The sequence below is a fragment of the Pseudonocardia halophobica genome, assembly GCF_027922425.1.
Lineage (GTDB): Bacteria > Actinomycetota > Actinomycetes > Mycobacteriales > Pseudonocardiaceae > Pseudonocardia > Pseudonocardia halophobica.
On the sequence record NZ_BSFQ01000019.1, the window covers coordinates 1 to 57,671 of the forward strand.

A 57,671-nucleotide genomic window follows, 5' to 3' on the forward strand; every position below is an offset into this window, starting at 1 on the left:
CCGCGCCGACGGGAGCGGGACCGACGCGGGCGGGACCGGGGGGAACCGGTCCGGCGGGCGCGCCCGCCGGGCGGACCGCCCAGGCGGGCACCGGTGGCACCGTGGCCCGGCCCGCGGCCGGGCTCACCGTGGTGCCGACGAGGGCCGGGCCCGCGACGGGCCGTGCGGGAGCACCGCCGGGTGCCCCGACGCCCACCGCAGCGGCGCCCGGGTGCGCGGGAGCACCCGGGGCGGCGGACGCAGGGGCCGGTGGGCCGGCGGGAGCCGGTGCGGGAGCGGCCTGCACGGGGGCGACCTCGGGAGACCACGACGCGGCGTCGGGCGCGGCGGTGACCTCGGGCGCCGCCACGGACGAGGTCGCCCGCGGGCGGCGCGGCACGAAGGTCGCGGGATCGACCCGGTCCAGCACGCGCCGGACCTTGCGCAGGTTGCGCTCGGGGGTGAGGACCAGCACCGAGAGCACGAGGCCGGGGCCCGCCGGGTCCGGCAGCAGCCGGATCAGGTGCAGGACCGCCGATCCCTGCCGCACGACGACCTCGGCCGGGGCGCCGCGCACGACCTGGGCGAGCGCCTGCGCGGCGCGGATCACCTCGGCCTGCGCGGCGGCCACGGCCTCGGTGTCGAGCCGCGCGCGGTCGGCCGTCTCGGCGTCGAGCGTCAGACCGCTCTCGACGTCGACGAGGGCGCACGCCAGCACGGACGGCTGGCGCAGCACCTCCTTCGCCGCGACGCGCAGGACTCCGGGACTGCCGGGGATGCTCAGCACGCCTGAATTTGTATCGGGACGGTCGCGGACCGCGATCAGCGGTGGGCGTTCGCCTGGAAGTACTGGCTGTCGCCGCCCTGCGGGGAGCGGGCGCCGGCGTTGGGGTGGGACATGTAGAACTCCTGCTCGATGACGCGCAGGTCGCGGCGCGCCATGGCGAGGTTCGCCTGCGCACGGTTGAGCACCAGGTAGAGGAACAGCTTCTCGTCCGGCAGGCCCCGGATCAGCCGGATCAGGTGGTACTGGTTGTCCAGCGTGATCAGGATGTCCTCGATCTGCTCGCGCAGGCCGAGCTTCTGGGTCACCTCGATCTTGCTCTTGACCACGTCGCTGTTGCCGGGCGCGGCGACCTCGAGGTCGAACTCGGCGCTGCCGCCGCGCGAGCCGAGCATCATGCCGCTGTCGTAGTCGACCAGCGCGACGGCGAACGCGCCCTTGATGTTGGCGGCCATGTCCAGGGAATGCTCGATGGAGCTCATTGTGTGCCTCCGACCGCCGGGTCGGGGGGACGATTCTCCGGCGGCCTGCAAAAGGTGGGACGGGGGAACCTCTAGGGTATCGCAGAATCGTTGCGCGGGGCACCGGGGGTCCATTTCCCCGGAGGACCGCGGAACGGTGGCGCGGGTGGCCCGCGGGAAGCGGGCACCCGGCGGCCGCGAATCACCGCAATCGCCTCCGCAGGCCGTCGGCCAGCCGGCGCAACGTGTGCAGGTCGGTGGCCCAGCGGCGCTCCTGGTCGGCGTCCTCGGGCTCGCGCGGGGGCGGGATCACGGTGTCGCCGCGGCGGCGGGGCAGCGCGTCGGGAGGGGCCGTCGCGGTGTCGTCGGACGGATCGGACCGAGTGCCGTCCGCCGCGTGCTCGTGGGGGTCGACGGGCCGGTCCGCGACCGTGGCGTCGGGGCCGGCCGGCGATCGCTCGTCGTCCGCGGGCCCGGCCGTCCGCTCGTCCGCGGAGGACGGGTGCGACGGTGCCGAACTCGCCCGGGCCGCGCGTTGCGGCGCCGCCCCGGGGACGGTGGCACCGGCGGGGTCGTCGGGCGCGGGGCGCGGGCCCGGGACCCGATGGCGGGGTCCGGCGGTCCCCGGTGCCGCCGACAGCCGTTCGGTCGGAGGTCCCGGCCGCGGGTCGCGTTCGCCCCGTCGTTGTGCTGCCCCGGCGTCGGCACCCCTCGACTGCCGGGGCTGCCCGGCTCGTGGCGCGGGCCGAGGCGCCGGATCGGGTGGCAGCGGCGGGCGTGCCCGGTGCGCCGCCGCGAAGAACTCGGCCGCGAGGTACGAAGACCGGCTCCTGGCCTGCGGTTCTTCCGGCTCGTGTGCAGGCGCGCGGGGCTCGGGGGCGAACGCGGTCGGCGTGCTGCTGACCGCCGCGGGGGACGGATCGGTCGCCACCGCGCCTTCGGCGCGGCGCTCCAGCTGCGCGCTCGCCGGGCCTGGTGTCGGCGCCGCCGGCCGCGGGGCCGGGAGGAGGGCGGCCGACGGGAGCGCGGCGGGTGTCGAGGGCGGCGGTGCCGGCGGGGCGCTCGGCGTGGTCGGCAGCGGTGTGGTCGGCAGCGGTGTGGCCAGTGGCGGGGCGAGCGGCGACGGAGTGGCCGCGCCGGGTCGCGTTGCGGACGGACTCGCGGAGGACCCGCCGGTCCGGGCCGCGGCCGGCACTCCGCGCGGCGGCGTCGAGGTACCCGACGCCGGACCGGGTAGCGCCGACGGCACCGCGGTGCGGCGTGCGGAGGTCCCGGCCGCGGAGGGCAGAGCGCCGACGCCCGGCTGTCCGGTCGACCGCCGCGCCCGGCCGCCGGTGACGCTCTCCACCTCACGGAGCGCGGAGGCGAGGTTGGCCCGGGCCCGGACGAGGCGGAGGTAGAGCACCCCGGCCGAGTCGTCCGCGAGCGGGACCGGGGCGAGCACCTGCACGACCCGGCTGCCGGTCACGACGACGGTCTGCACCGTGCCGCCCCGCGTTCCGCCGACGGCCGCCGCACTGTCGAAAGCGTCGACGATCTCCGCGGCGGGCAGGCCGGAATCAATGTTCCCGGAAGCGCCAAGAATCGTGCAGGAATCGCGTTCCAGAACGCACGCGTACGACACTCCTGGCAGTTTCCCCAGGGTGTCGATCACGATGTCCGGAACGGGCACGAGAAAGTGTCTCACACGCTAAGAGAACCATTGCTCTCCCACCTTTCCGGCGCATTCCTGCGGAGCCGGAGGAACGCTCCTCCTAGGCCTTTCGGCGCAGCAGCGCCAGGGCCGTCCGCGCGCCTGCGGACGTCCGGGCGGCAGGGGTGCCGCCGGACGGGGGTCAGCGACCTGGGGATCACCGCGGACAGTCCTGTGTCTCGGCGCATCCGGCCCTGCACGGAGCGGCCACTCGATGGCGCGGGCGTCGGCGGCGGGCCTCTCGTCGGCAGGACCCGCTGCGGCAGGTGTACGGCACTGCCTTACCGGATGTGCCGAGCCCGAGCCGATGTGCGACGACGACTGGGCGGGTGCCGCGCACAGGTGCCGACGTCCGGCCCGCAGAGGTGAGCGACACCGGTGGCGGCCGCCGGCGATCACCGCCTGGCGTCCGACCGTCCGGAGTGGTCGGATGGGGTCGTGAGCGCAGCAGCCTTCCGAGCAGCCGTCGAGCGCGGCGACGCCGACGCCGCCACCGATCTCTTCACCGCCGACGCGGTGTTCCACTCCCCGATCGTCCACCGGCCGTACGAGGGACGGGAGGCGCTGCGAGCGATCCTCCGGGCGGTCGTGCAGGTGTTCGAGGACTTCCGCTACACCGACGAGTTCGCCGGCGAGGGCGGGCACGTGCTGGTCTTCCGCGCCCGGGTGGGCGACCGGGAGCTGGAGGGCGTCGACATCCTGCGCGAGGGGCCGGACGGCCTCGCCGAGCTGACCGTGATGGTGCGGCCCTACTCCGCCGCCACCCTGCTGCGCGAGCGGATGGCGGCACTCCTCACCCCCTGAGCCCATCCCCGAGCCAGCATCACGTCCGAGCCGACCACGACGCAGCCGGACCAAGCCTGACCAGCACCTACCCCGTCGGCGCCGTCGTCCTCGTGTGGACGGCGGTGAGGAAGCGGTGGACCGCCCGCACCGTGTAGGCGGTGCGGGCGGTGGGCAGCCCGTCGAACCCGTGCTGGGCGTGCGGCAGCTCCGCGTAGCAGACGGGCTCCCGCGACACCGCCCGCAGCCGCGCCACCAGCCGCCGCGACTGCCCGACCCCGGCCACGGTGTCCGTGTCGCCGTGCACGACGAGGAAGGGCGGCGCGTCGGGGCCGGCCCGGTGCACCGGCGACGCCGCGCGGTAGGTCGCCTCGTCGGCGGCGTAGCTGGTCCCGATGACCTTGCCCTCGAGCAGGTTCCACAGGCCCTGGTCGTCGGCGGTGAAGTCGTGCACCCCGTAGAACGGCACGGCGGCCTGCACGGAGGTGTCCACCTCCTCGAACCCGGGCTGGTACGCCGGGTCGTTCGGGGTCAGCGCGGTGAGCGCGGCCAGGTGCCCGCCCGCGGACCCGCCCGTCACGGCGACGAACCCGGGATCGCCACCGAAGTCGGCGACGTGCTCGCGGATCCAGCCCAGCGCCCGCTTGACGTCGACGATCATCGCCGGCCAGCGGGCGGCGGGCGCGAGCCGGTAGTCGACCGTCACGCACACCCACCCGCGCGCCGCGAGGTACGCCATCAGCGGCTGCGCCTCCTGGGTGCGCGAGCCGAGCGTCCAGGCCCCGCCGTGGACCTGCAGCAGGACCGGGGCGGGGCCGCCGTCGCGGAGCAGGTGCAGGTCGCGCCGGGCCCAGACGTCGAGCCGGTGCTCCGGCTCCGGGCCGTAGGCGACGTCCTGCGCCACGACGTACCGGCCCGCACCCCGCGCCCGGTCGCGCACCCGCCGGGCCGCACCGGGGATCGGCCGGTCCAGGCCGGTGACCCCGAGCGGCGCCAGCGCCTCCTGCAGCACGACGGCCGAGCGGCGGGCGTCGGCACGCAGCCCGGCCAGGGCCGCCGCGGCGGCGGCGTTGGTGCCGATCGTCGCCAGCGCGGCGACGCGGCCCGAACGCGGACCCCGCACCAGCTCCGCCACCCCGCCCGCCGCCAGTGCGGCGTGCGCCAGTGCGTCCGCGACCGGCATCTCCGACGCCGGCGTGCAGGCCGCCATCTGGGCCACCGACGTCGGCCAGCGCCGCAGCACCGGCCGGCGCGCACCCACCGCCGCCAGAACGCCCAGGATCCCCGCCACCGTGCCGGTACGCCCCATCCGAGCTCCCTCGCTCCCGTGATCGCCGTCGATCCTCCCGATCCTCGCGCGCGGCGGCCCGCGGATCTCCCCCGCCTCCTCGCTCACATCCGTCCGGCCCAGTCCGCCCGCGACTTCGTCACGCAGTGTCGCCGTCAGGCCGCACGACACGCGCTCGTGATGCCGTCATTCGGGTGAGTTCGATCTCCGCCCGCACCGTGCCCGCGGGGTGCTCCGTTGACCTCCCAGACGGTCGCGCAGGCCCGAACGGTCTCCGGCGGGTGCTCCGCACGGCCGAGGCCTGCCCGGCCGCCCGTCCCGCACGGACACCGGGCCGGGAGGAACGGCGGACGACGGGGAGGACGAGCGACAGTGCCCGGAGGAGGTCACGGACCGGCGCCGCGCGCGAGCCGACAGGGCCCGCCGTCGCAGCAGCCGCGCCCCCGCACCGCCCCACCGGGCCGTCCCGTGCCGCCGGTTCCGCCGCCCGCCCGTCCGGACGTGCCGGGTCGTCCCGGCCCGCTCGCCGGCCCTCCCGGGTGCGGGCGTCCGCTGCCGCCCCCGCCGCGGCGCGCGCCCGAGAACCCGTCGTCGCGCTCGACCCCCTCCCGCGGGGACGTGCGGCCCGACCGCTCCACCCCACCGCGCACCGGCTCGACCGCCGACAGCGGCGACGCGGCGCGCAGCTCGCGACACAGCACCGCGTCCCGCCCGTCCGACCGCTCCCGCAGCACGGGCACCACCGCGCGCCGCGGGGCCGGCACGACCGGGACCACCGGGACCACGGGAGCGACCCGCACCGGCGACCCCACCCGTCGTCCGGCCGTTCCCCGCGCCCGCAGCCGCCGCTCCCGCACGCGCACCGGCGTCGGCTGGTGGCAGACCCCGGACCCGAAGCGGGCGACCTCGACCGCCACCGGTCTGACCCCCGCGACCGAGCCGCCCGCCCCGCAGGGCCCGCTCGAGCTGCTGCGCCGGCGCCTCGGCGGATCGGCGCACCGCCGCCCGCTCACCCCGGCGCAGCGCACCGCGCGCCGACGGTGGCGCGTCAAGTGGGGTGTCCTCGGCGGGCTGGCCGCACTCGTCGTGCTGCCCCTGCTCGCCCTCGGGATCGGCTGGCTCGCCTTCTCCGTGCCGACCGCGGACGACGCCGTCAACAACCAGGTCGCGACGATCTCCTTCGCCGACGGCACCGACCTGACCCGGCTCGTCCCCGAGCAGGGCAACCGGACCAAGGTGACGGTCGACCAGATCCCGGTGCACGTCCGCGAGGCCGTGCTGTCGGCCGAGGACCGCAGCTTCTACTCCAACCCGGGCTTCGACTTCACCGGCATCCTGCGCGCGGTGTGGAACCAGCTGCAGGGCGGTGTCGGCGGCGGCTCGACGATCACCCAGCAGTACGTCAAGAACGCCCTGGTCGGCGACCAGGTCTCCTTGTGGCGCAAGTACAAGGAGCTGATCGTGTCGCTGAAGGTCAACCAGGAGAAGTCGAAGGACGAGATCCTCACCGACTACCTGAACACGATCTACTTCGGCCGCGGCGCCTACGGCATCCAGTCGGCGAGCCAGGCGTACTTCGGCAAGGACGTCGGCCAGCTGACCGTGGCCGAGGGCGCGCTGCTGGCCGGGGTGATCCAGTCGCCGTCGCGCTGGGACCCGGCGATCGACCCGAACAAGGCCGTGCAGCGCTGGGACTTCGTGATGGACGGCATGGTCGGCCAGGGCTGGCTCGCCCCCGGCGACCGCGCCGCCGCCACCTTCCCCGCCACGCAGCAGCGCAAGGCCGCGCCCGGCAGCGGCTCCTTCTCCGACAGCCGCGGGCACGTCGTCAACGCGGTGAAGGCGGAGCTGGACTCGCTGGGCATCACCGACCAGGAGATGGCGCAGGACGGCCTGCGGATCACCACCACGATCGACCCGGAGCAGCAGCGGCGGGCGGTCGAGGCCGCGCAGGAGACGCTCGACGGGCAGCCGGACAACCTGCGCTCGGCCGTCGTTGCGATCGACCCAAGGACCGGCGGGGTCAGCGCCTACTACGGGGGCGAGAACGGCGTGGGGCTCGACTACGCCCGGGTGAGCAAGCAGCCCGGCTCGACGTTCAAGCCCTTCGTGGTGCTCGCCGCGCTGAGCCACGACCCGCCGATCGGCCTCGGCACGGTGTTCGACGGCAGCGAGGAGTCCGGCCTGCGCAACGCCGACGGCGCGGACTGCCCGCGCTGCGACATCAAGCAGGCCATGACGATCTCCAACAACGTCATCTTCACCAAGCTGGCGGCCAAGGTCGGGCCGGCGAACGTCGCCGCGGCCGCGCGCGCCGCCGGCATCACCTCGCCGCTGGACAACCCCGACGCCCGGCTCGCGCTCGGGAACAAGGAGGTCACGCCGCTGGAGCTGGCGTCGGCCTACGCCACGATCGCCGACGGCGGCGTCTGGCACGCCCCGCACTTCATCTCGAAGGTGGTGACCGCGGACGACCGGGTGCTCTACGAGGCACCGGAGTCACAGGGCGAGCGGCGGTTCAGCGAGCAGGTGGCGCGCAACACCGTCGAGGCCATGCTCGGCGTGGTCCCGAACGACGGGCTCGGCATCGGCCGCCCCGTCGCGGGCAAGACGGGCACGGTGCAGTCCCGGTTCGAGGGCGAGAACAACGACGCCTGGTTCTCCGGCTTCACCCCGGACCTGGCCACCGCGGTGTGGATCGGCACGGACATGAACTCGCCGATCCGCACGGCGTCCGGCACCCCGGTCGAGGGCAAGACCCTGCCCGGCGAGATGTGGCAGACGTTCATGAAGCAGGCGATCGAGGAGGAGCCGCAGCAGGACGGCTTCGGCAGCTATCGCCCGATCGGCGAGCCCGCGTCGGACCTCCCGCCCAACGAGACGCCCAGCGCCACGCCGACGCCCAGCGCGCCCCCGAGCGCGTCGTCCGAGGTCCCGCCGCCCCCGCCGACGCCGGTCACCCCGACCACGGAGCCGCCGCCCGGCAGCGGCGCGCTGCCCGACCGGGACGACACGCTGTTCCCGGGTGAGGAGGGCCCCGCCACCACCGCCCCCGGCTCCCCGCCCACGGCCCAGCGCCAGGACTGCTCGATCACGCCCTGCGGCTGAGTGCCCCGGGCCCGGCGCGGGTCTACCGTGGATCGGGTGAGCACCCCACGACGGTTCGCGGTCGACGCCTGGCCGTCGGACCGCAGCCTGGTGCTCTACGTCCCGGAGATCGAGGCCGCCACCGCGGTCCGGGACATGCGCGACGCCGAGGCGGCAGCCCGCGACCTGATCGCCGTGCTGACCGGCCTGGACCCGGACGGGATCGAGTGCGACGTCCGGCTGTCGCGCCGCGCCCGCGTCGCCCCCTGGCGCTGAATCACGGCCGTCAGGGGCGCGGGATTCCTCAGGGGCGCAGAGTTTCTCAGGGGCGCAGGGTCTCCAGCACCGCGCTCGGCACCACGAGGTCCGCCCGGTCCCGGGTCGCGGCGACCCGCTCGGCGTTGGGCCCGTCGACCCGCCGCACCCACTCCTCCGCCGCACCGGGCGCCTTGCCGAACCGCACGTGCCGGTCCACGAGCCGGCGGAGCCGCAGCTCCTCGCGCAGGTCGCAGAACCAGACCTCGGTGAGCTCGGCCGCCACCGCAGGCCAGGGCTCGTCCGGCAGCAGCAGGTAGTTGCCCTCGGTCACGACCAGCCGGGCGTCCGGTGGCACCGCGATCGCCCCGGCCAGCGGCTGTTCCAGGTCCCGCTCGAACATCGGCGCGTACACAGGGCCGGACTCGCCCGTGCGGAGCCGGCGCAGCAGCGCGAGGTAGCCGGCCGCGTCGAACGTGTCCGGGGCGCCCTTGCGGTCCCGCCGGCCCAGCCGGTCGAGCGCGACGTCGGCCAGGTGGAAGCCGTCCATGGGCACGTGCACCGCGCCGGGGACCGCGGCGGCCACGTGCGCCGCGAGCGTGGTCTTGCCGGAGCCGGGCGCCCCGGCGATGCCGAGCAGGGCCCGCCCGCCCGCGGCGAGGGCCGTCGCGCGGGCGACCGGGTCGATCATGCCGGGAGCGTACGCGGCGGGCCCGTACCCGGCCCGGTCACGCCTGGTACCGCACCGCCAGCACGACGATGTCGTCGCCGGTGTCGGCGGGCGACCCGGCCACCAGGTGGTCGCAGAAGGCCTCCAGGTCCAGGTGCGCCCCGGCCTCCGCGAGGGCGAGCAGCTCGCGGGCGCCGCGGTCGTCGACGTCGTCGCGGCGCTCGGCGAGCCCGTCGGTGTAGAGCACGAGGGTGGCGCCGGGGACGAGCTCGATCTCCTGGTCGTGCCGCAGCCGGTCCGGGTCCACCCCGAGCACGACGTCGACGGCGCCGGTCGCGTACCGGGCGGTCCCGGCCGCCTCGACGACCAGCGGGGACGGGTGCCCGGCGTTGGACCAGCGGAAGAGCCGCTGGTCGCCGCGGAGCAGCACGCGCCCGTGCAGGAGCGTGGTGAAGCGGGTGACGTCGAGGCGCGAGGCGACCCGGTCGAGCCGGCGCAGCACGTCCGACGGCGCGCCGTCCGTGTCGAAGGCCAGCGCGCGCAACATGCTGCGGAGCTGCCCCATCGTGGCGGCGGCGGCCAGGTCGTGCCCGGCCACGTCGCCCACAGCGAGTGCGAGGTCCCCGAACGGCAGCCGGAACACGTCGTACCAGTCGCCGCCGACCTCCAGCTCCGCGGCGGCGGGGCGGTAGCGGGCGGCGACCTCGATCCCGCCCATGCCGACCTCGGCCATCGCGGGCGGCTCGGTGAGCATCGACTCCTGCAGCGCCAGCGACACCTGCCGGGTCTGCTGGAAGCGTCGCCCGTGCTCGACGGCGGCCGACGCCCGGGCGGCCAGCTCGGTGACCAGCGCGAGGTCGTCGGCGGTGTAGGGCAGCCGGTCGCCGCAGCTCGCGAACAGCAGGCCCGCGATCACCCGGCCCCCGGAGATGACCGGCGCGACCAGCCGGGAGTTCATCCGCACCTCGCGGGCCCACGAGTACATCTCGGGGGTGCCGGCCCAGTGCTCGACCTCGAGCGGGTCGAGCTCCAGCTCGGGCCGGCCGGTCCGCACGCTGCGCGCCAACGGGTGGTCCGACCCGAACACGAACCGTGCCGCGCCGTCCGCGCCGATGTCGCCGGGCACCGGCGGCAGGCCGGGCGCGGCCCGGGTGACCGAACGACGGCCGTGCACCGGGTGCCCCGGCTCGAGCGGACGGGCCTCGTCGACGAGGTAGACCCGGCAGAGGTCCGCGAACTCGGGCACGACGGCGTCGGCCAGGGCGAGCAGCTCGGTCTCCGGGTCGAGCGCCCGGTTGACGGCGAGGGTGGCCCCGGCCAGGACGTCGAGCCGGTGCCGGGACCGGAACTCGTCGTCGATGTCGGTCTCGGTGCCGACCCACTCGACGAGCCGCCCCTCCTCGCGGACCGGGACGGCCCGGGACCGGAACCACCGGTACCCGCCGGCGGCCGTGCGCAGCCGGTGGACGTGCTCGAACCCCGCGTCCTCGCCCGTCCGGGCCCGCGCGACGGCCGCCTCCCACGCCGCCCGCTTGCGCCGGCGGTCCTCGGGGTGGATGGCGTCGAGGAAGCCCCAGCCCGCGTACTCGTGCGGGGCCTGCCCGGCGACGGCCCGGTAGCTCGGCGAGTCCTCGCGCGCGCTGCCGTCGGGCTCGCGGATCCACACGGCGGCCGACGTGGCGTCGACGAGGCTGCGGTAGCGGCGCAGCAGCGACTCGCGGGCCGCGGCCAGCTCGGCGAGCTCGCGCCGGGTGTGCTCGGCCTCGGTGATGTCGACGACCACGAGGCCGGCGCCGAGGACGCTGCCGTCCCGGTCGTGGACGGGGTAGCAGTTGACCATCCAGGACTGCTCCGGGCCGCGGCCGTGCCACAGCCGCCCGGTGAAGGGGCTCTGGGTGATCGGCCGGTCCTCGTCGAGCACCCGGCGCAGCAGCCGGCCGATCCGGACGCCCGTCTCGCCGTGCACCTCCTCCAGGGAACGCCCGATCCGGTCGTCGGCCGAGCCGCCGTCGATCGTGGTCACGGCGGAGTTGACCCGCCGGAACCGCAGGTCGTGGTCGAAGTACGCCAACCCGACCGGGGCGTTCTGCCACAACGCGTCGAGCAGCGAGAACGCCTCGACGCCGACGCGCGCGTCCGTGGCGTCCTGCAGCACCCCGACCACGGCGACCTCCCCGGACCCGGGTGCGGCGTGCACGTAGAGGAGGCGCCCGGTGGGCACCACGGCCGGCAGCGGGTCGCTCACCCGCCCGGAACGGGCGCGGGCCAGCATGTCCCGGGCCGCGGCGAGGTCGACCGGCGGCCGGACCGGGTCGAGGCCGCTGCGGCCGACGACCGTGTCTGCCGACCAGCCCGTGAGCCGCGCGGCCTCGGCGCTCCACAGGAGCACGCCGCCCGTGGCGTCGAGCGCGAACAGGCCCACCGGCAGGTCGGCGACGACGTCCGCCGCGAGCTGTGCCTGCGGCCCGTGCATCCGCGCATTATGGGGGCTCGCGCCGATCGGGCGATACGGGCCACACTCGGGCGGTGGAGGCGGACGAGTACGTGACCGTGGCGCCGCATCCGGCGCTGCGCCGCTACGTCCGCCGCCTGCAGGGGTACCGGGAGTTCAGCGCCACGCCGCTGCGCCGGTTGCAGGCCCCCGTCGGGTCGTGCGCGTTGATCCTCGGCTTCGGCGGTCCGCTGCGGCTCCACGGGCCCGCCGGACCGGCCGTGCCGTCCTCGCCCCGCGCGTTCCTGGCCGGGATGCAGACCGCGGCGGTGCACACCGAGTTCCGCGGCCACCAGCACGGGGTGCAGGTGGATCTCACGCCGCTCGGGGTGTTCGTGCTGCTCGGGCGGCCGACGGCGGAGCTCACCGGCGCGGTCCCCGCCCTCGACGAGCTCGACGACCCCGGGCTGGCGGCCCTGCCCGACCGGCTCGCCGCGGAACCGGACTGGCCGGCGCGGTTCGCGCACGTCGAGGCGTTCCTGGCCGGACGGCTGCTCGCGGACACCGCCCGCACGCCCGATCCCGAGGTCGCCTGGGCCTGGCGGGCCCTGGTGCGCCGGGCCGGCCTGGTCGGGATCGCCGAGCTGGCCGCGGAGACGGGCTGGAGCCGCCGGCACCTGCTCGACCGGTTCCGGGCGCAGGTCGGGCTGGCCCCGAAGACCGCAGCCCGGGTGCTGCGCTTCGAGCGGGCGGCCGGGCTGGTCGTCGGCGGCGGGCCGTTCGGGGCGCCCGGCCCGCGGCACGACCTCGCCACCGTGGCCGCGGAGTGCGGGTACGCCGACCAGGCCCATCTGACGAGGGAGTTCCGCGCGCTGGCCGGGATCACGCCGTCGGCCTACCGGTGCGCATTCGTTCAAGCCACGCCGGTCGCGGGCTCCTAGGTTCTCCGGCATGGGCATCCACGTGACACTGCGCTACGACGACCCGCGCGCCGCGCTCGACTTCCTCACGGGCACCCTCGGGCTGACCCCCGGCCACGTCATGACGGCCGACGACGGGTCGATCGGGCACGCCGAGGCGTACTGGGAGGACACGGCGGTCATGATCGGCACCCGGTCGGGCGGGGACGACCGCTTCGACACCGGCCGCGCCGTCCTCTACCTCACCACCGACACCCCGGACGCCCTGCACGACAAGGCGATCGGTGCCGGGGCCGAGCTGGTGTACGGGCTGACGGACCAGCCCTACGGGTCCCGCGAGTTCGCCGTCGCCGACCCGGAGGGCAACGTCTGGTGCTTCGGGACCTACCGCCCGGCGGCCCCGTGAGCACGGTGGCCCCGCTCGAGCGGCTCCGGGCGCTCTGCCTCGCGCTGCCCGAGGTCACCGAGAAGATCAGCCACGGGGAACCGGCGTGGTTCGTGCGCAGGACCTTCGTGACCTACGCCGACCACCACCACGACGACCGGCTCGCCTTCTGGTGCGCCGCGCCGCCCGGGGTGCAGGAGGAGCTGGTCGCGACCGATCCGGGGCGGTTCTTCCGGCCGCCCTACGTCGGCACCCGCGGCTGGGTGGGCGTCCGGCTCGACGTCGAGGTCGACTGGGACGAGATCGCCGAGCTCGTCACGGACGCCTACCGCACCGTGGCCCCGCGGAAGCTGATCGAACGCCTGGCCTCCCTAGACTCGCGGCCGTGAACCGGGTCGAGATCGATGGCGCCGCCTACGAGTACGAGGACGTGCCCGGCACCGGTGCCCCGCTGCTGTTCCTGCACGAGGGGCTGGGGTCGGTGGGGCTGTGGCGCGGCTTCCACCGGCGCGTCGCCGAGGCCACCGGCCGCCGGGTGGTCGCCTACTCCCGGCTCGGCCACGGCTTCTCGGACCTCCCGCCCGCCAAGCGCACCGTCAGGTTCATGCACGAGGAGGCCGCGAGCGTCGTCCCCGCACTCGTCGAGGCGCTTGACCTCGGCGAGCCGGTCCTGGTGGGGCACAGCGACGGCGGCTCGATCGCGCTGCTGGCCGCCGCGGACCTGCCGGTGTCCGGGCTGGTCGTGCTGGCCCCGCACGTGCTGGTCGAGGAGATCGGGCTGCGGGCGATCGAGGAGGCCAAGCGCGCCTTCGAGTCCGGCGACCTGGCCCGGCGGATGGCCCGCCACCACAGCGACGCCGAGGTGTGCTTCCGGAACTGGAACGACGTCTGGCTCGACCCCGCGTTCCGGGAGTGGGACCTGCGCCCGGAGCTCGCCAGGATCACCTGCCCGGTGCTGGGCATCCAGGGCGACGCCGACCCGTACGGCACCGCCGTCCATGTCGAGGCGGTCCGCGACGCCGCCCGCGGCGACACCGACCTCCTGTTCCTCCACGGCGGCCACGCCCCGCACCTCGAGCGCCCCGCCCTCGTCGACGCCGCGGTCGCGGGCTGGCTCACCGACCTGTGAGTGGCGATAGTCGCTGGAGCGACTATCGCCACTCACGACGTGGAGCCGCCGGTCAGGAGCCCGGGGAGGCGAGGAGGAGCCCGACGAGCTCCCGCCGGCTCCGGACGCCCGTCTTGTCGAAGACCGACTTGAGGTGGTCCTGCACGGTGTGCGCCGAGATGAGCAGCGCAGCCGAGATCTCGCGGGTCGACCGTCCCCGCAGCACCAGCGTGGCGACCTCCGCCTCGCGCGGGGTGAGGGCGTGCGCCGCCAGCCGGGCCGCCGTCGTCGAGCCCGGCCCGGTCGAGTCGAGGACCACGGACACCAGGCCGGTGCCGCCGGCCGGTCCCGTCAGCCGCGACGCGCTCAGGCGCACCCAGCCGCCGGGCCTGGTGCGCACGGTGCAGCCCAGCGGTGTCGGTCCCCGATCCCGTTCCGCCGCCAGCAGTGCCGCCGCCACCGCCTGCACGGCGACGGGCAGCTCGCCCGGGCCGTCGTCGAGCAGCTCCGCCAGGGCCCGGGCCTCCGGCGTGCTCGCCACGAGGGCGAGATCGTCGGACACCAGCAGGACACCGGGCCGGTCCGGTCCGGCCGTGGCCGCCGCACGCACCGCCGCGTCCCGGATCCCCGCGGCCAGGTGCGGCCCGACCCGGGCGACCAGCTCCAGCTCCCGCCGGGTGAACCCGCGCTCGCCGTCCTCACGGTGCAGGCACAGGTAGCCCCAGCACTCGGAGCCCGCGACGAGGGCCGCCCGCAGCTCGTCGCCCAGCCCGAGGGGAAGCATGATCTCGCCGTAGCGCGGGCTCGCCGCGCGCTCGCCCCTCGTCGCGAGGTCGAGCGAGCTCACGTGCCGGGGCGCGGTCGCGAGCGCGGCGAACCGGTTGACGTCCGACCCGGAGAACTCGTTCTCCAGGAACCGCGCGGTCGAACCCGCCAGCGGCTCCTCCGCGTAGGCGCCGGTGAACAGGAGGGTCACCGGGTCCGCGGTGGCGACGAACGCCGCAGCGACCGGCACGATCCTGCGCAGCGACCGCAGGACCCGCTGCCGCAGGTCCGGCAGCGACAGGCCCGCGTGGCACTGCCGGACGAGCTCGCGCTCGACCCGCCCGCGGTCCACCCGCCCGGCCATCGGTGCAGTGTCGTCCTCCGCGCGACCGGGGGCCATCCCAGATCGGTGGGATGGCCGGCGGCCACGGGTGGGCGGACCCTCCCGCCATGAGCACCGACACCACCACCGATCGGCTCGCCGGCACGAAGCAGCTCGTGGACGAGTTCATCCAGGCCCTCTTCACGCGGGGCGAGCTCGACGCCGTGGACCGCTACCTCGCCCCTCACTTCGTCGACCACGACCCGCCGGTGCCGGACGTCCCGGCCGGTCGGGAGGCCCTGCGCCGCGCTGCGGCGATGTTCCGGGCGGCCTTCCCCGACTGGCACAGCGACCTCGAGCAGCTGGTGGCCGAGGGCGACGTCGTCGTCGAGCGGTTCACGGCCCGCGGCACGCACCGGGGCGAGATCATGGGCGTCCCGCCGACCGGTGCCACGGTGGTGCTGCGCGGGATCAACGTCTTCCGGGTCGAGGGTGACCGCATCGTCGAGCGCTGGGGCCAGCTGGACGAGCTGGGCCTGCTCCGTCAGCTGGGGCTGGTCCCCGCCGCGGTCAGCGCGCCGACCAGCCGGTGATCCTCTCCGGCGTCAGGACGAGCAGCGGGCCGCGCGGCCGCGCGTCGCGGTAGGGCGGGTACTTCGCCTGCAGGGCGTCGAGCGCCCGCTCCCGCAGCGCGCCGGCCTCGTGGACCGCCGCGCTGCCGTCCACCCGGACCCACCACAGCTGCGCCCAGTCGTCGGCGTACTCGTCGACGACGACGGCGGCCCGCGGATCCCGTGCGACGTCCGCGAGCCGGGCCAGCCTCGTGCTCCGCTTCGGCTTCACCTCGTCGACGGCCGAGCAGATCAGGCCGTCGACCAGCGCGAACGTGATCGGGACGAGCCGGGGCGTGCCGTCCGCACGCAGCGTGGCGAGCCGGGCGACGGGGTGCGCCGCGAGCCGCTCCCGGCACGCGCGCTCGTCGAGGGACGGCACCCGCCGAGCCTACGACGCCAGGGGCACCTCGACGCGGGTCGACAGCAGCACCGCGTCCCGGGTGTCCCGGCGCTCGTGCTCGAGGAAGCTGGGGGCGGCGGCCAGGAAGAGGGTGCGGCCGTCCTCGCCGCCCAGCGCCACGGCGTAGGTCTGCAGCTCGCCGAGCGTGATCTCGTCGAGGATCTCCCCGCCCTCGCGGACCCGGACGGCGCGGTGGTGGTCGGCGTCGGCCACCCAGATCGCGCCCTCGGCGTCGGGCTCGGCGATGCCGTCGGGCACCACGGACAGGCCGGGCAGCATCTCGCCGATGTTCCGCGAGGCGGGCAGGTCGCCGAACCGGGCCCAGTCCCGCCGGCCGCCGAGGGAGCCGTCCGGCCGGATGTCGAAGGCGGACATGCGGTTGCCGAAGCTCTCCGCGACGACGAGCGTGTCGTCCCGGACCACCGTGCCGTTCGGGAAGTAGACCTCCTCGGCCACGACCTCCGCCGCGCCGTCGGGGTCGACCCGCATGACCAGCCCGGGCTCCAGGTCGGCGCCCCCCATCAGGTCGAAGCCGAAGCACCCGACCCAGCAGCGGCCCTGCCGGTCGACCGCCATGTCGTTGAGCACCCCTCGGGCGAGGCCGCTCAGGTCGGCGTGCGTGACCAGCGTGCCGTCCTGCTCCCGGCGCAGGATCTTCTGGTCGCGCATCGACACGATCAGCACCCGGCCGTCGGGCAGCAGCCCGGTCCCCGAGGGCTGGGCGGGCACGGTCGCCTCGACCCGCAGGTCGCTCCCGTCGGCCTCGGCGCTGAGCACCCGGTGGGTGTAGAAGTCGCTCACCCAGACCCGGCCCCCGCGCCAGCGCGGGCCCTCCAGGAACGACAGCTTCTCCAGCACGACGGTCGGCTCGGCCACGCGGCCCCCTCCGGTCCGGCCCCCGCTCCGGTGCGGGGGCGACCGGGTCAGTCTGGTGCGGGGCGGGCAGCCGGTCGAGACCGTCCGACGATCACGGTGCCCGGTCGTCGTCAAGGGAGCGCTGGTAGAGCGCGGTGTCGAGGACCCGGCCGTGCTTGCGCCCGACCCCGCGCAGCACCCCGACCTCGCGGAACCCGGCCCGCAGGTGCAGCGCGACCGAGGCCGGGTTGCCCTCCGGGTCCGCGATCACGGCGACGACCTGCTCGAACCCGGCCGTGCGGCACTCGTCGAGCAGGCGAGTGAGCAGCGCCCCGCCCAGACCGCGCCCGGCCGCGTCCTCGGCGAGGTACACCGTGTTCTCGACGGTCCGCCGGTACGCGGCCTTGGCGCCCCGCCAGGGCGAGGCGTACGCGAACCCGGCGACCCGGCCGTCGAGCTCGGCGACGAGGAAGGGCAGGGCGCCCGCGGTGAGCGCGGCGAGCTTGGCCTGCCACGTGTCCAGGTCCGGAACCTCCTCGTCGAACGTCGTGACCGTTCGCTCGACGTACGGGGCGTAGACCGCCGCGACGGCCGGCAGGTCGTCGAGGGTCGCGGGCCGGACGGGTCGGTGCACGGGACCATGATGGAACACCACGGGGTGGGCTACGGTTGAGCCAGTTAGTTGCGAGCTCAAGCAGATGCCCGTCGACCCCGGAGGTCCCGATGCCCGCCGTCACCGTCGCCGACGTCACCGCGCTGCCGCGCGTCCCCGAACCCGGACCCACCGACCTCGACCGCGGGGTCCGCTCCGTCACGGCCGCGCCGCGCGGGTACGAGGGCGAGGGCTTCCCCGTGCGCCGCGCCTTCCAGGGGGTCGACCTGCGCGATCTCGACCCCTTCCTGCACATGGACCAGATGGGCGAGGTGGAGTACGCGCCCGGCGAGCCGAAGGGCACGTCGTGGCACCCGCACCGCGGCTTCGAGACCGTCACCTACATCATCGACGGCGAGTTCGAGCACCAGGACAGCCACGGCGGCGGCGGGAACATCACCAACGGCGACACGCAGTGGATGACGGCCGGGGGCGGGCTGCTGCACATCGAGCGGCCGCCGGAGGCGCTGGTGGCCAGCGGCGGGCTGTTCCACGGCCTGCAGCTGTGGGTGAACCTGCCGAAGGCACAGAAGTGGCTGGAGCCGAAGTACCAGGACCTGCGCGCCCGCGAGTCCGCCCTGCTCACCACGCCCGACGGCGGCGCCCTGATCCGGGTGATCGCCGGCGAGCTGGCCGGGCACGAGGGTCCGGGATCGACCTACACGCCGATGGCGATGATGCACGCGACCGTCTCCCCCGGAGCCCGCATGCGGCTGCCGTGGCGGCGGGACTTCAACGCCCTCGTCTACGTGCTGTCCGGCGCCGGGACGGTCGGGAAGGACGAGCGTCCGATCCGTGAGGGGCAGCTGGCGCTGTTCGGGCCGGGCGACCTGATCACGGTGGCGGGGAACCGCGGGCAGGACTCGCGCACCCCGGCGCTCGACGTCGTGCTGCTCGGCGGGCGGCCGATCCGCGAGCCGGTCGCGTGGGGCGGCCCGTTCGTGATGAACACCCGGGCCGAGGTGCTGGCTGCCTTCGAGGACTACCAGAAGGGGAAGCTCGGCGTCATCCCCGCCTCGTACGTGCCGCACGGGGGCCTGGGAGGATCGACGGCATGACCGAGCCCATGATCCTCGACGTCGCCGAGTGGTCCAGATTCGAGATCCACGTCGACGGGAGGCTCGCCGGCTTCGCGAACTACCGCGCCGAGCCCGGGAAGATCACCTTCACGCACACCGAGATCGACTCGATGTACGAAGGCCAGGGCCTGGGCGGCAAGCTCGCGCGCTTCGCGCTGGACAACGCCCGGAAGCGCGGGCTGGCGGTCCACCCGGACTGCCCCTTCATCCGGGGGTGGATCGAGAAGCACCCGGACTACGTCGACCTCGTCCCGCTCGAGGCCCGCCCGCAGTACGCCCTGTAGACCCGCCAGCCGCGCCCTCGCTCCGCGAGTCGGGACCTCCGGCACCGCGAGTCGGGACCTCCGGCACCGCGAGTCGGCACTTCCGGGCGACCGAATCGCACATCTCGGAATGCGTCGTGATCGTCGTCGAGGTGCACTGAGGGCGGGCGGGACTGCCCTCGATGCCCGCAGACGACGATCACGGCCGCGAGGAACCCTTCTGCAGCGCCGCTGATCGTGTTCCGATGCACCCCCATGGTCCTCGGCGACCCATACCGCACGCCGCCGTCGATCATGAGGGCCGGGAGTCGTGCAAACACCCGAGCCGCTCGCACCGCCTCCGACCCAGGGACGCCCGAGTCGGCACTTCCGCGCTACCGAGTTGCACCTCGTCGTCGCCCGGGATGTCGTTCGGGCGCCCGAGACCGCCGACTCGCGGGTGATCGTGCCGGGGGTGCGGAACTGTCGGGGGTGGCTCGTAGCCTGGTCCTGTGCTGGTCGTCCACGCCCTCTGGTCCCCCGCCCGGGGCGTCGTGCTCTGGGCGGAGGACGGTGAGCGCCCCGCCACCACCTCGCGCCGCTCGCTGCGGAGCGCGCGGCCGCACCCGTTCGCCGTGCCGGCGTCGCAGCTGGCCGGGATCCACCCCGGCAAGCAGACGTCGATCACGCTGCTGCTCCCCTCCCGTGCGAACGGGCCGGTGGAGTCGCCGGAGCTGGTGCGCCGCACGGCGTCCGGCCGGCGGTCGTCCGAGGTGTCGTTGACGCCGTGGACCGTGCCGGCGGTCGTGGTCGAGCCGGGCGAGCTGGCCGACCCGGCCGAGGACGTGCGGTACGGCGCCTCCGTCGTCCACCTGCGGGCCCTCGCGGCCTTCGCGGACGATCTCGCCGCCGGCGGGCGCGTCCTGCCCACCCTGCGGCCGGGGCCCGAGGCGCGGTGGCGGCCCGTGGTCCAGGGGCTCGACGCCGTGGCGCGCCGCTCGCTCGTCGAGGCGCTGCCCCCGGTGGGCCGCGCCGAGCAGCGGCGCACCGGCGACACCGCCGGGCACTCCCCCGACCTGCTTGTCGACGGCGCTCTCGACACCCTGGTCGACGCCGCGGTCCGCGAGCGCCTGGCCCGGGCGGACGCGCCCGTCGCCCTCGTCCCGCCGCGCCGCGGCCGCGCGCCGAAGGCGTTGCCCGCCACGGAGGCCTGGCTCGCCGCCCTCGCCGGACCGGACCCGCGGTTCGAGGCGACGGAGCGGGAGCTCGCCACGCTGGCGGACGCGCTCGGCCCGTGGGACGCCGTCACCACCGAGGAGACCGGGCCGGCCCGCGCCACCTTCCGTCTCGCCGAGATCGGCACCCTGCACGATCCCGGGGACCCCGGGGACGACCCGCTCGACCAGACCGGCGACGGCACGCGCTGGGTGCTGGAGTTCCAGCTGCAGTCGACCGAGGACCCGAGCCTGGTCCTCCCGGCCGACGACGTCTGGGCGGGGCGCGCCGACCGGCTGATCACCTCGGCGCAGGAGCTGCTGCTGGCCGAGCTGGGCCGGGCCGCGCTGGTCTACCCGCCGCTCACCGGCGCGCTGCGCCAGGCCCGGCCCGAGGAGCTCGACCTCGAGCTCGACGAGGCGCACCGCTTCCTCACCGAGGACGCCGCGCGGCTGCTCGCGGCGGGCTTCGGCGTGCAGCTCCCGGCGGGGTGGACCGGGCGGCGCCCGCTCGGGCTCCGGCTGTCGGTGTCCTCGCCGCCGGCACCGGGCGTCGTCACGCGTGGTGGGCTCGGCCGGGAGGAGCTCGCGAGGTTCCGCTGGACCCTCGCCGCCGGCGACGAGGAGCTCGACGAGGAGGAGATCGCCGCGCTGGTCGCGGCCAAGGCCAAGCTGGTCCGGATCCGCGGCCAGTGGGTGAGCGTCGACGCGGACGCGCTGGCCCGCGGCCTGGAGTTCCTGCGGCGGCAGAACGCCCGCCGCGGCTCCGGCACCGCGGCCGACGCGCTGGCGCTGGCCCAGGGCGCCGTCGACACTCCCCTGCCGATCACCTCGGTCGCGGCCGAGGGCTGGATCGGCGACCTGCTCGGCGGCACGGCGGACCGCACGCTCGAGCCGCTCGACCCGCCGCCGGGGTTCCGGGCCGAGCTGCGGCCCTACCAGAAGCGCGGGCTGTCCTGGCTCGCGTTCCTCTCGTCGCTCGGCCTCGGCGCCTGCCTGGCGGACGACATGGGCCTGGGCAAGACGATCCAGCTCCTGGCCCTCGAGGCACGCGAACGGCAACAGGCCCCGCCCGGCCCCACGCTGATCCTCTGCCCGATGTCGCTGGTCGGCACCTGGCAGCGGGAGGCGGCGCGGTTCGCGCCGGACCTCCGCGTCCACGCCCACCACGGTCCCGGCCGGCCGCGCGGCGAGGCGTTGCGCGAGCAGTTGGCGGACACCGACATCGTGGTCACCACCTACGGCACCGCGTCCCGGGACATCGAGGAGCTGGAGTCGCTGCCCTGGCACCGCCTGGTGCTCGACGAGGCGCAGGCGATCAAGAACAGCAACGCCGCCCCGTCGAAGGCGGCGCGGCGGATCGTGGCCGGGCACCGGATCGCGCTCACCGGCACGCCGATGGAGAACCGGCTGGCCGAGCTGTGGTCGATCATGGACTTCCTCAACCCCGGCATGCTCGGCACCCCGGAACGCTTCCGGCAGCGTTTCTCGGTGCCGATCGAGCGGCACGGCAGCCCGGAGGCCGCGGAGACGTTGCGCCGCATCACCCGCCCGTACCTGCTGCGCCGGCTGAAGACCGACCCCACGGTGATCGACGACCTGCCGGAGAAGATCGAGATCAAGCAGGAGTACCACCTGACCCGCGAACAGGCCTCGCTCTACCGCACGATCGTCGACGACATGATGGAGAAGATCGAGGACTCGGTCGGCATCCAGCGCCGCGGCAACGTGCTGGCCGCGATGGCCAAGCTCAAGCAGGTCTGCAATCACCCCGCCCAGCTGCTGCACGACGGCTCGGCGATCGGGAAGCGCTCCGGCAAGGTCGCGCGGCTCGAGGAGCTGCTGGCCGAGATCCTGGCCGAGGGCGACAAGGTGCTGCTGTTCTCGCAGTTCACCGAGTTCGCGTCGATGCTGGTGCCGCACCTGTCCGCCCGGTTCGACCAGGAGGTGCTGCACCTGCACGGCGGCACGCCGAAGAAGCAGCGGGACGCGATGGTCGAGCGCTTCCAGTCCGGGGAGGGCCCGTCGATCTTCCTGCTGTCGCTCAAGGCCGGCGGCACGGGGCTCACGCTCACCGCGGCCAACCACGTCGTGCACCTGGACCGCTGGTGGAACCCGGCCGTCGAGGAACAGGCCACGGACCGGGCGTTCCGCATCGGCCAGGGGCGCACGGTCCAGGTCCGGAAGTTCGTGTGCCCCGGCACCGTCGAGGAGCGGATCGATGCGCTGATCGAGTCGAAGAAGGCGTTGTCGGACATGGTGATCAGCGACGGCGAGGGGTGGCTCACGGAGCTGTCCACGGGCGAGCTGCGGTCCGTCTTCGCCCTGGGTGCGGAGGCGGTGGCCGAGGAATGAGCGACCAGCCGTTCTGGGCCCAGGAGGACGTGCCGCGCCGGCCGCTGCGCGTCGAGGGCGGCATCCAGATCCACTCCACCCGCGGCACCGTGGCCCGCACCTGGTGGTCGGCGCGGTTCATCGCCGTGCTGGAGTCGCTCGGGGTCGGCGGGCGCATGGCGCGTGGGCGGAACTACGCCCGCTCCGGGCAGATCGTGTCCTGCGAGGTCGACGCGGGCGCCGTCGTCGCGCTGGTGCAGGGCACCCGGCCGACCCCCTACAAGGTCCGCATCGGCATCCCGGCCTGGGGCAAGCAGGACTGGGCCCGGGCCGAGCAGGCCCTGGCCGACGACGCCTGGTACGCCGCCACGCTGCTGGCCGGCGGGATGCCGCCGGAGATCGAGGAGCTGTTCGCCGGGCTCGGCCTGGCGCTGTTCCCCGCGTCGCAGCGCGACCTGTCGATGGACTGCACGTGTCCGGACGCCACGGTCCCCTGCAAGCACCTCGCGGCGGTGTTCTACCTGCTCGCCGAGCGGTTCGACGCGGACCCGTTCGAGGTCCTCGCCCTGCGCGGACGGGACCGCGAGACCCTGCTGGCGAACCTGCGCCGCCGCCGCGGGAGCACGGCGGCGCCCGAGCCCGTCGCCGAGGAGACGGCGCGTCCCCTCGGCGAGCTGCTCGACGGGTTCTACGCGGCCGGCGAGCTCGACCTCACCCGGTTCGCCCCGGCCGAGCCCGAGCCGGGCGCACTGCTCGAGCAGGTGCCGGAGCTGCCGATCGAGGTGCGCCGGCGCAAGGTCCGCGACCTGCTGCGACCCGCGTACGAGCAGCTCGCCGAGTAGCGGTGTCTCAGCCGGTGCTGACGCCGGCGTTCGGGCCCCAGCGGGTGAGCACGGCGGCTTCGAGGATGGTCGCCAGCTCGTAGAGCACGATCGACGCGATCACGGCGAGGGCCACGATCGTCCAGACGCCGCCGTAGTTGCCCGAGCCCTTGTAGCCGGACAGCACGCCGCCCATGCCCGCGAAGCCCACGAGCCACTCGGCCAGCATGGAGCCGACGATCGCGCCCGGGACCGAGATCCGCATCGCCGCGAGGAACTCCGGCAGCGCCGACGGGATCCGGACCTTGACCAGCGCCGTCAGGGCCGACCCGCCGTTGACCGTGATGAGGTCCAGCGACTGCGGCGAGGCCGAGTTCAGCCCGACCACGATGTTCACCAGCACCGGGAAGAGCACCACGATCGCCGCGATGACCGCGATCCCGACCTTGCCCTGGCCGAAGATCAGCAGCAGCACCGGCGCCATCGCGACCAGCGGCACGGAGCGCAGCAGCATGGCGATCGGCATGAACGCGAACTCGACCGGCTTCCACAGCACGAACCCGATCGCGACCAGCGTGGCGACGACCATGCCGGCCACGAAGCCGATCAGCGCGTTGACCAGCGTGGTGCCGAGCGCGCCGAAGCTGTCCGCCCGCGCCTGTTCCGCCCTCATCGAGGCCGGCCGCACGCCGCGCGGCGGGGTGTCGGAGAACAGGTACTGCACGACGTCGAGCGGCGACTTCCCGACGAACGCGGACACGTCGAACACCAGCAGCAGTGCCTGCCACAGCAGGCCCAGCACCACGAGCGCGACGACGATGGTGACCCCGGCCCGGCCGGTGCGGCGCAGCAGTGCCCGGGTGGTCGCGGCGCCGCTCGCCGTGGTCGCCTCCCCGACGGGGGCGGTGATCGGCGTGGCGGTCATCGGGCTCCTGCCGGGACGTCGGCGCCCGTGGTCCACGGCGTGACGAGCTTCGCGACCAGGCCGACCACGACGAAACCGAGGCCGGAGATGATCCCGCTGACCAGCGCGAGGTACCAGAGCTGGGGCGCGTCGGACTGGGACTGCGCGGCGATGACGGCGCGGCCGAGCGTCGAGTCGCCGCCGCTGCCGAGGTACTCGGCGAGGATCGCGCCGAGGAACGCCGCCGGGGCCGCGATCTTCAGTGCGGCGAACAGGCTGGGCAGCGCGGAGACCAGCTGCACCTTGCGCAGCGCGGTCCAGGTGCTGCCGCCGTAGGCCCTGATGAGGTCGATGCTCGTGCGCGGGGCGGCGCGCAGGCCGAGCAGACAGCCGACCGTGGTGGTGAAGAAGCAGCTCATCGCGGCCAGCACGACCGACGCACCCGACGGCGCGTCCCGCCCGGCCACGATCACGATCACCGGGCCGATGGCCACCAGCGGGATGCAGTAGCTGACGACGGCGATCTGGTTGGCCAGCGCCTCCAGCGGGGGCACCAGCAGCACGATCACCGCCAGCACGATCGCCGCGAGGTTGCCCCAGAGGTAGCCGAGGGCGGCCGAGCCGACCGTCCCGCCCGCGTTGTTCAGGGTGGCCGACCACTGCCCGCCGTCGAAGAACCTGGCGACGACGGACGGTGGCGTCGGGATCGCTCCGCTCCCCTGGTAGAGCGTCAGCGACGCGATCCACCAGACGACGACGATCACCACGACGCCGACGATCCCGCCCACCCACGGCGGCGCCCCGCGGAGGGCGGTGAACCGGCCGCCCTCCGCGGGGTCGGCGGCCGCCGTGACGGGCGGGACGGTGGGCGCGGCCATCAGTGCGCGTCGGCGGGTGCCCCGCCGCGGCCGAAGAGGATCTCGGAGAGCCGGTCGACGTACTCGTGGAACTCCGGGGTGCGCTGGAGCTCCGGCAGCCGCGGCCGAGGCAGGTCGATCTCGACCACCTCGGCGATCCGCCCGGGCCGCGGGCTCATGACGGCCACGACGTCGGACAGGAACACCGCCTCGGAGATGCCGTGGGTGACCATGAGCGTGGTCGCCGGGCGCTCGGTCCAGATCCGCAGCAGCTCGACGTTCAGGCGCTGGCGGGTCATGTCGTCGAGCGCGCCGAACGGCTCGTCGAGCAGCATGACCGTGGGCTGCACGGCCAGGCACCGCGCGATGGCCACGCGCTGCCGCATGCCGCCGGAGAGCTGCGCCGGCTTGGCCTTCTCGAAGCCGGACAGCCCGACGAGCGAGACGAGGTCGTCGATCAGCCCCGGCTCCGGGGTGATGCCGGCGACCTCCAGCGGCAGCCGAATGTTGCTCGCCACGCTGCGCCACGGCAGCAGGGCCGCCTCCTGGAAGGCGATGCCCAGCTGGTGGTCGCGCTGGATCTCCCGGGTGGAGCGGCCGTTGATCAGCGCGGTCCCCTCGGTGGGCGTCTCCAGCCCGGCGAGGATGCGCAGGATCGTCGACTTGCCGCAGCCCGACGGGCCGAGCAGCGAGAGGAACGAGTTCTGCGTGGTCCCCAGGTTCGTCGCCGCGAGCGCCTGCACGGAGCGGCGGCCCATCGTGAAGACCTTCTCCAGACCCTGGATGTTGATCCCGGTCGCCGCCCGTGGCTCGGCCCGGGGGTCCGTGGTGGACGATCTGCTGCCCGCGTGCCGGTCGAGGTGTGTCCCCGTCACAGCCGCCTCCTCCCGCTGCTCGCTCGTGCCGGTCCGGTCAGGCCTTGATCAGGCTCGGGTCGGACGCGTAGATCTCGTCGAGCAGCGTCAGGTCGAACAGGTCGGCCGCGGTGACGGTGATGCCGATGTTCCCCAGGGCCTTGACGATGTTCTCCTGCAGCGCGGGGGTCAGCGTGAACAGGCCGTTGGCCTGCGTGTCCGGGCTGACGACGAGCTCGTTCTGCGCCTGCATCTGCTCGGTCTGGCCGGCGACGTCCAGGCCGAGGTCCTTGCCGTAGGTGTTCACGGCGAGCTCGGCCGAGGCCTTCGGATCCGCGACCGCGTCGTTCCAGCCCTTGATCTCGGCGGTCAGGAACGCCTTGAGCTTGTCGCGGTCGTTCTCGATGGTCTCCTGCAGCACGACGAAGGTCTCCGCGGTCAGCGGCAGGCCGTTGTCCGCGAAGGGCAGGGTGACCGGGGTGAAGCCGTCCGCCTTGATGAGGAACGGCTCGTTGGTCGTGTAGGCCATGAAGCCGTCGACGCTCTTCTCGGTCAGCGGGGTCGGCTCGTACTGGACGACGACCTGCTGGACCCTGCCCGGGTCGATGTTGTTGGCCTTGAGGAACCCGGCGAAGATCTGCTGGTTGGTGCCGGCCTGGATGCCGAGGCGCTTGCCGATCAGGTCCTGCGGTGTGCGGATCGGGGTGCCCTGCTCCATGGACAGGATGCAGAACGGGTTCTTCTGGAACGTGCTGCCGATGATCTTCAGCGGTGCGCCCTGCTCGGTGATGAAGCGGGCCGTCGCGTCGGGCGCGGAGAGGCCGACGTCGACGTTCTTGGCCAGGACCAGCGCGTCGGCGCTGTCGACCGGGCCGGTCACGAGGTCGACCGAGTCGAAGCCCGCCGCCTTGTAGTAGCCCTTCGAGTCCGCCATGTACTCGCCGGCGAACTCGATGTTCTTGATCCACGACAGCTGCAGGGCGAGCGTGCCGTACTGGCCGGGGGCGGCTGTAGCCGCACCGGAGGCCGGTGCGCTCCCGGAGCCACCGCCGCCGCAGGCGGCGAGGGCGACGCCCGCGGCACCGACGCCGACACCGAGGCCGGCGAGGCGCAGGAAGCCGCGGCGGCTGGTGCCCGGACCGGTCGGGGGCTGGTGGGGCGGCGGGACGAGCAGCGTCATGTGGCGATCTCCTACGACGTACGGTCGGCGTCCTGGGTCGGGACGGCCGGCGGGCGCACCGGTGGTGTGTCGGTGGTCGACACTCGTTCCCCGACGCGCCGACCCGCAGAATCTAGGAAGATCCGGGTTCGCTGCGGTTTCACGGCTGTTACGGCGGTGATGCCGGTCGGTCGCGCTTGCGCAACACGAGTGGGTGATCGCACACGCGCTCACCGTGCGCTGACTGCTACGAACGCAGCGTGCCCGGGACCACCGCAGCGGTCCCGGGCACGCCCGGTCGGAACGACGACGCTCAGCTCGCGGCGACGGCCTTCTTCCGCCGGGTGCGCCGGGCCGGGGCCGCCGGTGTGACCAGGTCCTTGAGGAACAGGCCGGTGTAGCTGCCCTCGGTGCCCGCGACCTCCTCGGGGGTGCCCTGCGCGACGACCGTGCCGCCGCCGGAACCGCCCTCGGGCCCCATGTCGAGGACCCAGTCCGACGTCTTGATCACGTCGAGGTTGTGCTCGATGACGACGACCGAGTTGCCCTTGTCGACCAGCCCGTTGATCACCTGCAGCAGCTTGCGGATGTCCTCGAAGTGCAGGCCGGTGGTCGGCTCGTCGAGGATGTAGATCGTGCGGCCGTTGGACCGCTTCTGCAGCTCGCTGGCCAGCTTCACGCGCTGCGCCTCGCCGCCGGAGAGGGTGGGCGCCGGCTGCCCGAGCCGGACGTAGCCCAGCCCGACGTCGACCAACGTGGTCAGGTACCGGCTGATCGAGGTGATCGGCGCGAAGAACTCCGCGGCCTCCTCGATCGGCATGTCCAGCACGTCCGCCACGGTCTTGCCCTTGTAGTGCACCTCGAGGGTCTCCCGGTTGTACCGGGCGCCCTTGCAGACCTCGCAGGGGACGTACACGTCGGGCAGGAAGTTCATCTCGATCTTGATCGTGCCGTCCCCGGAGCACGCCTCGCAGCGCCCGCCCTTGACGTTGAACGAGAAGCGGCCCGCCTGGTAGCCGCGCACCTTCGCCTCGGTGGTCGACGCGAACAGGGTGCGGATCTTGTCCCAGACGCCGGTGTACGTGGCCGGGTTGGACCGCGGCGTGCGCCCGATCGGCGACTGGTCGACGCGCACGAGCTTGTCCAGCTGCTCGATCCCGGTGATCCGGGTGTGCCGGCCCGGCACCTGGCGAGCGCCGTTGAGCTTGTTCGCCAGCACGGTGGCCAGGATGTCGTTGATCAGCGTGGACTTGCCGGAGCCGGACACGCCGGTGATCGAGACGAGCCCGCCGAGCGGGATGTCGACGTCGATCCCCCGCAGGTTGTGCTCGCGCGCGCCGACGATCGTGAGCCTGCGCTCCGGGTCGAGGGTGCGCCGCACGTCCGGCACCGGGATACTGCGCCGCCCGGAGAGGTAAGCCCCGGTGAGCGACGTGTCGTGCGACTCCAGGTCCGCCACCGTGCCGGAGTGCACGACCTGGCCGCCGTGCTCCCCCGCGCCCGGGCCGATGTCGACGGCCCAGTCCGCGGCCCGGATGGTGTCCTCGTCGTGCTCCACCACGATCAGCGTGTTGCCCAGCTCCTTGAGCCGGGTCAGCGTGTCGATCAGCCGGCGGTTGTCGCGCTGGTGCAGGCCGATGGACGGCTCGTCGAGCACGTAGAGCACGCCGACCAGGCCGGAGCCGATCTGCGTGGCCAGGCGGATGCGCTGCGCCTCACCGCCGGACAGGGTGCCGGCCGCGCGGTCGAGCGAGAGGTAGTCCAGCCCGACATCGAGCAGGAATCCCAGCCGCGCCTGGATCTCCTTGAGCACCCGGCCCGCGATCATCGCCTGCCGCTGGTCGAGCACCATCCCGTCGAGGAACTCGGCGCACTCGGCCACCGACATCGCCGACACCTCGGCGATCGACCGGTCGCCCTGCTCGCGGTGCGCCAGGGTGACGGCCAGGACCTCGGGCTTGAGCCGCGCCCCCTTGCACGCCGGGCACGGCACGTCCCGCATGTAGCCCTCGTACCGCTCGCGCTGCGACTCGGACTCGGTCTGGTCCATCCGGCGCTCGAGGAACGGGATCACGCCCTCGAAGTTGGCGTAGTAGGCGCGCTCGCGGCCGTACCGGTTCCGGTAGCGGACGTGCACCTGGTCGTCGCTGCCGTGGAGCACCGCCTTCTGCGCCTCCGCGGGCAGCTTCCGCCACGGCGTGTCCATCCGGAACCCGATGCTCTTGGCCAGCCCGGACAGCAGCCGGCCGAAGTACTCGGCGGTGTGCCCGTTGTTCCACGGCGCCACGGCCCCGTCGGCCAGGCTGAGCTCGGGGTCCGGGATGACGAGCTCCGGGTCGACCTCCTTCTTGATGCCGATGCCCGAGCACTCCGGGCACGCGCCGTACGGCGAGTTGAAGGAGAACGTGCGGGGCTCGAGGTCGTCGAGCGTGAGCGGGTGCCCGTTGGGGCAGGCCATCCGCTCGGAGAACCGGCGCTCGCGGTGCGGGTGCTCGTCGTCCAGGTCGACGAACTCCAGCACGACGAGCCCGTCCGCCAGGCGCAACGCGGTCTCCACCGAGTCGGTGAGCCGCTGCTTGGCGCTCGGCTTGACCGACAGCCGGTCGACGACGACCGCGATGTCGTGCTTCTCCTGCTTCTTCAGCTTCGGCGGGTTGCTGAGCTGGTGGACCGTGCCGTCGACCAGCACGCGGGAGTAGCCCTGGCCCTGCAGCGTGGTGAAGAGGTCGACGAACTCGCCCTTGCGGGTGCGGACCACCGGGGCCAGCACCTGGAAGCGGCTGCCCTCCTCCATCGCCAGCACCTGGTCGACGATCTGCTGCGGGGTCTGCTTCTCGATCACCTCGCCGCAGACCGGGCAGTGCGGGACGCCGGCCCGGGCGTAGAGCAGCCGCAGGTAGTCGTAGACCTCGGTGATCGTGCCGACCGTGGAGCGCGGGTTGCGGTTCGTGGACTTCTGGTCGATCGACACCGCGGGCGAGAGGCCCTCGATGAAGTCGACGTCGGGCTTGTCCATCTGGCCGAGGAACTGCCGCGCGTACGCCGACAGCGACTCGACGTACCGCCGCTGGCCCTCGGCGAAGATCGTGTCGAACGCGAGGCTCGACTTGCCGGAGCCGGACAGGCCGGTGAAGACGACGAGGCTGTCCCGGGGCAGGTCGAGATCGACCCCGCGCAGGTTGTGCTCGCGCGCGCCGCGCACGACCAGCCGGGGAGCGTCGTGCGGGGTGCGGACCTGTGCCACGAGGGCGCCTCCTTACGGGTCACCGGGGATCGGCGGGCCCGGTCCGCGGCAGACCGGGGACCCGCGATCGATGCTAGGCCGGGGGTCCGACAGAAATCGTCCGCACCGTCCGGCCCGGGGTTCCCGGTCGGCGGGCGCGCACCGGCGAGCGCCGGGCGAACACGGGCCGCCGGCTCGCACCGGCACCGCGGCCGCCGTCGGGATCCCCGTTCGGCCACCCGGCTCAACGCCGCGGACCGCCCGGTGCTTCCCGGCGGCGCCCGCCGGACCAGGTGACCACTGTCGCACACATGTTCGACGGCGGTACCACGGGGCCTCCGCCCCCGGTCGCGGCACACCCGTTCCTGCCCGCCGCCACATCCGGCGAGTCCCCGGGACACCCGTCGACGGCCTGCACGACTGCCGGCGCTATGAGCAGGTGTGCCGGCGCGGGGGGCAGGATGCCGCGCTACCGCGGGCGTCTCGCGCTCCGGCCGCTGTGCCGCCGGCGCTCGGGTGTGCCGCTCCCGCGATCGGGCGGCAGCGCGTCCGAGCGGGTGTGCGGCGACGACCCGCGGCCCCGCGGCCCGCCGACCTACGGCGGCGTCGGGGCCTCGGATCGACCGCGAGCAGACGGTCGGCCACCTCGGAAGTCGAGGCGGCCGGCGCTCAGCTCACCAGCCCCGCTCCCGCCACTCCTTCAACGACGGACGCTCCGCGCCGAGGGTGGTGTCGTCGCCGTGGCCCGGGTAGACCCAGGTGTCGTCCGGCAGTTCGCCGAAGACCCGGGACTCGAGGTCGTCCATCAGCGAGGCGAAGTCCTCGGCCGACCAGGTCTTGCCCGGCCCGCCCGGGAACAGGGAGTCGCCGGTGAACAGGTGCGGGCGGTCCGGGCCGCGGTAGAGCAGCGCGATGGAGCCCGGCGTGTGCCCGCGCAGGTGGATGACCTCGAGGGAGATGTCGCCGAACTCCACCCGGTCGCCGTGCGAGACGAGCTCGTCCATCGGGATCGGCAGTTCGGGGGCGTCGAGCGGGTGCGCGATCTGCCGGGTCTGGAACATCCCCGCCACCGCGCCCAGCGCCTGCCAGTGGTCGTGGTGGCGGTGGGTGGTGACGAGGTGCCGCAGCTCGGGCCTGCCGTCCTCCGCCCCGACCAGGTCGGCGATGCGCTCCGGCTCGTTGGCCGCGTCGATGAGCAGCGCCTCGTTGGTGGCGGTGCAGGTCAGCAGGTAGGCGTTGTTGTCCATCGGGCCGACGGACACCTTGCTGATCGTGAGCGGGGCCAGGCTCCGCCGGATCGCCGCGCCGCCGGGGTCGGTGTGCCCGCTGTACTCGTCCAGGACGTCCACGCGCGCAGCCTAGTGCCGCCGGCGCCCGCCCGTCGCCCTGCCGCCGGCCCGGTCAGCCGCCCGGTGTGAACAGCCGCGGGAACGTCTGGACCGCGTCCTGCACGAGCAGGTACCCGTACACGACGAGCGCGATGAACAGCAGGCTCGCGAGCGAGGTCAGCACGTACGCGACGATCCGCAGCAGGGTGAGGGCCCGCCCGTCGCCGGTGCCCGGGAGTCGCTGGCCGCGCGGCGGGGTGTGGGCCGGCGACTGTCGCGGCGCGGGCGCCCAGCCGGCGCGCGCCGCCTGCTCCCCGACGGTGGTCGGCGGGCCCTCCGGCGGGGCGCCCGTGGCGGCCCGCTGGTACGGGACCGGGGGCTTCTGCCCGACGGCCCGGAAACCGCCGCTCCCGCTCGTCGACGCCCTGTGCGTGCTCACCCGTCGAACCCCCTGCCCGCGACCCGGTGCTGCCCGGCGCCAGTCTGGTGGGTGGGACCACGGTTGGTCACCCCGGCGGCCGCCGTCCACCCGTTCGTGGTACGCCGCCTGCGACCGCTCGCGTGCGCTCGGTGCTCAGGCCCGCGTGATCAGGTCCACGGTCCCCGTGACGACCAGGTAGGCGCCCAGCGCCCCGAAGAACACGACCGTGATGGGCCGGCGGTGGGCGCGGATCCAGGCGACGAGCCGTTCGAGCACCTCCCGGGCGACCTGCGGGCGGTGCACCGCGAGCACGAGCGCGACGATCGCGGTGCTGAACCAGATCGCGTTGTAGACGGCCACCTGGACCAGCCCGTCGACCACCGCTCCCGCGGCCGAGGCGACGATCGCGTTGAGCGCGGCCAGGTACGTCAGGCCGGGCAGGTGGGTGAGGACGCCGGCTCCGGCGGCCCCGCGCACCGTCAGCCCCTGCAGCCGGCGCTGCATCCAGGTCGGCTCGCCGGGCGGCCGCTCGGTCCCCCGGCTCAACGGCCAGGGCGACTGCCACCGCGCCAGCGCCGCCACCGCGTAGCCGAGCGCGGCCACGCCGAGGACGACGTCGAGGACCGGCCTGCTCGACGTCGTCGCCGTGCGGGCGTTGAGGCCCTGCAGGAGCACGACGACCAGGGTGCCGACGGCGAGGGTGAACACGAGCCCGCCCACGAGGTACGCCGTCAGCAGCCGCCGGGGGTCCCGGGACGCCAGGATCGCGAACAGCGCGGCGAGCGCGGTGGGCCGGAGGACCGCGGACAGTGCGAGCACCAGCGCCTCGGTACTCACGACTCGGTGCTCACGCGCGGTCAGCCGCGGGTGCGGGTGCCGCCGCGGCTCACGGCGTGACCCGGGGGTCGCTGCGGGCGGGGGGCTCGGGCGGCCCGGCGGCCCCCGGCCCGCCCGCGGCGTCCCCGTCGGTCCCGCTCGCGACGCCTGCCGGCTGCGGGTGCCGGTGCGCCTTGCGCGCGGCCTTCTTCTCCGCCTTGCGCGCCGCCTTGGCGGCCTCGTCGGCGGCCGCCTCCTCCGCCTCCTTCGGCGTCGACCGCAGCCAGGCGTCCGCCCACCGCGCCTTCGGGTCGATGTCCACGAGCATCGCCTTGACCAGGAGCGTCAGCGGGATCGCGAGGATCGCGCCGAGCGGGCCGAGCAGCCAGGCCCAGAAGAACAGGGCCACGAACGTCACCGTGATCGACAGGCCCACCGCGTCCCCGATGAACCGGGGCTGGATGAGCGACTGGACCACGAAGTTCAGCGCGCAGTAGACGACCACGACCGCGATGGCGAGCTGCGGCCCCCCGACCAACAGGCCGAGCAGGGCGGGCGGGATCACGCCGATGACGAACCCGACGTTGGGGATGTAGTTGGTGATGAAGGCCAGCAGACCCCAGGTCACCGCGAGCGGGATGCCCATCAGGGCAAGGGCGATCGAGTCGAGCACCGCGACGATGAACCCGAAGACCGTTGTGACGAGCAGGTACTGCCGCGTGCCCCAGGCGAAGTGGCCGAGGGCGCCGATGACGTCGGGCCGGTCGGCGGCGATCGAGGCGAGCCGGTGCCGCACGCCTCCCGCCTCGACCGTCAGGAAGAGCAGGAGCGCGAGGAGGAAGACGAGGCTCGACGCGAGCCCGGCGACGCTGTCGAGGAGCGCGCCGAGGAGCCCGGCGAGCTTGCCGATGTCGAGCGAGCTCGCCGCCTGCTTCAGCTGGTCGGGCCCCACGCCGGCCTTCGCGAGGGCGCCGGTCAGGGAGGCGACCATCCCGTCGGCCTTCGACGCGTACTTGGGGACCTCGGTCGCGAGCCGCGCGATCGAGGCGACGATCCCGAGGGCGAGCACGATCAGGACCGCGTAGACCAGCACGACGAGCACCAGCGTCGTCGCCCACGCCGGCCAGCCCTTGCGCTTCAGCCAGCCCTGCACCGGCGAGACCGCGATCACGATGATCAGCGCCATGAACGCCGGTGCGATCAGCCAGGCGATCGCCTTGATGCCGGCCACCACCACGACGACCGCCGCGGCGCCCAGCAGCACGACGAGCGCGCGCGGCAGGCCCCGGTCACGGGGTCGGGACCCGTTCGACGGCAGGTCGTCCGGGCTGCGGGCGGGGGGTGGCACCGGAGTCGTCACGCGCCGAAGCTAGGTCCGCCCGGCGGACCCGGCCTCACCCGCCGCGGGCGAACGGGCGCCTCCCCCCGGGTGCTGCCGCTGGTCAGGGCACCGGCACCGCGCGCCGGTCCCCGGGCTCCGCGGCGCGCCACGCCCCGGCGCCCGCACCGGCGGCCGCGCGGGCCTGCGCCCACTTGAGCTTGGCCAGGTCCGTCGGTCCCAGGTCCGCCCGGCGCAGCCAGCTGCGGGCCGCCTTGGCCGCGGCCGCTCCCGCCAGCAACGAGCCCCCCAGACCGGCGAGGGCGCCCACCGCCAGCAGGACCACCGATCCGATCAGCAGCCCGTGGTCGAGGTCCTCCCACTGCGGGTCCGTCCGACGATCGTTCATGCCGGTCTCCTCGTCTCTCGTGCGGTTCGCCCCCCACGGTCGCGCCGCCCCGGGCGCGGGCGCCTCACCCGGCCCGAGTGACCGGACGGGCGTTGGGCCGGTCGGGTGGAGGTGATCACTCGTTCGCCACGGGCGTGTGCACAGGCCGTACGCTCGGCCGACGGCCCTGGTGGCCGTGTTCTCCTCTGGACGGACGCAGCGTCGGGACGTGCAGTGGTCCCTGTGCGTGAGAGGAACGGATGGAGAAGCCGCCGCGGTCCCGCACGCTCCGCCGCGTCCTCGCCGGTGCCGGGCGCACGGGCGTCGCGCTGCTCGCCGTCGCGGTCCTCGCCGGCACCGGCTACGTCTGGGTGGTGTCGCGGACCTTCGCGGCCGACCTCACCACCAGCTCGGTCCTGGCCACCCGCGCGGGCGCCACGGCCGCGGTGTCGACCCCGCGCCGCAGCTACACCGCGCTGCTGGTCGGCCTGGACAGCCGCACGGACGCGCAGGGCGAGCCGCTCCCGCCCGACCTGCTCGCCGAGATCCACGCCGGCGACGACGGCGGGGAGCTGCACACCGACACGATCATGCTCGTCCGCGTGCCGGCGGACCCGCGCTCGCCTGTCGTCACGGTCTCGTTCCCGCGCGACTCCTACGTCCCGTTGGCCGACGGCAGCGGCCGCCACAAGATCAACTCGGCGTACGGCCGTGCGTACCGGGCCGAGCAGGCGCGGCTCGAGGCGCAGGGCGTCACGGGCGCCGAGCTGGACCGGCGCAGCCGCGAGGCAGGCCGGGCGAACCTCGTCGCGACCGTCGAGGCCGTCTCGGGGACCACGGTCGACCACTACGCCGAGCTCAACCTCGCCGGGTTCGTCGAGCTCACGGGCACGCTCGGCGGGGTCAACGTCTGCCTCAACCAGCCGGTCGACGACCGGGCCTACTCCGGGGTGGACCTGCCCGCCGGGCCGCAGTCGGTCAGCGGGGCCGCCGCGCTGGCGTTCGTCCGCCAGCGGCACGGGCTCGACGGCGGGGACCTCGACCGGATCACCCGCCAGCAGGCCTTCCTCGCCGGGCTCGCCCACCAGGTGCTCGCCGCCGGCACCCTCGCCGACCCCGCCACCGTCTCGGCGCTGCTGGGGGTGGTGACCCGGCACGTCGTCGTCGACTCGGGGTGGGACCTGCGGCAGCTCGTCGGTCAGCTCGGCGGGCTCGCGGGCGGCGACGTCGTGTTCCGGACCATCCCCTCGATCCGCCCGGACCTCTGGACCCCCGTCGACGGCGTGGCCGTGGAGATCGACGACGACCAGGTCCGGGACTTCGTGCACACCGTGCTGTTCACCGACGCCCGGGCGGACGGGACCGCGCCCGAGACACCCGACCCGGACGCGTCGCGGGTCAAGGCCACCGGGCCCACCCCGTCGGCGACGCCCTCCGGCACCCCGACCGCCGCGACGGCGACGTCGGCGGTCGCACCGACCACCACGATCGCCGTGCCCGAGGACCAGTGGCAGCACCGCCCGCTGATCGACGCCGCGGCCGTGCCCTGCGTGAACTAGGAGCCTCTAGCCGGTCGCGTCCCGCTCGATGCGCGTCGCCCGGTCCCGGATCCGCTCCGGCGACCACGTCGCGACCTCGCGCAGCTGCTCGACCAGGGCGATCTCGACGGCCGCGTGCACGGCCGCGGGCGAGACACCCGGGTCGACGGACCGGGCCGCCGCCAGCGCCCGGGCCGAGAGGTACACGTTGATCATCCGGTCACCTCCGTTGGTGGGGATGCATTCCCAACGCGTGCCGTCGGAAACGGAGACGGGCCGGGCCGGACGAGCGGAAATCAGGGGGTCGAGCGGTCCCCCCGGTGGGGCGAGCGGATCACCGTTCGAGGAAGGCGGCCACCCGCTCCCGGTGCTCGGCGGTGCCGAAGAGCAGGGCCGTGGCCTCGACCGCCTCCGCGAAGCCGGGCTCGGTCCCGCGGTTGACGAACGCCTTGCCCACCTCGACCGCGAGCGGCGGCAGCGCCGCCATCTCCGTGGCCAGGTCCAGCGCGGCGTCGAGCAGCGCCGCGTCGGGCAGCACCTCCTGGACCAGCCCCGCCCGGGCGGCGGTGCCGGCGTCGATCACCCGTCCGGACAGCGCCAGCAGCCGCGTCCAGTGCCGGCCCATCACCTCGGGCCCGCGCACCACGCCCCAGCCCGGCGTGAGCCCGACGGTGGGCTCGCGGAAGGCGAAGGTCGCCGACTCGGCCGCGTAGACGACGTCGCAGGCCAGGGTCAGTTCGGTGCCGCCGCCGTGCGCGATGCCGTTGACCGCGCCGATCACCGGGACCGGGCAGCGCTCGACGCTGCTGAACGCGTCGAACACCAGGCGCAGGTGCCGGCGGACGCGGGCGGTGTCGCCGGCGATCTCCCGGAAGCTCGCGATGTCCCCGCCCGCCGAGAAGGCCCGCCCCGCGCCCGTCAGGACGGCCGCCCGGACCTCCGGGTCCGCGCCCAGCTCCCCGGTGAGCGCGATCAGCTCCCGGAAGAACAGCGGGTCCATCGCGTTGAGCTTGTCCGGCCGGGCGATCGTCACCAGGGCGACGCCGGGCCGCGGCGAGGTGATGTCGAACCGCTCCATCAGGCCTCCCGGTCCCAGGTGTCGGCGGTGACCCCGTCCGCCCGCAGCTTGTACTTCTCCGTCCGCTGGCTCGGGGTCACCGGCAGCGCGTCGAGGAACCGCACGTACCGGGGCACCGCGAACTCCGTCAGCCGTCCGGTGCAGTGGGCGACCACGCCCGGCCCGTCGAGCCCGGCCCCGGGCACGAGGACGACGGCGACCATGACGTCCTCCTCGGAGAGCGGGCTGGGCACCCCGTAGGCCGCGACGGCGTCGACCGCCGGGTGCGTCGCGAGGACCCGTTCGATCTCCCAGGAGGAGACGTTCTCGCCGCGGCGGCGGATCGAGTCGGAGAGCCGGTCGAGGAAGTAGAGGTACCCGGCCGCGTCCATGCGGCCGCGGTCCCCGGTGTGGAACCACAGGTCCCGCCACGCCTCGACGGTCTCCTCCGGCATGTCGTGGTAGCCGCTGAAGAGGATGCCCGGCTCCTTCGGCCGGCAGACGATCTCGCCCGCCTCGCCGCGCGGCACCTCGTGCCCGCGCTCGTCGACGATCCGCACCTCGTAGCCCGCAGCGGCGCGGCCGGGCGAGCCGCTGCGCCGCTCCCCCGGCGGCCCCTCGACGACCAGCGACGCCTCGGTGCTGCCGTAGATCTCGGTGAGCGCCACGCCGAACCGCCGCTCGAAGGCCTCCGTGACCTCCGGCGGGCACGGGGCGCCGAAGCCGACGCGGACGGGGTTGTCGGCGTCGTCGGGCCGCGGCGAGCGGTTGTGGAGCAGGGTGAGCATCGCGCCCTGGAAGTTGAACGCGGTGATCCCGTGGGCGCGGCAGGTGTCCCAGAACCCGCTCGCCGAGAAGCGCCGGTCCATGACCAGCCCGGCGCCGGTGAGCAGCGCGGGCAGCACCGAGCAGAAGCGGGCGTTGGAGTGGAAGAGCGGGAACACCGAGTAGAGCCGGTCGGCGGCGGTGTAGCCCATCAGCTCCACGGTGCGGCGGGCCAGCCACAGGTTCGACCGGTGCGAGAGCCGGACGCCCTTCGGCGGGCCGGTGGTGCCGGACGTGTAGAGCACGACCGTCGTCGCGTCGGGGTCGACCGCGGAGAACCCCGCCGGCTCCCGCTCCACGTCCTCCAGGGACGGGGCGTCACCGGATCCGTGCACGACGATCCGGACGCCCGCCGGCGCCGCCTCGCGCACGAGCGGCAGGAACTCGGCGTCGCACACCACCGTGCGGGCCCGCGAGTGCGCCAGCAGGTGTTCCAGCAGGTGGCCGCGGGTGGCGGTGTTGAGCGGGACCTCCACGAGACCTGCCCGGGCGAGGCCGAACCACACCGCGAGCGCGGCCGGGCTCGCCCGCATCATCAGCGCCACGTGGTCACCCGGCTCGTGGCCGAGGCCGAGGAAGCCCGCGGCCAGCCGTTTCGCGGCGGTGTCGAGCGCGGCGGGCGAGGTGCGCTCGCCCGCAACGGTCCAGGCGGTGTCGTGCGGATGGGCGGCCAGCAGGTCGCCGAGGGTCCGTGCCGTCACACCCGCCGACGCTACCCACCGGTCGTTTGGCAGGGAAGGCCGTCCGGTCCGGCGCGGCGCGGTCCGGCAGACTGCGCACCGTGAGCCAGCCGATCACGGACACCCGGTCGACCGCCGACTCCTTCCCCCGCCTGCACGCCCGCACCCGCCGGTTCACCCTCGGCGCCCCGCGCGGCGTCACCGTCTCGCCCGACGGCGGCAGGGTCGTCTTCCTGCGCAGTCGCGGCGGCACGGACCCGGTGACGTGCCTGTGGAGCCTCGAGGTGGAGACCGGCGAGGAGCGGCTGATCGCCGACCCGCGCGAGCTCGACGACACGGACGTCGAGGACCTGCCGGCCGAGGAGCGGGCGCGCCGCGAGCGGGCTCGGGAGCAGGCGGGCGGGGTGGTCGGCTACGCGACGGACCGGGCCGTGACCCGCGCCGTGTTCCCCTTGTCCGGCCGGCTCTACCTGGCCGAGTTCGCCGGCGGGCTCACCCCGCGGCTCATCGAGACCCACGGCGCGGTGATCGACCCGCGGCTCGACCCCACCGGCGCGCGGATCGCGTTCGTCTCCGGCGGCGCCCTGCACCTGCACCTGATCGCCGCGCGCACCACCACGACCCTGCTGGTCCCCGAGGGCGACGACGTCACCTACGGGCTGGCCGACTTCGTCGCCGCCGAGGAGATCGACCGGATGCGCGGCTTCTGGTGGTCCCCCGACGGCGACGCGCTCGTCGTCGCCCGGGTCGACGAGGCCGCGGTGCCGGTGTGGCACATCGCGGACCCGGCGAACCCCGACCGCACCCCCGCGGCCGTCCGCTATCCCGCGGCCGGCACCACCAACCCGGCCGTGACCCTCGAGATCGTCGGCCTCGACGGCAGCCGCACGCCGATCGGGTGGGACGTCGAGCGGGACGAGTACGTGGTCGACGTCGTGTGGGACGACCGGGGCCTGTTCGTGGTCGTGCAGCCCCGCGACCAGAAGGCGCTGCGGATGCTCGCGGTCGACCCGGCCACGGGCACGACCACGCTCGTCGACGAGGAGACCGACCCGGTGTGGGTCGACGCGACACCGGGCCTGCGGGTGCACACCGCCTCCGGCGCGCTGGTGAAGCTGGCCCACCGCGACGGGGCGCACCGGGTGCTGGTCGACGGCGAGCCCGTCACCCCGCCGGATCTCCAGGTCCGCAGCCTGCTCGACGTCGACGGCGACACCCTGCTGATCAGCGGCTCGACCACCCCCGCGTCGGTCCGGCTGTGGACCTGGGACGCCGTGGGCGGGCTGGTGCCCGTGTCGCCCGAGGAGGGCGTGCACTCCGGGCGTCTCTCCGGCGGCACGTACGTGCGCACCTCGACCGACCTCGCCTCGCCGGCCGCGACCACGGTCCGGACCGCGGACGGCGCTGGTGTCGTCGAGCGGGAGATCGCCTCCTTCGCGGCCGAGCCGAACGTCGAGCTGCGGATCTCGCTGCACCGGGCCGGCGAACGGCGGCTGCAGACCGCGTTGCTGCTGCCCTCCTGGTGGGAGCCGGGTGTGCCGCTGCCGGTGCTGATGGACCCGTACGGCGGGCCGCACGGCCAGCGCGTCTACGCCGCCCGCAACCCGCACCTGACCAGCCAGTGGTTCGCCGAGCAGGGCTTCGCGGTGGTGGTCGTCGACGGCCGCGGGATGCCCGGCCGCGGGCCGGAGTTCGAGCGGGCCGTGCACCTGGACCTCGCCCAGCCCGTGCTCGACGACCAGGTCGACGCCCTGCGCGCCCTCGCCGTCGAGAACCCGGACCTCGACCTCACCCGGGTCGGCATCCGCGGCTGGTCCTTCGGCGGGTTCCTCGCGGCGCTCGCGGTGCTGCGCCGGCCGGACGTCTTCCACGCCGCGGTGGCCGGTGCGCCGGTCACGGACTGGGAGCTCTACGACACCCACTACACCGAGCGCTACCTCGGGCACCCGGCCGTCGAGAAGGCGGCCTACGAGCGGTCGTCGCTGCTCGCCGACGCCGCCACCCCGGCCTCCGAGGACCGCCCGAACCGGCCCCTCATGATCATCCACGGGCTCGCGGACGACAACGTCGTGGCCGCCCACACCCTGCGGCTGTCCTCGGCGCTCCTCGCCGCGGGCCGCCCGCACCAGGTGCTGCCGCTCTCCGGCGTCACGCACATGACGCCGCAGGAGGTCGTCGCCGAGAACCTGCTGCTCCTGCAGGTGCAGTTCCTCCGGGACGCGCTGGGGGTGCCCGCGCCGCCGGTGTGACCGCCCGCGCGCGCTCAGTCGTGCGAGATGTGGTGGGGCGTCTCGTCGTCGGCCGAGGCCCCGCCGTCGCGGGTGTCCGGGGCGTCGGGGTCCGGCGCGCCGACGCCCGCGGCCCGGCGGCGCTCGTCGCGCAGGTCGTGGATGCCCACGCCGAGCGCGACGAGCGTGGTCAGCACGGCCACACCGAGCGCGCCGGCGATGGCGGCCCGGTACGAGTCGCCGGCGGCGCCCAGCACGCCGTAGTACACCCCGGCGACGACGGCGGTGCCGATCGCCGCGCCCACACGCTGCCCGGTCTGCAGGGCGCCGCCGGCCGAGCCGGCCATCCGCACGGGCACGTTGCGCAGGGTCATGGTGATGTTCGGGGAGATCACGAAGCCGCCTCCGATGCCGCCCAGCAGCAGGGCCGGCGCGGCGGCGATCCCGGCGATCTCCCCCGGGACCAGCGCGAGGATCGCCGCGGTCGCGGCCACGCCCACGGCGACCAGCGACAGGCCGAACACGGTGAGCCGGCGGCCGAAGCGCTCGACGAGCCGCCCGGCCACCACGGCGGACACCGCGGAGCCGACCGCGAAGGCGGTGACCGACAGCCCGGACTGCAGCGGCGTGTAGCCGAGGCCGGACTGGAAGAACTGCGCGAACACGATCCAGACGCCGGAGAACCCGGTGAAGTAGACGAGCCCGAGCAGGGCGCCGGGTGCGTAGCCGGAGGTCTCGGTGACCAGCCGGATGTCGAAGAGCGGCTCGGCGCCGCGGCGCACCTCGCGGCGCTCCCACCACAGGAACAGCATCGCCAGCGCCACGCCGATCGGGAACAGCCACCACAGCCGCGCGATCCCGCCGGACTCGGCCTGCACCAACGGCAGGAGCAGCGCGAGCACCGCCCCGCCCAGCAGCGCCGCACCGGCCCAGTCGATGTGCGGCCGCTCCCCGGTCTGCGCCTTCGGCAGCAGCCGTGCGGCCAGCACCACCGCCAGCACCCCGATCGGGACGTTCACGTAGAAGATCCACCGCCAGCCGTCGGGCTCCCCGAAGGCGGCGAGCAGCAGCCCGCCCACGATCGGGCCGGCCGCCGTCGAGATGCCGACCGTGGCGCCGAAGAACCCGAACGCCCGGCCCCGCTCGGCGCCGCGGAACAGGCTCTGGATCAGCCCGGAGTTCTGCGGCGCCAGCGACCCCGCCGCGAAGCCCTGCAGCAGCCGGGCGACCACGAGCAGCTCGATCGTGGGCGCCGCACCGCACAGGGCGCTGAAGGCGACGAACGCGGTGAGCGCGATCAGGAACATCCGGCGGCGGCCGAACGCGTCGCCGAGCCGGCCGGCCGGGACGAGCGCGAGGCCGAAGGTCAGCGCGTACCCCGAGACCACCCACTGCGCGCCCGCCGGGTCGGTGCCGAGCCCGTGCTGGATCGACGGCAGCGCCACCGAGACGATGCTGACGTCGAGCAGCGTCATGAACCCCGCGGCAAGGGTGACGGACAGGGCCCGCCAGCGGCGCGGGTCGGGGGTGTACTCCTCCTCGGTCCCCTGGCGGGCCGGGGCCGAGGTCATGACGCGGTGCAGGTGTGGGAGCGGACGGGCACGACGTCGGACGTTACCGCCGGCCCCGGCGACCCGCCTTCCGAGCGCCGGGCACCGGCGGGACGGACCCGGGTGCTCGTGTCCGGGCGGTCAGGCGGGCCCGACGCGGTCGCCGACCCGGACCGTCCCCGCCGCGGCGACGTCGGCGTAGGCGCCCGCGCACGCCCAGGTCCCCATGCCCGGAATCCTCCGCCGGTTGATCTTCGCGATCGTGCGCAGCGTGTCCCGGTCCTCCGGGAGGCCCTCCTGCGCCAGGGTCGTCATCACGCAGCGCATGGTCGGCATGGTGACCGTGATCCGGGCGTCGCCGGCGGCGAGGGTCTCCCCGACCCACCCGTCCTCGACGAACCCGGGCCCCTGCGCGGTGTCCAGCAGCAGGTTCGGGCGGTAGCGGCGGGCGTCGAACGTCGAGCCGGGGGCGGCCTCGGAGAGCGCGGCCAGCGTGGAGCCGGTCATCAGGTGCAGCACGCCGAGGTCGAGGAAGGAGTCGGTCGGGGTGAGCCCGGCCGTGCCGATCCGGCTGACCGGCTCGCCCTCCTCGCTGTGCTCGACGGTGGTGTCGTCGATGAAGGCCTGGGGTGCGAGGCCCTCGATCTGCGGCCACTGCTCCTCGAACTCGGCGCCGGCCGCCGGATCGGCCGACAGCACGACCGCGCGGCCGAGCAGGTCGGAGAGGGCGGCCTCGAGCCCGGGCTCGTCGCTGCGCAGGGTCCGGCCGTCGGGGAACGTGACGGCGACGGGCGGCGGGGCCGCGTCGGGCTCCGGCTCGCCGAGGAAGGCGGCGCTGCAGCCGAGCAGGGCGCCCCACTTCCGGGGGTACTTGGCGCTGGCCACCGTGCCGTCCTCGGCGTCGACCACGGCGTAGGCGCGGTCGCCGAGGGCCCCGCCGGGAAGCAGGGCGAGGGCGTCGACCCGCTCCCCCTGCATCGACTTGACCGGGAAACGGTGGAGGGCGGTGATGGTCGCGTGGGTCGTCGTCGCCTGTGACGCTGGTGCGGACATGATCCCTTCGTAGCGGGCGCACCGGGCCCCGCGCCACCTCCGGACGGCGGGGGTCTGGCAGGGTGACGGCCGACCGACGCGAGACCCAGGAGGAACCCGACGATGGCACCGCAGAAGCCCGACGTCGACCCGATCGACGGCCCGGCCCCGACCGACCTCGAGATCACCGACATCACCGTCGGCGAGGGCGAGGAGGCGAAGGCCGGCCACCGGGTGGCCGTGCACTACGTGGGCGTGGCGCACTCGACCGGCGAGGAGTTCGACGCCTCCTACAACCGCGGCCAGCCGCTGCAGTTCGGCCTCGGCGCGGGCCAGGTCATCCAGGGCTGGGACCGGGGCGTGCAGGGCATGAAGGTCGGCGGGCGCCGCCGGCTGGTCATTCCGCCGCACCTGGGCTACGGCGACCGGGGCGCCGGGGGCGTCATCAAGGGCGGCGAGACCCTGATCTTCGTGGTGGACCTGCTCGCGGTGCAGTGACGCCGCCCGTGCGGTTGCTGATCCTCTCCGACACGCACGTCCCGGTGCGGGCGAAGGACCTGCCCGCGCCGCTGTGGGAGGCGGTGGAGTCGCTCGGCGCGGACGACCTGGTCGTCCATGCCGGCGACTGGATGGACCCCGGGCTGCTCGACGCGCTGGAGGCGCGGGCGCCCCGGGTCGTCGGGGTGTGGGGCAACAACGACGGCCCCGATCTGCGCGGACGCCTCCCGGAGGTCGCGCGGTTCGAGGCCGGCGGGCTGCGGTTCGCCGTCACCCACGAGACGGGTGCGGCCCAGGGGCGGGAGCGGCGGATGGCCGCCCGCTTCCCCGACGTCGACGTGCTGGTCTTCGGGCACAGCCACATCCCGTGGGATTCGACGGCTCCCACGGGCCTGCGCCTGCTGAACCCGGGCTCCCCCACCGACCGCCGCCGTCAACCCACGCACACGTGGATGACGGCGGCGGTGCAGGAGGGCGAGCTGCGCCGGGTGGACCTGGTCCACCTGGAGAACCTGCGCTGACGCGTGCGCGGGACGTGGTGCTCCGGCACCACGTCCCGCGCACGGTCACGCGTCAGGAGTGCTCGCGGTCGTAGCGGGCCATCTCCTCGTCGATCTCCCGGTCGTGGCGGTCCATCGCCTCGGCCTCCTCGCGGCTGTGCGCGACGGCCACCGCGATCGACGAGCCGTGGCCCTCGGCGAGCTCGGGCCGGCGGCGCACTGCGACCAGGCTGGCCACGGTCGTGATCGCCAGGACGCCCACGATGACCAGCAGCGACACCGCGATGCTGACCTCCGGCACCGGGATCGGCTCGCCGCCGTTGAGGAACGGCAGCTCGTTCTCGTGCAGGGCGTGCAGCACGAGCTTGACGCCGATGAAGGCCAGGATCACGGCGAGGCCGTAGGACAGGTAGATCAGCTTCTTGAGGAGCCCGCCGAGCAGGAAGTACAGCTGGCGCAGGCCCATCAGGGCGAAGGCGTTGGCCGTGAAGACCAGGAACGGCTCCTGGGTCAGGCCGAAGATGGCCGGGATGGAGTCGAGCGCGAACAGCAGGTCGGTGAGCCCGATCGCGATCATCACGATCAGCATCGGGGTGACCCAGCGCTTGCCGTCGAGCTTCACGGTGGTCTTGGAGCCGTGGAACTTGTCCGTCACCGGCAGCACCCGGCGGACGAACCCGACGATCTTGGGCTCCTTCCACTCGTCCTCGTCGCCACCCATGCCCTGCCGGACCATGTTCACCGCGGTGTAGATCAGGAATGCGGCGAAGAGGTAGAACACCCAGCTCAGGGCGTTGATCGCGGCGGCGCCGACGGCGATGAACAGGCCGCGCATCACCAGCGCGATCACGATGCCGACCAGCAGCACGCGGTGCTGGTGGATCGCCGGCACCGCGAAGCTCGACATGATGATCACGAAGACGAACAGGTTGTCGACCGAGAGCGAGTACTCGGTGATGTAGCCGGCGAAGAACTCCCCGGCGTACTGGCCGCCCGCGAAGTACCAGATGCCGAGGCCGAACAGCACGGCGAGCGCGATGTAGAAGAGCACCCAGCGGGTGGCTTCCTTGATCGTCACGGCGTGCGGCTTGTGGTCGACCAGGAACAGGTCGGCCAGGATGATGGCGACCAGGCCGCCGATGGTGGCGAACCACAGCCAGACGGGCACGTTCACGCGGGGAGCCTCCAGGGGTCTCGGGCAGCACGGGACTGCCCCGAGGTCTCTCCCCTCCGCTCAGCTGCGGATCGGTGGCGCCGGGTTCGGGACCCGCATGATTGTCGATCCTGGGCTGCGGGCCCTTCTCCGTGCTGACGACGCCACCGTGACCGGGATACTCCCCTGCGGTGCCTCTCCAGTCTGCCCGCCCCGTCGCGCCGGCCGCCAGCGGGGGTGACCGACCACACCGGTCAGAGCACCCGAGGAGGGGACGAACCGGTCGAACCGGCAGGAACCGACAACCCGGTCGGGGTACGTGACCAGCCAGCCGGCACCGCGGGGACCGCGGGCGTGGTCGGGACGGCGGGCGGCGGCGCGGGCGACACGGACGGCACCGCGGGCGGCGGCACCACGGGGACGCCCGGGACGGGCCGGGCGAGGTCGACCCGGTCGATCTCCTCGCCGTCGTCGGTCACGGCGTGCACCCGCATGGTCGCGATCCGCCCCGGCACCTCCGGCTGCACCTCCACGCGCAGGTAGGCGTAGCCGGCGTAGCGCACCCGGGACCAACCGACCGTCTCCGACTTCTCGCCGTCCTTGCCCGTGACGCGGCTGCGGATCTCCCGGTCGCCGCCGGTCCGGCCGCGGTAGCGGGCGCCGCCGTCGTCGAGCCAGCCGTTGCTCCGCCGCCCGCCGGAGCCGACGCAGATGTAGGTCGTGCCGTCCGTGGCGGGGCGGACGGTCGCCCTGTCCGGGGCCTCGCGGGCGGCCTCGCCGCCCCGGATCGGGTCCGTGCGCTCGTACTGGTGGTTGTGGCCCTGCACGGCGAGGTCGACCGAGAAGCGGTCGAACAACGGCGTCAGGGCTGACCGGACGCCGCCGTCGGAGGCGTGCGAGTCGCTGGTCGAGTAGGCGCAGTGGTGGAAGAACACCACCACGAAGGTGACGTCCGGGTCGGCGCGGAAGGCCGCGAGCGTGTCGGTGAGCCACTGGACCTGGGCGCCGCGGCTGTAGCCGGTGTTGGCGCGGATCTCGGTGGAGAGGTCGTTGGCGTCGACGCTGACCACCCCCACGCAGCCGTGCGTGAAGGCGTAGACCGACGGACAGCCCGACGGCCCGGTCCGCGGCAGGTCCAGCCGGGCCGCGTGGCCGCCGTAGCCGTGGCCGGAGTCGCCGTCGTCGTACAGGGCCTCCATGTCGTGGTTGCCCGTGGCGAACATCCACGGCGTGTGGGCGGCGCTCTTCTCGATCGCGGCGAAGTACCGCGTCCACAGACCGGGGTTGAACGAGTCGCCCCGCTCGCCGCGGCCGGCGCGGTCGGCGTAGCAGATGTCGCCGGCCAGCAGGTGGAAGGCCGGGGCGTCCTGGGCGATCAGCGCGGTCAGGGCGTTGGGTGGCGCCGCGCCGCCGTTCCCGTCGCCGGCGTTGCCGGCGACGCCCTGGTCGGCGAACGCCGTGAACGTGAACGGCCGGCGGTCGCCCTTCGCCGGGGCGGTGCGGAAGGTGGCGTCCGGCGTCGTCGAGCCGTCGGGCAGGCGGAAGCGGTAGTGGTAGGTGGTGCCGGCGGTCAGTCCCTCGGCCCGGGCGTGCGCGAAGAGCTGCTCCCCGCCGCGGACGTCCTCGCCCCGCGGCACCTGGCTGACCAGCTCGCGCAGCTCGACGGGCACGGTCGCGCCGTAGCCGGTGTCGAGGCCGAGATCCAGGAGGACCTTGCCCGCGGGCTTCCCGGTCAGCTCGCCCGCGATCGCCATCGAGGTGCGCGGGTCGTCGCCGAACGCGAGGTGCCGGCCGACGAGCCCGGTCTCCGCCGCCCGCGCCACACCGGTCCACGGGCCGTGGGCCAGCGCGAGCCCGGCGAGCGCCCCGATCCCGCCCCGCAGTGCCGCCCGCCGCGTGATCGGCCGCCGCCGGAGCTCGGCACGGATCCACTCGTGCTGGTCCGCGACCGTCATGTCGCGGGCCAGCCGGCGCGGGATGCCGAGATCGGGCGTCTCACCCTCCGGGTTCACGGGCACGCCCCGACTGTCACGCAGTGACCGCTCCGGAGCGGTGAGGCCGCCCGGCGCGTCGGTGAAGAGCGACGACCGGGTGACCGTCGGTCGGGGTACCGGCCGGGGTACTCGTCGATGCGGTGGTGGTGCGGGAGCGACGGCCGGAGACAGGTGCGGCGTCGGGGCGCCCGGGTCTGGCAGCTCGTGAGTGGCGATAGTCGCTATGGCGACGATCGCCACGCACAGGTCTCTGAGAGCGGCCTGAGGCGCCGTGCGCGGTGGAGCGCTCCACGCGGATACGGTTCCGGGGTGCCCCGCCTGTTCCGCGCCGCCGGCGCGCGTGCCGCCGCGCGCCGAGCCGCGGCAAGATCCGAGCGCCCCCGGAGACGCCCGGTCCTCGACCTGTCGCGCCGCGGTCGTCGCGCGTCCGTGCTCGGTACCGCGGCGGTCGCGACGGTCGCGCTGCTCGTGCTCACGCCCGGCACCGCCGCGGCCGCGACCAGCACGAACGCGACCATCGGCTCCACCCCGACCCCCGTGCCCACCTCCGCCGACATCCGCACGAGCGACCAGCGCATCGACGTGCGCGGCGGTCCGGGCGTCCCCGGTACGGTCTCCCTCGACACCACGCTCTACCTGCCGGAGACCACGCCGGCGCCCGCGGTGCTCGTCGCGCACGGGTTCGGCGGGAACAAGCGGTCCGTCGACACCGACGCCCGCCAGCTCGCCGACCGCGGGTACGTCGTGCTCACCTGGTCGGCACGGGGGTTCGGGGCGAGCGGCGGGCAGATCGCGCTCGACTCCCCCGACCACGAGGTCGCCGACGCCGAGCAACTGGTCGACTGGCTCGGCGGGCGTCCCGAGGTGCAGCAGGACGGGCCGGGCGACCCGCGGGTCGGCGTGACCGGCGGGTCCTACGGCGGGGCCTTGTCCCTGCTCCTCGCCGGGTACGACCGGCGCGTCGACGCCCTCGCCCCCGTGATCACCTGGAACGACCTGTCCCAGGCCCTCTTCCCCAACGCCGGCGGCCCCACCGACCTGCCGGAGGACACCCCGGCGCGCGGCACCTTCGGCGGCGACGGCGTGTTCAAGCGCGGCTGGGCCGGGGTGTTCTTCTCCTCGGGCTCGAGCAGCACCGGCGGGGCGGCGGGCGCCACGGGCGCCACCGACGACAGCACCGGCTCCACGAACGGCGCCGCCCCCACCGACGGCAGCGACACCAGCGACACCACCGGCGACGACGGCTCGGCGGCCGGGAGCGACACCGGCAGCAGCGACACCGGCAGCGACGCGAACGGCAGCAGCGACGACACCAGCAGCGGCTCGAACGGCAGCGACGGCACCACCACCAGCACGAACGACCTCGCCTCCGCCCTCGGCGCCCGCACCGGCGGCGGCCTGCCCGCCTCGGCCGTCCCGCCCGCCGCCCCGCCGGTGACCTGCGGGCGGTTCACCGCCGAGGTCTGCGCCGCCTACACCGAGGCCGCCACCACCGGCCGCCTCTCCCCCGCCACCGAGGCGCTGCTGCGCCGCTCCTCGCCGGTGTCGGTGACCGATCGCATCACCGCACCGACGCTGATCGTGCAGGGCGAGCAGGACACCCTCTTCGGCCTCGACCAGGCCGACGCCAACGCCCGCCAGATCGCCGCGCACGGCACGCCGGTCAAGCTCGCCTGGTACGCGGGCGGCCACGACGGTGCCGCCGCCGGCCAGGCCGTCCGCGACCAGATCGGCGAGTGGTTCGACTTCCACCTGCGCGGCACCGGCGAGGACCCCGGCACCTCCTTCTCCTACGAGGTGGAGAGCGGCATCCGCGCCGGCCGGACCACCACCACGAGCCGGACGGTCGTCGCCGACGCCTACCCGGGCCTGTCCGGTGCGGCGCCCGTCACCACGCAGGCGCTGCCGCTCACGGGCCAGCCGCAGGTCGTCGCCAACCCGGCCGGCGGGAACCCGGCGGCGATCACCTCGCTGCCCGGCCTCGGCGGCGCGCTCGGCTCGCTGGGCAGCCGGCTCTCGGCGTTCACCGCCGACCTGCCCGGCCAGTCGGCGCTCTTCGCGGGGCCGGCGCTCACCGCGCAGACGGACGTCGCGGGCGCGCCGCGCCTCGACGTCACCGTCTCCCGGATGCCCGGCCAGCCCGCCGCCGACGAGGCCGTCCTGTTCGCCAAGACCTACGAGGTCGGCCAGGACGGGCTGCGCCAGCTGCTGGGCAACGCCGTCGCGCCGGTCCGCGTGGCCGTGCCCACCGACGGCAGCCCCGCCCGGGTGTCGATCACGCTGCCCGGCGTGGTGGCGCCGATCGAGGTCGGCAACCGCCTCGTGGTCTCGATCAGCACCACCGACCAGGGCTTCGCCTCCCCCGCCGAGCCGGCGGTCTGGCGGATCGGCCTGGCCGAGGGCGCCGCGCTCGCGGTGCCGGTGGTGCCCGGCCGGGCCGTCACCACCAGCACGGTGCCGGTCTGGCCGCTGGTCGGGATCGGCGTCGTCCTGCTGCTTTCCCTGGTGGGCTGGCTGGTCGCGAAGGCGCTGCGCCGCCGCCGTGAGGTCCCGCCCGCCGGGGCCGCGGACGCCCCGCCGCTGGAGATCAGCGGGCTCGCCAAGACCTACAAGGGCGGGTTCAGCGCGGTGAAGGAGGTGTCGTTCACCGTGCAGCCGGGCATGGTGCTGGGGCTGCTCGGTCCCAACGGCGCCGGCAAGACGACCGTGCTGCGGATGCTGATGGGCCTGATCTCGCCGACCTCCGGGTCGATCCGGGCGTTCGGCGAGCCCGTCGGGCCCGGCGCGCCGGTGCTGGCTCGCATCGGCGCGTTCGTCGAGGGCCCCGGCTTCCTCCCGCACCTCTCCGGCGCCGACAATCTGCGGCTCTACTGGGCCGCCACCGGCCGGCCCACCGAGGAGGCGCACCTCGAGGAGGCCCTCGAGGTCGCGGGGCTCGGCGAGTCCGTGCACCGCCGCGTGGGCACCTACTCGCAGGGCATGCGGCAGCGCCTCGCGATCGCCCAGGCCATGCTCGGCCTGCCGGAGCTGCTCGTGCTCGACGAACCGACCAACGGGCTCGACCCGCCCCAGATCCACGCGATGCGGGAGCTGCTGCGGCGCTACGCCGAGGGCGGCCGGACCGTGCTCGTCTCCAGCCACCTGCTGGCCGAGGTCGAGCAGACGTGCACGCACGTCGTCGTCATGCACCACGGCCGGGTCGTCGCCGACGGCACGGTCGACGACATCATCGCGGGCGGCGGCGCGGCCAGCTTCGGCGTCGACGTGCCGGAGCGCGCGGTCGAGGTCCTCGCGGCGCTCGACGGCGTCCGCGACGTCGCCGCCGAGGGTCGCCTGGTGCACGCGGAGCTCAACGGCACCCCGCGCGCGTCGGCGGTGCAGGCCCTCGTCGCGGCGGGGATCTCGGTGGAGTCCGCCGGCCCGCGCCGCCGCCTGGAGGACGCGTTCCTCCAGCTCGTGGGAGAGGACACGGCACCATGACGCAGCCGAGCGAGCACGAGTCGCGGGGCGACTGGCTGCACCGGGACGCGAAGTACGCCGACCCGTCGACGCGGAAGGGGCACGTCGGCCTGCTGGCGGCGGACGGCTCGCCCGCCTCGTCGTACCGGGCGGGCCGGACGCTCCCGCTGCGCGTCGAGCTGGTCCGCCAGCTGAAGCGGCGCCGCACGCAGGTGACGTTCGCGCTGGTCGCGCTGCTGCCGGTGATCCTCTGGATCGCCTTCTCGCTGACGAGCGACGAGGGCCCGGGCACCTCGGTCAACCTGGTCGACCTGGCCAAGGGCAGCGGCACCAACTTCGCCGTGTTCGCCCTGTTCGCGACGGCCGGGTTCCTGCTCGTCGTGGTGGTGGCGCTGTTCTTCGGCGACACCGTGGCGTCGGAGGCGTCGTGGTCCTCGCTGCGGTACCTGCTCGCCGCCCCCGTGCCCCGCGCGCGGCTGCTGCGGCAGAAGGCGATCGTCGCCGGGTTGCTGTCGTTCACGGCGCTGCTGCTGCTCCCGGTGGTGGCGCTCGTGGTCGGCACGCTCGCCTACGGCACCGGCGACCTCGTCAGCCCCACCGGCGAGTCCCTGGGGTACTGGGCCGCGGCCGGTCGCGCGCTGCTCGGCGGGGTCTACGTGGCCGTCAACCTGCTGTGGGTCGCCGGCCTGGCGCTGCTGCTCTCGGTGAGCACCGACGCCCCGCTGGGGGCCGTCGGCGGCGCGGTGATGACGTCGATCGTCTCGCAGATCCTCGACCAGATCACCGCGCTCGAGGACCTGCGCAACTACCTGCCGACGCACTACGCCAACGCGTGGTCCGACCTCCTCGCGAGCCGGATCGACTGGGGCGACATGACCCGCGGCGCCTTCGGCAGCATCACCTGGGCCGCGGTGCTGTTCGCGCTGGCGGCCTGGCGGTTCCACCGCAAGGACGTCACCAGCTGACCTCAGACCGCCCGGGCGTCCGCCTCCAGCAGGGCGCGGATGCCCGGCGCGGTCGATCCCGCGAGCACCGTCCCGGCCAGCGGCGGGACGTGCACCTCGACCTCGTCGGCGATCCGGTAGGGCCGCGCGAGCAGCAGCCCGCCCAGCCCGCGGCGCAGCCTGCTCATCTCGGCGCGGACCGTCACCAGGTGGTCGCGATCGCCGTAGAGGGCGGCGGACAGGGCGCCCGCGTCGAGCCCCCTGGCGCCCGCCCGGGCCAGCAGCACCAGCAGCTCGGCGTGCCGGGTGGAGAGCGGGTGGATCCACCGGGCCGAGCCGTCGACGACCGCGCGCGGCCGGCCCGCGGCGAGGTCCAGGGTCAGGGTCAGGCCGCCCGACGCGGTCGAGCCGGCGTCGGCCGACCGCAGCAGCCACCCGCCGGGCACCGGCTCGGGGAGGCACAGCCCGACCCCGTGCACGGCCAACGGCCGGTCGGCGCGCGGCGCGGCGACCCGCTCGATGCTCGGCATCCCGGTGACGGCGGCGACCCAGCCGTGGTCGTCGACCACCAGTCCGGCACCGGGCACCGCGGACAGCAGCGGGGCCGCGACGCCACGCAGCGCGTCCAGCCGGACCTCGTGCTGGCGCCACAGGCTCGCCTCGGCCAGCTTCACCGCGGTCCCGACCAGCGCGACGGTCGTCGGGTGGATCGTCTCGGCGGGCCCGCTGACGTCGACCACGCCGAGCAGCTCGCCGGTCCGCGGGTCGTGCACCGGGCAGGCGGTGCAGGTCCAGACGTGGTGCGACCGCACGAAGTGCTCGGCCGCGAAGAGCTGGACGGGTGCGCCCTCGGCCAGGGCGGTCCCGATCGCGTTCGTGCCCACGGACGCCTCGGACCAGTCCGCGCCCTCGGTGAAGCCCAACGCGTCCGCCCGGTGCCGGACCCGGTTGGAGCCCTCCCGCCACAGCAGGATCCCGTCCGCGTCCGTCACGACCATGACGTGCCGGGCGTCCTCCGCGACCGAGGTCAGCGCGGCGCGCAGCTCCGGCAGGACGCGCTGCAGCGGGGAGCCGGACCGCCGCCGCTCGACCTGGTCGGCCGCGAGCGGACCCGCCGGCTCGCCGTGCTCGGGATCGACGCCCTGGGCGCGCACGCGCTGCCAGGACCGGGCGACCAGGGACCGGATCTCGGGCGACGGGCTCGCCCCGGCCAGGACGGCGTCGTGCAGGTGGGCGAGGACCTTCGCGTGCCGCCCGACGTCCGTGCCCGGGCGCACCGCGCACACACCGCGTCCGCCCGGCGCCCCGTTGCCCGTGTCGCTGTCCCTGTTGATCCCCGCGCCCGCCACGTCACCTCCGCCCCGCCCCGGCACGGCTCCGGTGTGCGGCCGTGGCGCGACGCGTCACGGCGACGGGACGTGGCCCTCACCATAGCCCGACGGCGACGGGCAGCGTGCCGTCCGACAGGTCAGGCAGCCGTGCGCCGATCGCCGACGACCGGCTCCTCCTCGGTGCCGCCGGTGCTGTCGGTGCCGTTCGTGCTGTCGGTGTTGTCGGTGCCCTTCGTGCCGTCGGTGCTGTCGGTGCCGTCGGTGCCGACCACCTCCGCGGACGCGGTCCGGGCGGGCCGCGGCGTGCCCAGCAGCACCCCGCCGACGATGACGACCGCGGAGACCAGCTCGGTCACGCTCGGCCGCTCCCCCAGCACCGCGGCGGCCAGCGCGATCCCGACCACCGGCACCAGCAGCGAGTACGGCGCGACGACGCCCGCCGGGTACCGGCGCATCAGCCAGGTCCAGATCCCGGAGCCCACGACCGTCGCCATGAGCGACAGGTAGACGACGGCGGCGAGCCCGGGCAGACCCTCGACCGAGAAGGCCGCGCCCAGCGCCGACCAGCCCGCCCCCGGTCCCTCGGTCAGCACCGACGCGGCGAACAGCGGGATCGGGGGGATCACGCACATCCACAGCGTCAGGTGCATCGGCTTGGGCGGTGCCGCGAGCCGGCTGCAGAGGTTGCCGAACGCCCAGCCCAGCGCCCCGCACAGCGTCAGCAGGACCGGCACCAGGGCCGCCGACTGGGCCCGCGAGACCGCGATCGCCGCCAGCCCCAGCACCGCCAGGCCGATCCCGACCGCCTGCCGCGCCGTGAGCCGCTCGCGCAGGAACAGCGCCCCGAGCAGAACCGTGAACGGTGCCGAGGCCTGCAGCACCAGCGACGCGAGCCCCGTCGGCATCCCGACGTCCATCGCCACGAAGAGGAAGAGGAACTGGATCGTTCCGAACCCGAGCCCGTAGCCGAGCAGCCACTTCAGCGGCACTTGCGGGCGCGGCACGAACAGCAGCGCCGGCACCGCGATGACCAGCATGCGCAGCCCCGCGAGGAACAGCGGCGGGAAGTGGTCGAGACCGACGCGGATGGCCAGGAAGTTCCCGCCCCACAGGGCGGCGACGAGAACGGCGAGCAGGCGGTGTCGTGCGGTCACGGGTTCGAGGGTGCGCCGCCGGAACCTGAAAGACCAGCGACATGTTCTGAAGAGACCTTGTAGCGTGACTTCATGGACGTGCAGCGGCTGCGGATCCTCCGTGAGCTCGCCGACCGGGGCTCGGTCACGGCGGTCGCGCAGGCCCTGCGGTTCACGCCGTCGGCCATCTCGCAGCAGCTCAAGGCCCTGGCCGAGGAGGTCGGCGTCCCGCTGACCGAGCCCGCGGGCCGGGGGCTGCGGCTCACCGCGGCCGGGCTGGCGCTCGTCGCCGAGGCCGAGCACGTCCTCGCCGCGCTCGCCCGGGCCGAGGCGGCGGTGCAGGCGCTGCGGACGACTCCGCACGGCGTGGTCCGGATGGCGATGTTCCCCTCGGGTGCGCGGATGATGCTGGCCGGGCTGCTGCGGCGGGTGGCGGGCACCGGCATCGACCTGCAGGTCCGCGACCTGGACATGACCCCGCCCGAGGTCCCCGTCCTCGCCGCGGACCACGATCTCGTCGTCGCACACCGGGACGAGCACGCCGACCCGCTCGCCAGCGGCCGGCACCGCGTGGTGCCGCTGGTCCGGGAGCCCCTCGACGTCGTGCTGCCGCCCGGGCACCCGCTCGGCCGGCACCGCCGGCTCCGGCTCGACCAACTGGCCGGCGAGCCGTGGATCAGCGTGAACGTCGGCTGGCCGGTCGACGACGTGCTGCGCTCGCTCACCACCCGCACCGGCACCCGGCCCCGGGTCGTCCAGCGGATCAACGACTTCGCCGTGACCGAGGAGCTCGTCGCGGCCGGGGTCGGGGTCGCCCTGCTCCCCCGCTGGTCGACCGACGACCGGGGCGGCCGGCGGTTCCTGCGCCGCCCGCTCGCCGGCGTGCGCGCGGCCCGACTGGTGGAGGTGGTGATGCGGGAGAGCGTGGCCGAACGCCCGGCCGTGCGGACCGTGGTCGACGCCCTGCACGCCACCATCGCCGAGACCACCGGCGAGGAGAAACCCTAGGGGCGCTTGCTCTTCGGCAGCTTCGCGACGATCGCGTCGTACGACTCGTCGACCAGCTCGCGGAGCTCGTCGGCCGGCATCGTGCCGTCGAGCGCGACGACGTTCCAGCCGAAGCGCCCGATGTACGGCGACGCCGTGACCGCGGCCGGGTAGCGGTCGCGCAGCTCGGCCGCCTCGTCCGCGTCCCGCCCGCACTTCAGCCCGACGCCCTCGCCGCCCAGGAACGCGAAGATCTTGCCGCCGACCTTGGCCACGAGATCGCCCTCCCACGGCTCGTCGGCCACCGCACCGGGCTTGCCGAGCGCGTAGGTCGCGATCTCGTCGTGGTTCACGCGGGGCCGGTCCCCGCCGGGCGGCGCACGTAGTACCGCCAGGCCACGGCCAGCATCGCGATCGCGACGATCACGTACGTGGCCCCGACGAGCTGCTGCCCGGCGTTCCAGCCCAGCTCGACCTGGTTGTTGCCCGGCAGCCAGCGGAACGGGGCGAGGAAGAAGGTCACCAGGAGCACCAGCTCGACGGCGATCCAGCCCCGCCGCCGGGTCCGCACCGCATGGGCCCCGACGGCGACGACGGCCGGCGCGATCCACACCCAGTGGTGCGACCACGAGGTCGGCGAGACCAGCAGCATGAACGCGGCCATGGCGGACATCCCGATCGCCGGGTCGGCGCGCCGGACCGTCGGGACGAGCAGGACCAGGAGCACCAGCGCGACGACGACCCAGATGCCGGTCAGCAGCGGGCCCTCGACACCCCAGCGCGCGACGACCGCCTGGACGGTCTCGTTGGTGTAGAACACCGAGCCGCTGACGCCCGCCGCCGGGCCTCCGAACCAGTAGGCGGCCGACGCCTGGGCGTCGACGAGGAAGCCCACCGCCGTCGCGACGGCGGCGGTGACGACGGTGACCACGGCCGCCCGGAAGTCGCGGCGCAGCAGGAAGAACAGCACGAACGCCGCGGGCGTCAGCTTGATCGCCGCGGCCAGCCCGACGAGCAGGCCTCGCGGCCAGCGGGTGCGCGGGGCCAGGCAGTCGACCGCCACCAGGGCCATCAGGATGATGTTGACCTGGCCGAACTCGAAGGTCTGCAGCACCGGCTCGATCCACAGCAGCGCCGGCAGCGCCAGGAACGCGACCGACACGGCCCCGCTGCGGCCGCCAGCGGGCCAGGCCCGCAGCGCGGCGACGTACAGCGTGACCGCGAGCGAGGCCAGCGAGAGCACGAACAGCAGCACCCACGCCGCCGTCCACGGCAGCAGCGCCAGCGGAGTGAGCACCATGGCCGCGAAGACCGGGTAGATGAACGGCAGCGCCAGCCCGGAGATGGTGGGCGGCAGCGGGCCGTACATGTCCCCGCCCTGCAGCCACGTGTTCACGCCGAGCCGGTAGACCTCGAGGTCGATGTGGTAGCCGTGCGTGTGCAGCAGCAGGGCCGCGACCGAGATCGCCAGCAGCGGCAGGCTGATCACGAAGGAGCGCCGGGACAGCACGCGGAGCCGGACCCGCCGGACCATCTCGGCGGCGCCCGGGCGGGTGCTGGAGAGGGTCACGCGGTCCTCCGGCTCGTGCGTCGAAACGGCGCCCACCGTAGCAACGCGCCGGATCGGCGCGGCAACGCGGCGCAGCGGGGCCGCCGCGGCACCGCGCCGGGCCACGGCCGCACCGCGGCGGGGCTCAGCTGATCCCCGCCGCGTCCATCCCCCGCAGCTCCTTCTTCAGGTCCTGGATCTCGTCCCGCAGCCGGGCGGCCAGCTCGAACTGCAGGTCGCGGGCCGCCGCGAGCATCTGGTCGTTCATCTGCTGGATGAGGTCGGCCAGCTCCGCGCGCGGCATCGCCGTGGTGTCGCGGCCCGCCACGATCCCCGAGCTGCCCCCGGACGCGCGGCCCGGCTCGCCCGCGGCCCGCTTGCCCCGGGAGGCGTTGCGCCCGGAGCCGCCGACGGGGACCTCGGAGTCCTCCGCCTCGCGGTAGACCTGGTCGAGGATGTCGGCGATCTTCTTCCGCAGCGGCTGCGGGTCGATCCCCTTCTCCGTGTTGTAGGCGATCTGCTTGGCCCGGCGGCGCTCCGTCTCGTCGATCGCGTGCTGCATCGACTCGGTGACCGTGTCGGCGTACATGTGCACCTGGCCGGACACGTTGCGCGCCGCGCGGCCGATCGTCTGGATCAGCGAGGTGCCGGAGCGCAGGAAGCCCTCCTTGTCCGCGTCGAGGATCGCGACGAGCGACACCTCGGGCAGGTCGAGGCCCTCACGGAGCAGGTTGATGCCGACCAGCACGTCGTACTCCCCGAGCCGCAGCTGGCGGAGCAGCTCGACGCGGCGCAGCGTGTCG

50 protein-coding genes and 1 pseudogene (1 of these 51 running past the window's edge) are annotated in these 57,671 nt (G+C 74.7%); 19 read left to right on the forward strand and 32 right to left on the reverse strand.

The annotated features are described in order from the left end of the window. The 3 genes and pseudogenes from PKE99_RS21175 to PKE99_RS21185 form a co-directional block, all read right to left on the reverse strand. Positions 1–766 (reverse strand): annotated as a pseudogene (locus PKE99_RS21175) (hypothetical protein); the annotation flags it as partial. Between the two features lie 35 nt (positions 767–801). Then, the gene (locus PKE99_RS21180) at positions 802–1,245 is read right to left on the reverse strand and encodes a hypothetical protein (protein WP_037044262.1); all 444 of its coding nucleotides are present in this window, start codon (positions 1,243–1,245) and stop codon (positions 802–804) included. Between the two features lie 181 nt (positions 1,246–1,426). Beyond that, positions 1,427–2,707: a hypothetical protein gene (locus tag PKE99_RS21185; protein ID WP_037044259.1), complete on the reverse strand. Its 1,281-nt coding sequence runs from the start codon at positions 2,705–2,707 to the stop codon at positions 1,427–1,429. A gap of 648 nt (positions 2,708–3,355) precedes the next feature. Here PKE99_RS21185 and PKE99_RS21190 point away from each other — a divergent pair. Next, positions 3,356–3,721 carry a nuclear transport factor 2 family protein gene (locus tag PKE99_RS21190; RefSeq protein WP_037044547.1) on the forward strand — a complete coding sequence of 122 codons (366 nt, stop codon included), beginning with the start codon at positions 3,356–3,358 and terminating at the stop codon, positions 3,719–3,721. A gap of 67 nt (positions 3,722–3,788) precedes the next feature. Here the strand turns inward: PKE99_RS21190 and PKE99_RS21195 are convergent, their stop codons facing one another. Beyond that, on the reverse strand, positions 3,789–5,009 hold the full coding sequence (locus tag PKE99_RS21195) for an alpha/beta hydrolase (protein ID WP_037044256.1): 1,221 nt from the start codon (positions 5,007–5,009) through the stop codon (positions 3,789–3,791). Positions 5,010–5,606: 597 nt separating this feature from the next. Between PKE99_RS21195 and PKE99_RS21200 the strand changes: the two genes are divergently transcribed. Then, positions 5,607–8,096 (forward strand): transglycosylase domain-containing protein, encoded by a 2,490-nt coding sequence (locus tag PKE99_RS21200; protein WP_051737228.1) that lies wholly within the window; start codon positions 5,607–5,609, stop codon positions 8,094–8,096. A gap of 36 nt (positions 8,097–8,132) precedes the next feature. Then, positions 8,133–8,351 carry a hypothetical protein gene (locus PKE99_RS21205; protein ID WP_037044254.1) on the forward strand — a complete coding sequence of 73 codons (219 nt, stop codon included), beginning with the start codon at positions 8,133–8,135 and terminating at the stop codon, positions 8,349–8,351. Positions 8,352–8,397: 46 nt separating this feature from the next. On the opposite strand, the gene PKE99_RS21210 is transcribed toward PKE99_RS21205, so the two are convergent. Both PKE99_RS21210 and PKE99_RS21215 read right to left on the reverse strand, forming a co-directional pair. Further along, on the reverse strand, positions 8,398–9,021 hold the full coding sequence (locus PKE99_RS21210) for a nucleoside/nucleotide kinase family protein (protein WP_037044252.1): 624 nt from the start codon (positions 9,019–9,021) through the stop codon (positions 8,398–8,400). Positions 9,022–9,058: 37 nt separating this feature from the next. After that, positions 9,059–11,473, reverse strand: coding sequence for a SpoIIE family protein phosphatase (locus tag PKE99_RS21215; RefSeq protein ID WP_051737227.1), 2,415 nt, complete (start codon positions 11,471–11,473; stop codon positions 9,059–9,061). A gap of 53 nt (positions 11,474–11,526) precedes the next feature. Here PKE99_RS21215 and PKE99_RS21220 point away from each other — a divergent pair, with 53 nt between their 5' ends. Genes PKE99_RS21220 through PKE99_RS21235 form a run of 4 tightly spaced genes read left to right on the forward strand, consistent with a single transcriptional unit; the run spans position 11,527 to position 13,865 of the window. Then, positions 11,527–12,372 carry a helix-turn-helix domain-containing protein gene (locus tag PKE99_RS21220; RefSeq protein ID WP_037044250.1) on the forward strand — a complete coding sequence of 282 codons (846 nt, stop codon included), beginning with the start codon at positions 11,527–11,529 and terminating at the stop codon, positions 12,370–12,372. 10 nt (positions 12,373–12,382) lie between these two features. Next, positions 12,383–12,757 carry a VOC family protein gene (locus tag PKE99_RS21225; RefSeq protein WP_037044248.1) on the forward strand — a complete coding sequence of 125 codons (375 nt, stop codon included), beginning with the start codon at positions 12,383–12,385 and terminating at the stop codon, positions 12,755–12,757. A gap of 5 nt (positions 12,758–12,762) precedes the next feature. Beyond that, a complete protein-coding gene (locus tag PKE99_RS21230) occupies positions 12,763–13,125 on the forward strand; it encodes an MmcQ/YjbR family DNA-binding protein (protein ID WP_037044539.1) in 363 nt (120 codons plus the stop codon). Then, positions 13,122–13,865: an alpha/beta fold hydrolase gene (locus PKE99_RS21235; protein ID WP_037044247.1), complete on the forward strand. Its 744-nt coding sequence runs from the start codon at positions 13,122–13,124 to the stop codon at positions 13,863–13,865. Before PKE99_RS21230 ends, PKE99_RS21235 begins: the two co-directional genes overlap by 4 nt. A gap of 52 nt (positions 13,866–13,917) precedes the next feature. Here PKE99_RS21235 and PKE99_RS21240 read toward each other — a convergent pair whose 3' ends face one another. Beyond that, a complete protein-coding gene (locus PKE99_RS21240) occupies positions 13,918–14,973 on the reverse strand; it encodes a LuxR C-terminal-related transcriptional regulator (RefSeq protein ID WP_037044246.1) in 1,056 nt (351 codons plus the stop codon). Positions 14,974–15,059: 86 nt separating this feature from the next. Here PKE99_RS21240 and PKE99_RS21245 point away from each other — a divergent pair, with 86 nt between their 5' ends. Next, a complete protein-coding gene (locus PKE99_RS21245; RefSeq protein WP_051737226.1) occupies positions 15,060–15,524 on the forward strand; it encodes an ester cyclase in 465 nt (154 codons plus the stop codon). Here the strand turns inward: PKE99_RS21245 and PKE99_RS21250 are convergent. The 3 genes from PKE99_RS21250 to PKE99_RS21260 all read right to left on the reverse strand — a co-directional run bounded on the left by PKE99_RS21250 (position 15,502) and on the right by PKE99_RS21260 (position 17,434). Continuing rightward, complete coding sequence (locus PKE99_RS21250) at positions 15,502–15,924, reverse strand: TIGR03668 family PPOX class F420-dependent oxidoreductase (protein ID WP_037044245.1); 423 nt, start codon at positions 15,922–15,924, stop codon at positions 15,502–15,504. The two genes, PKE99_RS21245 and PKE99_RS21250, sit on opposite strands and share 23 nt — an antisense overlap. Before the next feature lie 9 nt (positions 15,925–15,933). Continuing rightward, positions 15,934–16,821 carry an SMP-30/gluconolactonase/LRE family protein gene (locus tag PKE99_RS21255; protein ID WP_037044243.1) on the reverse strand — a complete coding sequence of 296 codons (888 nt, stop codon included), beginning with the start codon at positions 16,819–16,821 and terminating at the stop codon, positions 15,934–15,936. 91 nt (positions 16,822–16,912) lie between these two features. Next, the gene (locus PKE99_RS21260) at positions 16,913–17,434 is read right to left on the reverse strand and encodes a GNAT family N-acetyltransferase (RefSeq protein ID WP_037044242.1); all 522 of its coding nucleotides are present in this window, start codon (positions 17,432–17,434) and stop codon (positions 16,913–16,915) included. A gap of 89 nt (positions 17,435–17,523) precedes the next feature. Between PKE99_RS21260 and PKE99_RS21265 the strand changes: the two genes are divergently transcribed. The 4 genes from PKE99_RS21265 (at position 17,524) to PKE99_RS21280 (ending at position 23,163) form a co-directional block, all read left to right on the forward strand. Beyond that, positions 17,524–18,510 (forward strand): pirin family protein, encoded by a 987-nt coding sequence (locus PKE99_RS21265; RefSeq protein ID WP_037044241.1) that lies wholly within the window; start codon positions 17,524–17,526, stop codon positions 18,508–18,510. Continuing rightward, on the forward strand, positions 18,507–18,815 hold the full coding sequence (locus tag PKE99_RS21270) for a GNAT family N-acetyltransferase (RefSeq protein ID WP_037044240.1): 309 nt from the start codon (positions 18,507–18,509) through the stop codon (positions 18,813–18,815). The genes PKE99_RS21265 and PKE99_RS21270 overlap by 4 nt, the downstream gene beginning before the upstream one ends. 470 nt (positions 18,816–19,285) lie before the next feature. Beyond that, positions 19,286–22,342: an SNF2-related protein gene (locus PKE99_RS21275; RefSeq protein WP_037044239.1), complete on the forward strand. Its 3,057-nt coding sequence runs from the start codon at positions 19,286–19,288 to the stop codon at positions 22,340–22,342. Further along, a complete protein-coding gene (locus PKE99_RS21280) occupies positions 22,339–23,163 on the forward strand; it encodes an SWIM zinc finger family protein (protein WP_051737225.1) in 825 nt (274 codons plus the stop codon). The genes PKE99_RS21275 and PKE99_RS21280 overlap by 4 nt, the downstream gene beginning before the upstream one ends. A 7-nt stretch (positions 23,164–23,170) precedes the next feature. Here PKE99_RS21280 and PKE99_RS21285 read toward each other — a convergent pair whose 3' ends face one another. From PKE99_RS21285 to PKE99_RS21330, 10 genes are all read right to left on the reverse strand, one after another. Then, a complete protein-coding gene (locus tag PKE99_RS21285) occupies positions 23,171–24,067 on the reverse strand; it encodes an ABC transporter permease (protein WP_037044238.1) in 897 nt (298 codons plus the stop codon). Beyond that, positions 24,064–24,924, reverse strand: coding sequence for an ABC transporter permease (locus PKE99_RS21290; protein ID WP_037044237.1), 861 nt, complete (start codon positions 24,922–24,924; stop codon positions 24,064–24,066). Before PKE99_RS21290 ends, PKE99_RS21285 begins: the two co-directional genes overlap by 4 nt. Further along, positions 24,924–25,778 carry an ABC transporter ATP-binding protein gene (locus PKE99_RS21295; RefSeq protein WP_037044235.1) on the reverse strand — a complete coding sequence of 285 codons (855 nt, stop codon included), beginning with the start codon at positions 25,776–25,778 and terminating at the stop codon, positions 24,924–24,926. The genes PKE99_RS21290 and PKE99_RS21295 overlap by 1 nt, the downstream gene beginning before the upstream one ends. A gap of 37 nt (positions 25,779–25,815) precedes the next feature. Then, positions 25,816–26,937 carry an ABC transporter substrate-binding protein gene (locus PKE99_RS21300; protein ID WP_051737224.1) on the reverse strand — a complete coding sequence of 374 codons (1,122 nt, stop codon included), beginning with the start codon at positions 26,935–26,937 and terminating at the stop codon, positions 25,816–25,818. 292 nt (positions 26,938–27,229) lie between these two features. Next, complete coding sequence (gene uvrA / locus PKE99_RS21305) at positions 27,230–30,160, reverse strand: excinuclease ABC subunit UvrA (RefSeq protein ID WP_037044232.1); 2,931 nt, start codon at positions 30,158–30,160, stop codon at positions 27,230–27,232. A 653-nt stretch (positions 30,161–30,813) separates the two neighbouring features. Then, entirely contained in the window at positions 30,814–31,488 is a 675-nt protein-coding gene (locus tag PKE99_RS21310) for an MBL fold metallo-hydrolase (RefSeq protein ID WP_037044229.1), read from the reverse strand. A gap of 52 nt (positions 31,489–31,540) precedes the next feature. After that, the gene (locus tag PKE99_RS21315; protein ID WP_037044224.1) at positions 31,541–31,906 is read right to left on the reverse strand and encodes a hypothetical protein; all 366 of its coding nucleotides are present in this window, start codon (positions 31,904–31,906) and stop codon (positions 31,541–31,543) included. 135 nt (positions 31,907–32,041) lie between these two features. Beyond that, positions 32,042–32,725, reverse strand: a complete 684-nt coding sequence (locus tag PKE99_RS21320) for a GAP family protein (RefSeq protein ID WP_051737223.1) — start codon at positions 32,723–32,725, stop codon at positions 32,042–32,044. 49 nt (positions 32,726–32,774) lie between these two features. Further along, entirely contained in the window at positions 32,775–34,064 is a 1,290-nt protein-coding gene (locus PKE99_RS21325) for an AI-2E family transporter (RefSeq protein WP_306470746.1), read from the reverse strand. An 82-nt stretch (positions 34,065–34,146) separates the two neighbouring features. Then, positions 34,147–34,431 (reverse strand): hypothetical protein, encoded by a 285-nt coding sequence (locus PKE99_RS21330; RefSeq protein WP_037044221.1) that lies wholly within the window; start codon positions 34,429–34,431, stop codon positions 34,147–34,149. A 239-nt stretch (positions 34,432–34,670) separates the two neighbouring features. On the opposite strand from PKE99_RS21330, the gene PKE99_RS21335 reads away from it, so the two are divergent. Continuing rightward, the gene (locus tag PKE99_RS21335) at positions 34,671–35,969 is read left to right on the forward strand and encodes an LCP family protein (RefSeq protein ID WP_051737222.1); all 1,299 of its coding nucleotides are present in this window, start codon (positions 34,671–34,673) and stop codon (positions 35,967–35,969) included. A 6-nt stretch (positions 35,970–35,975) separates the two neighbouring features. Here PKE99_RS21335 and PKE99_RS21340 read toward each other — a convergent pair whose 3' ends face one another. From PKE99_RS21340 to PKE99_RS21350, 3 genes are all read right to left on the reverse strand, one after another. Further along, on the reverse strand, positions 35,976–36,164 hold the full coding sequence (locus PKE99_RS21340; protein ID WP_037044218.1) for a hypothetical protein: 189 nt from the start codon (positions 36,162–36,164) through the stop codon (positions 35,976–35,978). A gap of 118 nt (positions 36,165–36,282) precedes the next feature. Beyond that, positions 36,283–37,026, reverse strand: a complete 744-nt coding sequence (locus tag PKE99_RS21345) for an enoyl-CoA hydratase/isomerase family protein (RefSeq protein WP_037044216.1) — start codon at positions 37,024–37,026, stop codon at positions 36,283–36,285. Further along, positions 37,026–38,531 carry an AMP-binding protein gene (locus PKE99_RS21350; protein ID WP_081924024.1) on the reverse strand — a complete coding sequence of 502 codons (1,506 nt, stop codon included), beginning with the start codon at positions 38,529–38,531 and terminating at the stop codon, positions 37,026–37,028. The genes PKE99_RS21345 and PKE99_RS21350 overlap by 1 nt, the downstream gene beginning before the upstream one ends. Before the next feature lie 80 nt (positions 38,532–38,611). Between PKE99_RS21350 and PKE99_RS21355 the strand changes: the two genes are divergently transcribed. Beyond that, the gene (locus tag PKE99_RS21355; RefSeq protein ID WP_231498157.1) at positions 38,612–40,759 is read left to right on the forward strand and encodes a S9 family peptidase; all 2,148 of its coding nucleotides are present in this window, start codon (positions 38,612–38,614) and stop codon (positions 40,757–40,759) included. Between the two features lie 14 nt (positions 40,760–40,773). Here the strand turns inward: PKE99_RS21355 and PKE99_RS21360 are convergent, their stop codons facing one another. Next, positions 40,774–42,309 carry an MFS transporter gene (locus tag PKE99_RS21360; protein ID WP_081924023.1) on the reverse strand — a complete coding sequence of 512 codons (1,536 nt, stop codon included), beginning with the start codon at positions 42,307–42,309 and terminating at the stop codon, positions 40,774–40,776. A 120-nt stretch (positions 42,310–42,429) separates the two neighbouring features. Continuing rightward, entirely contained in the window at positions 42,430–43,341 is a 912-nt protein-coding gene (locus PKE99_RS21365; protein ID WP_051737221.1) for an MOSC domain-containing protein, read from the reverse strand. 102 nt (positions 43,342–43,443) lie between these two features. Between PKE99_RS21365 and PKE99_RS21370 the strand changes: the two genes are divergently transcribed. Beyond that, positions 43,444–43,818: an FKBP-type peptidyl-prolyl cis-trans isomerase gene (locus PKE99_RS21370; RefSeq protein WP_037044212.1), complete on the forward strand. Its 375-nt coding sequence runs from the start codon at positions 43,444–43,446 to the stop codon at positions 43,816–43,818. Positions 43,819–43,826: 8 nt separating this feature from the next. Next, positions 43,827–44,339: a metallophosphoesterase family protein gene (locus PKE99_RS21375; protein WP_037044516.1), complete on the forward strand. Its 513-nt coding sequence runs from the start codon at positions 43,827–43,829 to the stop codon at positions 44,337–44,339. 52 nt (positions 44,340–44,391) lie between these two features. Here PKE99_RS21375 and PKE99_RS21380 read toward each other — a convergent pair whose 3' ends face one another. Together PKE99_RS21380 and PKE99_RS21385 are read right to left on the reverse strand one after the other, a co-directional pair. Further along, on the reverse strand, positions 44,392–45,492 hold the full coding sequence (locus PKE99_RS21380) for a TerC family protein (RefSeq protein WP_037044210.1): 1,101 nt from the start codon (positions 45,490–45,492) through the stop codon (positions 44,392–44,394). 233 nt (positions 45,493–45,725) lie between these two features. Continuing rightward, positions 45,726–47,489 (reverse strand): metallophosphoesterase, encoded by a 1,764-nt coding sequence (locus PKE99_RS21385; protein WP_051737220.1) that lies wholly within the window; start codon positions 47,487–47,489, stop codon positions 45,726–45,728. 405 nt (positions 47,490–47,894) lie between these two features. Between PKE99_RS21385 and PKE99_RS21390 the strand changes: the two genes are divergently transcribed. Next, positions 47,895–50,945 (forward strand): alpha/beta fold hydrolase, encoded by a 3,051-nt coding sequence (locus PKE99_RS21390; RefSeq protein ID WP_037044208.1) that lies wholly within the window; start codon positions 47,895–47,897, stop codon positions 50,943–50,945. Further along, positions 50,942–51,889: an ABC transporter permease gene (locus PKE99_RS21395; RefSeq protein ID WP_081924021.1), complete on the forward strand. Its 948-nt coding sequence runs from the start codon at positions 50,942–50,944 to the stop codon at positions 51,887–51,889. Before PKE99_RS21390 ends, PKE99_RS21395 begins: the two co-directional genes overlap by 4 nt. Positions 51,890–51,891: 2 nt before the next feature. Here the strand turns inward: PKE99_RS21395 and PKE99_RS21400 are convergent, their stop codons facing one another. Together PKE99_RS21400 and PKE99_RS21405 are read right to left on the reverse strand one after the other, a co-directional pair. Further along, a complete protein-coding gene (locus PKE99_RS21400; RefSeq protein WP_306470747.1) occupies positions 51,892–53,217 on the reverse strand; it encodes a GAF domain-containing protein in 1,326 nt (441 codons plus the stop codon). Positions 53,218–53,336: 119 nt separating this feature from the next. Further along, positions 53,337–54,353 carry an EamA family transporter gene (locus PKE99_RS21405; protein ID WP_081924020.1) on the reverse strand — a complete coding sequence of 339 codons (1,017 nt, stop codon included), beginning with the start codon at positions 54,351–54,353 and terminating at the stop codon, positions 53,337–53,339. A 72-nt stretch (positions 54,354–54,425) separates the two neighbouring features. On the opposite strand from PKE99_RS21405, the gene PKE99_RS21410 reads away from it, so the two are divergent. Continuing rightward, entirely contained in the window at positions 54,426–55,340 is a 915-nt protein-coding gene (locus PKE99_RS21410; RefSeq protein WP_037044206.1) for a LysR family transcriptional regulator, read from the forward strand. On the opposite strand, the gene PKE99_RS21415 is transcribed toward PKE99_RS21410, so the two are convergent. The 3 genes from PKE99_RS21415 to uvrB form a co-directional block, all read right to left on the reverse strand. Continuing rightward, positions 55,337–55,672: an MmcQ/YjbR family DNA-binding protein gene (locus PKE99_RS21415; RefSeq protein WP_037044204.1), complete on the reverse strand. Its 336-nt coding sequence runs from the start codon at positions 55,670–55,672 to the stop codon at positions 55,337–55,339. The genes PKE99_RS21410 and PKE99_RS21415 overlap by 4 nt on opposite strands. Further along, positions 55,669–56,889: a glycosyltransferase 87 family protein gene (locus tag PKE99_RS21420; protein ID WP_037044502.1), complete on the reverse strand. Its 1,221-nt coding sequence runs from the start codon at positions 56,887–56,889 to the stop codon at positions 55,669–55,671. The genes PKE99_RS21415 and PKE99_RS21420 overlap by 4 nt, the downstream gene beginning before the upstream one ends. Positions 56,890–57,013: 124 nt before the next feature. Beyond that, a protein-coding gene (gene uvrB / locus PKE99_RS21425; protein ID WP_037044202.1) for an excinuclease ABC subunit UvrB crosses the window boundary here: on the reverse strand, positions 57,014–57,671 show its final stretch. The gene runs 1,553 nt beyond the window's last position; only the last 658 of its 2,211 coding nucleotides appear in the window; its start codon lies beyond the right edge, outside the window — the gene reads right to left on this strand; it ends in the stop codon at positions 57,014–57,016.

Coding starts and splice junctions, on each gene's coding strand:
- PKE99_RS21180 (WP_037044262.1), bottom strand. CDS start 1,245: ATGAGCTCCATCGAGCATTCCCTGGACATGGCCGCCAACATCAAGGGC.
- PKE99_RS21195 (WP_037044256.1), bottom strand. CDS start 5,009: ATGGGGCGTACCGGCACGGTGGCGGGGATCCTGGGCGTTCTGGCGGCG.
- PKE99_RS21210 (WP_037044252.1), bottom strand. CDS start 9,021: ATGATCGACCCGGTCGCCCGCGCGACGGCCCTCGCCGCGGGCGGGCGG.
- PKE99_RS21215 (WP_051737227.1), bottom strand. CDS start 11,473: ATGCACGGGCCGCAGGCACAGCTCGCGGCGGACGTCGTCGCCGACCTG.
- PKE99_RS21225 (WP_037044248.1), top strand. CDS start 12,383: ATGGGCATCCACGTGACACTGCGCTACGACGACCCGCGCGCCGCGCTC.
- PKE99_RS21240 (WP_037044246.1), bottom strand. CDS start 14,973: ATGGCCGGGCGGGTGGACCGCGGGCGGGTCGAGCGCGAGCTCGTCCGG.
- PKE99_RS21245 (WP_051737226.1), top strand. CDS start 15,060: ATGAGCACCGACACCACCACCGATCGGCTCGCCGGCACGAAGCAGCTC.
- PKE99_RS21265 (WP_037044241.1), top strand. CDS start 17,524: ATGCCCGCCGTCACCGTCGCCGACGTCACCGCGCTGCCGCGCGTCCCC.
- PKE99_RS21270 (WP_037044240.1), top strand. CDS start 18,507: ATGACCGAGCCCATGATCCTCGACGTCGCCGAGTGGTCCAGATTCGAG.
- PKE99_RS21280 (WP_051737225.1), top strand. CDS start 22,339: ATGAGCGACCAGCCGTTCTGGGCCCAGGAGGACGTGCCGCGCCGGCCG.
- PKE99_RS21285 (WP_037044238.1), bottom strand. CDS start 24,067: ATGACCGCCACGCCGATCACCGCCCCCGTCGGGGAGGCGACCACGGCG.
- PKE99_RS21290 (WP_037044237.1), bottom strand. CDS start 24,924: ATGGCCGCGCCCACCGTCCCGCCCGTCACGGCGGCCGCCGACCCCGCG.
- PKE99_RS21300 (WP_051737224.1), bottom strand. CDS start 26,937: ATGACGCTGCTCGTCCCGCCGCCCCACCAGCCCCCGACCGGTCCGGGC.
- PKE99_RS21330 (WP_037044221.1), bottom strand. CDS start 34,431: ATGAACGATCGTCGGACGGACCCGCAGTGGGAGGACCTCGACCACGGG.
- PKE99_RS21335 (WP_051737222.1), top strand. CDS start 34,671: ATGGAGAAGCCGCCGCGGTCCCGCACGCTCCGCCGCGTCCTCGCCGGT.
- PKE99_RS21340 (WP_037044218.1), bottom strand. CDS start 36,164: ATGATCAACGTGTACCTCTCGGCCCGGGCGCTGGCGGCGGCCCGGTCC.
- PKE99_RS21345 (WP_037044216.1), bottom strand. CDS start 37,026: ATGGAGCGGTTCGACATCACCTCGCCGCGGCCCGGCGTCGCCCTGGTG.
- PKE99_RS21360 (WP_081924023.1), bottom strand. CDS start 42,309: ATGACCTCGGCCCCGGCCCGCCAGGGGACCGAGGAGGAGTACACCCCC.
- PKE99_RS21365 (WP_051737221.1), bottom strand. CDS start 43,341: ATGTCCGCACCAGCGTCACAGGCGACGACGACCCACGCGACCATCACC.
- PKE99_RS21370 (WP_037044212.1), top strand. CDS start 43,444: ATGGCACCGCAGAAGCCCGACGTCGACCCGATCGACGGCCCGGCCCCG.
- PKE99_RS21395 (WP_081924021.1), top strand. CDS start 50,942: ATGACGCAGCCGAGCGAGCACGAGTCGCGGGGCGACTGGCTGCACCGG.
- PKE99_RS21410 (WP_037044206.1), top strand. CDS start 54,426: ATGGACGTGCAGCGGCTGCGGATCCTCCGTGAGCTCGCCGACCGGGGC.